52 protein-coding genes, 1 tRNA gene and 1 pseudogene (1 of these 54 running past the window's edge) are annotated in these 57287 nt (G+C 67.6%); 33 read left to right on the forward strand and 21 right to left on the reverse strand.

Annotated elements, in window-relative coordinates; translation table 11 throughout:
* Positions 1-142: 142 nt before the first annotated feature.
* Positions 143-412, reverse strand: coding sequence for a hypothetical protein (locus tag AC1DXI_RS12190; protein ID WP_476938844.1), 270 nt, complete (start codon positions 410-412; stop codon positions 143-145).
* A gap of 241 nt (positions 413-653) precedes the next feature.
* Between AC1DXI_RS12190 and AC1DXI_RS12195 the strand changes: the two genes are divergently transcribed.
* From AC1DXI_RS12195 to AC1DXI_RS12210, 4 genes are all read left to right on the forward strand, one after another.
* Positions 654-2171, forward strand: coding sequence for a CYTH and CHAD domain-containing protein (locus AC1DXI_RS12195; RefSeq protein WP_476938845.1), 1518 nt, complete (start codon positions 654-656; stop codon positions 2169-2171).
* Between the two features lie 29 nt (positions 2172-2200).
* The gene (locus AC1DXI_RS12200) at positions 2201-3343 is read left to right on the forward strand and encodes an AI-2E family transporter (protein WP_476938846.1); all 1143 of its coding nucleotides are present in this window, start codon (positions 2201-2203) and stop codon (positions 3341-3343) included.
* A 121-nt stretch (positions 3344-3464) separates the two neighbouring features.
* A complete protein-coding gene (locus tag AC1DXI_RS12205) occupies positions 3465-5444 on the forward strand; it encodes an APC family permease (RefSeq protein WP_476938847.1) in 1980 nt (659 codons plus the stop codon).
* Positions 5445-5591: 147 nt separating this feature from the next.
* Positions 5592-6374, forward strand: coding sequence for a hypothetical protein (locus AC1DXI_RS12210; RefSeq protein WP_476938848.1), 783 nt, complete (start codon positions 5592-5594; stop codon positions 6372-6374).
* Positions 6375-6439: 65 nt separating this feature from the next.
* Here the strand turns inward: AC1DXI_RS12210 and AC1DXI_RS12215 are convergent.
* Positions 6440-6522, reverse strand: a tRNA-Leu gene (locus AC1DXI_RS12215).
* 164 nt (positions 6523-6686) lie between these two features.
* Between AC1DXI_RS12215 and AC1DXI_RS12220 the strand changes: the two genes are divergently transcribed.
* Together AC1DXI_RS12220 and AC1DXI_RS12225 are read left to right on the forward strand one after the other, a co-directional pair.
* Entirely contained in the window at positions 6687-8003 is a 1317-nt protein-coding gene (locus AC1DXI_RS12220; RefSeq protein WP_476938849.1) for a M20/M25/M40 family metallo-hydrolase, read from the forward strand.
* Between the two features lie 16 nt (positions 8004-8019).
* Positions 8020-9183: an acyl-CoA dehydrogenase family protein gene (locus AC1DXI_RS12225; RefSeq protein ID WP_476938850.1), complete on the forward strand. Its 1164-nt coding sequence runs from the start codon at positions 8020-8022 to the stop codon at positions 9181-9183.
* A 73-nt stretch (positions 9184-9256) separates the two neighbouring features.
* On the opposite strand, the gene AC1DXI_RS12230 is transcribed toward AC1DXI_RS12225, so the two are convergent.
* Positions 9257-9490, reverse strand: a complete 234-nt coding sequence (locus tag AC1DXI_RS12230; RefSeq protein ID WP_018772920.1) for a DUF5703 family protein — start codon at positions 9488-9490, stop codon at positions 9257-9259.
* A gap of 39 nt (positions 9491-9529) precedes the next feature.
* Here AC1DXI_RS12230 and AC1DXI_RS12235 point away from each other — a divergent pair, with 39 nt between their 5' ends.
* Entirely contained in the window at positions 9530-9802 is a 273-nt protein-coding gene (locus AC1DXI_RS12235) for a hypothetical protein (RefSeq protein WP_018772919.1), read from the forward strand.
* Positions 9803-9831: 29 nt separating this feature from the next.
* On the opposite strand, the gene AC1DXI_RS12240 is transcribed toward AC1DXI_RS12235, so the two are convergent.
* A complete protein-coding gene (locus AC1DXI_RS12240) occupies positions 9832-10767 on the reverse strand; it encodes an aldo/keto reductase (protein ID WP_476938851.1) in 936 nt (311 codons plus the stop codon).
* A gap of 50 nt (positions 10768-10817) precedes the next feature.
* On the opposite strand from AC1DXI_RS12240, the gene AC1DXI_RS12245 reads away from it, so the two are divergent.
* Together AC1DXI_RS12245 and mshC are read left to right on the forward strand one after the other, a co-directional pair.
* Positions 10818-11651 (forward strand): undecaprenyl-diphosphate phosphatase, encoded by an 834-nt coding sequence (locus tag AC1DXI_RS12245; protein WP_476938852.1) that lies wholly within the window; start codon positions 10818-10820, stop codon positions 11649-11651.
* 15 nt (positions 11652-11666) lie between these two features.
* Positions 11667-12947: a cysteine--1-D-myo-inosityl 2-amino-2-deoxy-alpha-D-glucopyranoside ligase gene (gene mshC, locus AC1DXI_RS12250; RefSeq protein WP_476938853.1), complete on the forward strand. Its 1281-nt coding sequence runs from the start codon at positions 11667-11669 to the stop codon at positions 12945-12947.
* A 9-nt stretch (positions 12948-12956) separates the two neighbouring features.
* Here the strand turns inward: mshC and AC1DXI_RS12255 are convergent, their stop codons facing one another.
* Complete coding sequence (locus AC1DXI_RS12255) at positions 12957-13475, reverse strand: DUF1269 domain-containing protein (protein WP_079549661.1); 519 nt, start codon at positions 13473-13475, stop codon at positions 12957-12959.
* A gap of 163 nt (positions 13476-13638) precedes the next feature.
* Positions 13639-14544, reverse strand: coding sequence for a PAC2 family protein (locus AC1DXI_RS12260; protein ID WP_018772914.1), 906 nt, complete (start codon positions 14542-14544; stop codon positions 13639-13641).
* Positions 14545-14697: 153 nt separating this feature from the next.
* Between AC1DXI_RS12260 and AC1DXI_RS12265 the strand changes: the two genes are divergently transcribed.
* The 19 genes from AC1DXI_RS12265 to AC1DXI_RS12355 all read left to right on the forward strand — a co-directional run bounded on the left by AC1DXI_RS12265 (position 14698) and on the right by AC1DXI_RS12355 (position 36755).
* Positions 14698-15495 carry an HAD family hydrolase gene (locus tag AC1DXI_RS12265; protein WP_476938854.1) on the forward strand — a complete coding sequence of 266 codons (798 nt, stop codon included), beginning with the start codon at positions 14698-14700 and terminating at the stop codon, positions 15493-15495.
* Positions 15488-16675, forward strand: coding sequence for a site-2 protease family protein (locus AC1DXI_RS12270; RefSeq protein ID WP_476938855.1), 1188 nt, complete (start codon positions 15488-15490; stop codon positions 16673-16675). The genes AC1DXI_RS12265 and AC1DXI_RS12270 overlap by 8 nt, the downstream gene beginning before the upstream one ends.
* 101 nt (positions 16676-16776) lie before the next feature.
* The gene (locus tag AC1DXI_RS12275) at positions 16777-17868 is read left to right on the forward strand and encodes a tRNA (adenine-N1)-methyltransferase (protein WP_476938856.1); all 1092 of its coding nucleotides are present in this window, start codon (positions 16777-16779) and stop codon (positions 17866-17868) included.
* Positions 17869-17952: 84 nt separating this feature from the next.
* Positions 17953-19764, forward strand: a complete 1812-nt coding sequence (gene arc, locus AC1DXI_RS12280; RefSeq protein ID WP_476938857.1) for a proteasome ATPase — start codon at positions 17953-17955, stop codon at positions 19762-19764.
* The gene (gene dop, locus AC1DXI_RS12285; RefSeq protein ID WP_476938858.1) at positions 19761-21434 is read left to right on the forward strand and encodes a depupylase/deamidase Dop; all 1674 of its coding nucleotides are present in this window, start codon (positions 19761-19763) and stop codon (positions 21432-21434) included. Before arc ends, dop begins: the two co-directional genes overlap by 4 nt.
* Before the next feature lie 90 nt (positions 21435-21524).
* On the forward strand, positions 21525-21728 hold the full coding sequence (locus AC1DXI_RS12290; RefSeq protein ID WP_026266331.1) for a ubiquitin-like protein Pup: 204 nt from the start codon (positions 21525-21527) through the stop codon (positions 21726-21728).
* An 86-nt stretch (positions 21729-21814) separates the two neighbouring features.
* The gene (gene prcB / locus AC1DXI_RS12295) at positions 21815-22657 is read left to right on the forward strand and encodes a proteasome subunit beta (protein WP_476938859.1); all 843 of its coding nucleotides are present in this window, start codon (positions 21815-21817) and stop codon (positions 22655-22657) included.
* A gap of 1 nt (position 22658) precedes the next feature.
* Positions 22659-23366, forward strand: coding sequence for a proteasome subunit alpha (gene prcA, locus AC1DXI_RS12300; RefSeq protein WP_028275580.1), 708 nt, complete (start codon positions 22659-22661; stop codon positions 23364-23366).
* A 1-nt stretch (position 23367) separates the two neighbouring features.
* Positions 23368-24732 (forward strand): Pup--protein ligase, encoded by a 1365-nt coding sequence (pafA, locus tag AC1DXI_RS12305; RefSeq protein ID WP_026538699.1) that lies wholly within the window; start codon positions 23368-23370, stop codon positions 24730-24732.
* A 111-nt stretch (positions 24733-24843) separates the two neighbouring features.
* The gene (locus AC1DXI_RS12310) at positions 24844-25779 is read left to right on the forward strand and encodes an FKBP-type peptidyl-prolyl cis-trans isomerase (protein WP_476938860.1); all 936 of its coding nucleotides are present in this window, start codon (positions 24844-24846) and stop codon (positions 25777-25779) included.
* A 66-nt stretch (positions 25780-25845) separates the two neighbouring features.
* Positions 25846-26241 (forward strand): FKBP-type peptidyl-prolyl cis-trans isomerase, encoded by a 396-nt coding sequence (locus AC1DXI_RS12315; protein WP_018772903.1) that lies wholly within the window; start codon positions 25846-25848, stop codon positions 26239-26241.
* A 165-nt stretch (positions 26242-26406) separates the two neighbouring features.
* Complete coding sequence (locus AC1DXI_RS12320) at positions 26407-28470, forward strand: helix-turn-helix transcriptional regulator (RefSeq protein WP_476938861.1); 2064 nt, start codon at positions 26407-26409, stop codon at positions 28468-28470.
* 5 nt (positions 28471-28475) lie between these two features.
* Positions 28476-28868, forward strand: a complete 393-nt coding sequence (locus AC1DXI_RS12325; RefSeq protein ID WP_476938862.1) for a hypothetical protein — start codon at positions 28476-28478, stop codon at positions 28866-28868.
* 35 nt (positions 28869-28903) lie between these two features.
* Positions 28904-29173 carry a Sec-independent protein translocase subunit TatA gene (gene tatA, locus AC1DXI_RS12330; RefSeq protein WP_018772900.1) on the forward strand — a complete coding sequence of 90 codons (270 nt, stop codon included), beginning with the start codon at positions 28904-28906 and terminating at the stop codon, positions 29171-29173.
* Between the two features lie 48 nt (positions 29174-29221).
* Positions 29222-30016, forward strand: coding sequence for a twin-arginine translocase subunit TatC (tatC, locus tag AC1DXI_RS12335; RefSeq protein ID WP_018772899.1), 795 nt, complete (start codon positions 29222-29224; stop codon positions 30014-30016).
* A gap of 24 nt (positions 30017-30040) precedes the next feature.
* The gene (locus AC1DXI_RS12340) at positions 30041-32977 is read left to right on the forward strand and encodes a DEAD/DEAH box helicase (protein WP_476938863.1); all 2937 of its coding nucleotides are present in this window, start codon (positions 30041-30043) and stop codon (positions 32975-32977) included.
* Between the two features lie 104 nt (positions 32978-33081).
* Entirely contained in the window at positions 33082-34764 is a 1683-nt protein-coding gene (locus tag AC1DXI_RS12345) for an amidohydrolase (RefSeq protein ID WP_476938864.1), read from the forward strand.
* Positions 34765-35235: 471 nt separating this feature from the next.
* Positions 35236-35970 (forward strand): polyprenol monophosphomannose synthase, encoded by a 735-nt coding sequence (locus tag AC1DXI_RS12350; RefSeq protein ID WP_476938865.1) that lies wholly within the window; start codon positions 35236-35238, stop codon positions 35968-35970.
* Between the two features lie 47 nt (positions 35971-36017).
* A complete protein-coding gene (locus tag AC1DXI_RS12355; protein WP_476938866.1) occupies positions 36018-36755 on the forward strand; it encodes a VOC family protein in 738 nt (245 codons plus the stop codon).
* 93 nt (positions 36756-36848) lie between these two features.
* Here the strand turns inward: AC1DXI_RS12355 and AC1DXI_RS12360 are convergent.
* The 4 genes and pseudogenes from AC1DXI_RS12360 to AC1DXI_RS12375 all read right to left on the reverse strand — a co-directional run.
* Positions 36849-37103 (reverse strand): annotated as a pseudogene (locus tag AC1DXI_RS12360) (RNA polymerase-binding protein RbpA); the annotation flags it as partial.
* 346 nt (positions 37104-37449) lie between these two features.
* Positions 37450-38406: an SPFH domain-containing protein gene (locus AC1DXI_RS12365; protein ID WP_476938867.1), complete on the reverse strand. Its 957-nt coding sequence runs from the start codon at positions 38404-38406 to the stop codon at positions 37450-37452.
* An 89-nt stretch (positions 38407-38495) separates the two neighbouring features.
* A complete protein-coding gene (locus AC1DXI_RS12370) occupies positions 38496-38957 on the reverse strand; it encodes an NfeD family protein (protein ID WP_476938868.1) in 462 nt (153 codons plus the stop codon).
* 234 nt (positions 38958-39191) lie between these two features.
* On the reverse strand, positions 39192-40058 hold the full coding sequence (locus tag AC1DXI_RS12375; RefSeq protein ID WP_476938869.1) for a methyltransferase domain-containing protein: 867 nt from the start codon (positions 40056-40058) through the stop codon (positions 39192-39194).
* Positions 40059-40225: 167 nt separating this feature from the next.
* Between AC1DXI_RS12375 and AC1DXI_RS12380 the strand changes: the two genes are divergently transcribed.
* Entirely contained in the window at positions 40226-42304 is a 2079-nt protein-coding gene (locus AC1DXI_RS12380) for a S9 family peptidase (protein WP_476938870.1), read from the forward strand.
* Between the two features lie 22 nt (positions 42305-42326).
* Here the strand turns inward: AC1DXI_RS12380 and AC1DXI_RS12385 are convergent, their stop codons facing one another.
* From AC1DXI_RS12385 to AC1DXI_RS12405, 5 genes are all read right to left on the reverse strand, one after another.
* A complete protein-coding gene (locus AC1DXI_RS12385; protein WP_476938871.1) occupies positions 42327-42998 on the reverse strand; it encodes a peptide deformylase in 672 nt (223 codons plus the stop codon).
* Positions 42999-43007: 9 nt separating this feature from the next.
* Complete coding sequence (locus tag AC1DXI_RS12390; RefSeq protein WP_476938872.1) at positions 43008-43997, reverse strand: hypothetical protein; 990 nt, start codon at positions 43995-43997, stop codon at positions 43008-43010.
* 123 nt (positions 43998-44120) lie between these two features.
* Positions 44121-45299 (reverse strand): FAD-dependent oxidoreductase, encoded by a 1179-nt coding sequence (locus tag AC1DXI_RS12395; protein ID WP_476938873.1) that lies wholly within the window; start codon positions 45297-45299, stop codon positions 44121-44123.
* Positions 45292-45969, reverse strand: a complete 678-nt coding sequence (locus tag AC1DXI_RS12400; RefSeq protein WP_476938874.1) for a class I SAM-dependent methyltransferase — start codon at positions 45967-45969, stop codon at positions 45292-45294. Before AC1DXI_RS12400 ends, AC1DXI_RS12395 begins: the two co-directional genes overlap by 8 nt.
* A 95-nt stretch (positions 45970-46064) precedes the next feature.
* Positions 46065-47306, reverse strand: coding sequence for a type III polyketide synthase (locus AC1DXI_RS12405; protein WP_476938875.1), 1242 nt, complete (start codon positions 47304-47306; stop codon positions 46065-46067).
* A gap of 106 nt (positions 47307-47412) precedes the next feature.
* On the opposite strand from AC1DXI_RS12405, the gene AC1DXI_RS12410 reads away from it, so the two are divergent.
* The 4 genes from AC1DXI_RS12410 (at position 47413) to AC1DXI_RS12425 (ending at position 51001) form a co-directional block, all read left to right on the forward strand.
* Positions 47413-47862 carry a helix-turn-helix transcriptional regulator gene (locus tag AC1DXI_RS12410; RefSeq protein ID WP_370121449.1) on the forward strand — a complete coding sequence of 150 codons (450 nt, stop codon included), beginning with the start codon at positions 47413-47415 and terminating at the stop codon, positions 47860-47862.
* Positions 47859-48278 carry a VOC family protein gene (locus AC1DXI_RS12415; RefSeq protein ID WP_370121446.1) on the forward strand — a complete coding sequence of 140 codons (420 nt, stop codon included), beginning with the start codon at positions 47859-47861 and terminating at the stop codon, positions 48276-48278. Before AC1DXI_RS12410 ends, AC1DXI_RS12415 begins: the two co-directional genes overlap by 4 nt.
* Before the next feature lie 108 nt (positions 48279-48386).
* Entirely contained in the window at positions 48387-50801 is a 2415-nt protein-coding gene (locus AC1DXI_RS12420) for an ATP-binding cassette domain-containing protein (protein ID WP_476938876.1), read from the forward strand.
* Between the two features lie 35 nt (positions 50802-50836).
* Positions 50837-51001 (forward strand): TetR/AcrR family transcriptional regulator, encoded by a 165-nt coding sequence (locus AC1DXI_RS12425; protein ID WP_476938877.1) that lies wholly within the window; start codon positions 50837-50839, stop codon positions 50999-51001.
* A gap of 208 nt (positions 51002-51209) precedes the next feature.
* Here the strand turns inward: AC1DXI_RS12425 and AC1DXI_RS12430 are convergent, their stop codons facing one another.
* The 6 genes from AC1DXI_RS12430 to AC1DXI_RS12455 all read right to left on the reverse strand — a co-directional run.
* Positions 51210-52964 (reverse strand): CocE/NonD family hydrolase, encoded by a 1755-nt coding sequence (locus AC1DXI_RS12430; RefSeq protein ID WP_476938878.1) that lies wholly within the window; start codon positions 52962-52964, stop codon positions 51210-51212.
* 18 nt (positions 52965-52982) lie between these two features.
* Positions 52983-53924 carry an MBL fold metallo-hydrolase gene (locus AC1DXI_RS12435; RefSeq protein WP_476938879.1) on the reverse strand — a complete coding sequence of 314 codons (942 nt, stop codon included), beginning with the start codon at positions 53922-53924 and terminating at the stop codon, positions 52983-52985.
* Entirely contained in the window at positions 53921-54853 is a 933-nt protein-coding gene (locus tag AC1DXI_RS12440) for an alpha/beta hydrolase (RefSeq protein ID WP_476938880.1), read from the reverse strand. The genes AC1DXI_RS12435 and AC1DXI_RS12440 overlap by 4 nt, the downstream gene beginning before the upstream one ends.
* Positions 54854-54857: 4 nt before the next feature.
* Positions 54858-56000 (reverse strand): FAD-dependent monooxygenase, encoded by a 1143-nt coding sequence (locus AC1DXI_RS12445; RefSeq protein ID WP_476938881.1) that lies wholly within the window; start codon positions 55998-56000, stop codon positions 54858-54860.
* A 78-nt stretch (positions 56001-56078) separates the two neighbouring features.
* Positions 56079-57032, reverse strand: coding sequence for a phosphotriesterase family protein (locus tag AC1DXI_RS12450; protein WP_476938882.1), 954 nt, complete (start codon positions 57030-57032; stop codon positions 56079-56081).
* Positions 57033-57083: 51 nt separating this feature from the next.
* Positions 57084-57287: the final stretch of a phosphotriesterase family protein gene (locus tag AC1DXI_RS12455; protein WP_476938883.1), read on the reverse strand. Its footprint extends 807 nt past the window's final position; only the last 204 of its 1011 coding nucleotides appear in the window; its start codon lies beyond the right edge, outside the window; the stop codon is at positions 57084-57086.

Here is a 57287-nt window from a genome sequence, read left to right on the forward strand (position 1 = left end):
GCATAAGTCAGCGTGGGCGCCCCCGGAACCACACCGGCCCAGCCACCAAACCGCCGCCTCCACAAACACCTCAGAACGCCCGCCAGACACACGGGGCGAACCGTCATGCCCGGGGCATGCACTTGACACGACCTATAGCCAGCTAGGGCTGGGCCTCGACGAGGATGACCAGGGTCTCGGGCAGTACCCCGTCGTAGGCCATCGCCTCGCCCATGACGTCATTTTGCATCGCGGCCATGAGGGCATCCACATCAGGGACATCCATCATCACTGCGACTTGCGTCGGGTTCCCGGGGTTGACGAACGTACGAATGTTGGTGATCCCCAGTGGGCCGAACACCTCTTCGCGCTTCGGCGAGGCAAGCCAATGATCCTTGTCCTTGACATCGTGGTGGCCGATTATGGTTGGCATGGCGGTCCTCTCGCAGGGGGCCAGCGGTCCGCCGGCCCACTGCTCCGAAAGTTACTCGCCGCCGCATGCCCGGGCAAGTCTATTTTCCGGCCGCATCCCGCCGCACCTGGGTGTCTCCTGGAGGGCCGAGCCCCTGTCCAGCACGGCCGCCCGTCCTCGACACCCGGTTCCCGTGACAATCTCCTGCGATAGGGGCCTTTGGGCACACGCCGGGCGCGGGTGGGAGTTCCTAGAATGAAGCATGGCCGCCGACGCGATCGAGGTGGAACACAAGTACAGCCCTTCGGAATCCGACGCCCTCCCGCCACTGGCATCAATCCCGGGGGTGGATCGCGCCGGGCAATCCGCAAATGAAATGCTGGACGCCGTCTATTTTGATACCAAAGCTCTGGCGTTGGCCGCGCAGCGGATCACGCTGCGCCGACGGTCCGGCGGTCCGGATGACGGATGGCACCTCAAACTCCCGGCCGCCGCGGGGGAGCGCCGGGAGATACGGGAGCCGCTTGGCGGCGAGCAGGATGCCGTGCCGGAAAATCTGCGGCAGCTGGTGCTCGTCCACACCCGCAGCCACGCGCTGGTGCCGGTTGCACGCATCAGGACCAGCCGGAGGTTGACGCCGTTGTACGCCGCCGACGGCGCCGTCCTTGCCCACTTCAGCGACGACCGTGTTGAGGCTCAATCCCTGCTAACCCCCGCACAACCGTCGCGGTGGCGGGAATGGGAGCTGGAACTCGCCGACGGCCCCCGACGGCTGCTCCAGGACGCTGACGCTCTGTTCGCCGCAGAGGGAGTCACCGCCGCCGCCCTCCCGTCCAAGCTCGCCCGGGCGCTCGGACCGGACTATCCGGAGAATCCCGGCACGGCACCAAGGCCGAACCGGAGCGGGACCGCTTCGGACGTCATGCTCTCGTACGTATCCCAACAGGTACGCGCCGTGAAGCTGCACGATCCTCGCGTCCGGGTCGATGCGCCCGATGCCGTGCATCAATTCCGGGTGGCCGCGCGCCGGTTACGGTCGGCACTGGCCACCTTCCGAAAGCTCACAGATACGATGTCGGCCAGGTTCCTTCGGGGCGAGCTCCAGTGGCTCGCCGGCACTGTGGGCCAGGCCCGGGACGCCGAGGTCATCCGCGCCCGGCTGAAGGACATGATCAGTGCCGAACCTCCGGAGCTGTTGATCGGACCAATTGCGCAGCAGATCCAGGAGCACCTCGGCACCGTCCAGCAACAGGGCCGTGCCGCCGGCCTGGCGGCGCTGGACAGCACCCGCTACTTCCGCCTCCTCGATGCCCTCGATGCCTTCCTTGCGGTACCTCCGCTGAGCGCCTGTGCGGGCAATGATGCGCTGGAGACGGTTGGCCGGCTCGTCTCAGCGGAACGAAAACGCCTCAAGGCGGCGGTCCGGTCCCTGGATGGCGGCGCAAGCGGGACCCCGCAGGATGCCGCATTGCATGAAGTTCGAAAGAGCGCCAAGCGGCTGCGCTATGCCGCCGAGGCGGCTACCCCCATCTTCGGCACTCAAGCAACAAACCTTGCCCGGGCCGCGGAGGGCATCCAGGAGATACTCGGAGACTTCCAGGACAGCGTCGTCACCCGGGCAACCCTGCTGGTGCTGGCGCGGCAGGCCGCGGACGGCCCCGGCAACGGATTTACCTACGGGCGCCTGCATGCCCTGGAACAGCAGCGCGGCAACGAAGCCCGCTTGCGGTTCTACGACGCGTGGCAACAGTCCAGGCCAAAACCCCTGCGCTGGACCTAGTCGCCGCGTCCGAACGCCGGGAGAAACCCATGATCGAACCACGCAGCGGAATGCCGGCCATCTGGTCGGACGGACTGGGCCGAGCGAGCATCCGCTCCGTCCAGGTCCTCGCCGTGTCCGCCCTCGCGTGGGCGATCATCTGGGCCGCCAGCCACATCCCGCTCGTCATCATCCCGGTCCTGATCGCCGTAATCCTTGCCGCGGCAATCTCCCCGCTGGTCCGCTGGCTCACGGGGCACGCCTGGCCTCGCGCCCTCGCGGTGGTTGCCTCGTTCGTGGCCATTCTCGCCGTTTTCGGCAGCATCATCGCCGGCATCGTCATTCTGGTCTCCAACCAGTGGGGCGAGCTTACGGCCCGCGCCACTGCCGGGGTCGAACAACTGCACTCATTCCTGAACCACGGACCTGTCCCTGTCAGCGACCAACAGATCACCGCCCTCACGGACTCGGTGCGGGAGTTCTTCACCTCGAGCACGTTCGGTGCAGAAGCCCTCACCGGTGCCCGCACCGTGGTGGAGATCTTCACCGGCGGGGTGCTGATGGCGGTCACCCTGTTCTTTTTCCTCAAGGACGGGCCCGAGATCCGGGCCTTCCTCATTGGCATGCTGCCCGCTGACCACCGCGCCAGGGCACACCTGGCGGCGGACCGCAGTACCGTCGTCCTGGGCGGGTATGTCCGCGGCACCGCCATGGTGGCCGCGGTTGACGGTCTCGTCGTCGGGGTCACCCTCGCCATCATGGGAGTGCCGCTGGCCCTGCCGCTGGGCGTGTTCATCTTTATTGGCGGATTCATCCCGATCGTCGGCGCCACCGTCGCGGGCACCCTTGCCATTGCCGTCACGCTGGTCTCCAACGGACTGGCCCAGGCGCTCATCGTTGTGGCCGTGGTCATCGGGGTGAACCAGCTCGAACACCACTTCCTGCAGCCGGTCCTGATGGGCAAAGTCCTCAGCATCCACGGCCTGGCGATCCTGCTCGTCCTGGCGGCCGGCACCATACTCGCCGGCATTGTCGGCGCGCTGCTGGCCGTGCCGGTCACTGCCGTCACCTGGACCGTCGTCAAGACATGGTCCGGCAAGGACCCGCTGCCCGGGCCGGAGCTGCCCGGGCCGGAGCTGCCCGGGCCCGAGCGGCCCGGGCCCGAGCCGCTGCCCGGACCTGAGCCGCGGTAGGCTCGCCGTTCCGGACGCTGCCTGCAGCTGACGGCCGGCACTGGGGGCCGGCACTACAATTGACCGGTTCCTACGACTTGCTCCTGCCCGGCAGACGCCCGGCCACCGACAGAGAGATCCGATGCAGACCACTTCTGACCACGCCGTCCCGGCCCAAGTTGACCTGAAGCAGGCCGACCGCCCGGACCGCAAGCCCCTGGTCCGCTGGCTACTGGCCAACCAGGTCGCACCCGCCGGCCCCGAAGCCGAGGAAGATCACAAGCCCAACGCCTGGTGGAAGGTCATGTGTCTGACCGGCGTCGACTATTTCTCGACCTTGTCCTACCTTCCGGGCATCGCGGCCCTGGCCGCCGGTGCCCTGTCGCCGCTGGCCACCCTGCTCATCGTGGCCCTGACGCTGCTGGGCATGCTGCCCATGTACCGCCGGGTCGCGCAGGAGAGCCCGCACGGGCAGGGCTCGGTTGCCATGCTGGAGAAGCTGCTCCCGTTCTGGCGCGGCAAGTTCTTCGTGCTGCTGCTGCTCGGGTTCGTTGCGACCTCGTGGATCATCACCATCACGCTCTCGGGGGCCGACGCGACGGTGCACCTGCTGGAGAATCCGATCGTCCCGGAGGGCTTGAAAGGCAGTGCCGTGATCATCACGGTGATCCTGCTGCTGATTCTGGGCGGGGTGTTCCTGCTCGGCTTCAACGAGGCGGTGGGCGTCGCCATTCCGCTCGTGGCCGTCTACCTGCTCCTGAACGCCGCCGTCGTCGCTGCAGGATTCGCACATGTTCTCTCCGAACCGTCCCTGATCGCCGGCTGGACCGATCGGCTGTTCGCCAGCGCCGGGGGCGGCCCCATGGACCTGATCGGGCCTGCCGTCATCGCTTTCCCGCTGCTGGTCCTGGGCCTCTCCGGGTTCGAGACCGGCGTTTCCATGATGCCGCTGATCAAGGCCACCGGCGACAGCCCGGAGCAGGTCATGGCGTCCCGGGTCAGGAACACCCGCAAGCTGCTCACCACGGCGGCGGCCATCATGAGCGTCTACCTGATGTCCACCAGCTTCCTCACCACGGTCATGATCCCGGCCAAGGAGTTCGAGGAGGGCGGACAGGCCAACGGCCGTGCCCTGGCGTTCCTCGCCCACGACCTGTTCGGCGCCGGGTTCGGCACCGTTTACGACATTTCCAGCGCCCTGATCCTCTGGTTCGCCGGGGCCTCCGCCATGGCCGGGCTCATCAACATCGTGCCCCGGTACCTGCCGGCCTACGGCATGGCACCGGAATGGGGCCGGGCGGTCCGCCCGGTCGTGATCGTCTACACCGTGCTGAGCGTCGGCATCACCATCGCCTTCAACGCCGACGTCAACGCCCAGGCAGGCGCCTACGCCACCGGCATCCTGGCCATGATGGTCTCCGGAGCCGTCGCCGTGACGGTCTCCGCAATCCGCCGGCACAGCCGGGCCGGCACCATCGGCTTCGGTGTGCTGACCCTGGTCCTGCTGTACGCACTGGGCGCCAACGTCATCGAAAAGCCTGACGGCATTGCGATCTCGGCGTTCTTCATCGCCGGCATCATCGTCGTCTCGCTCATCTCCCGGGTGCAGCGCACCACCGAACTGCGGCTGGAAACCATCGAGTTCGACGAGGCAGCCCGGCAGTTCATCACCGATTCGATTGCCTTCGACGGTCAATTGAACGTCATCGCCAACAAACGCCAGGCCGGTGACAAGGCTGAGTACGCGGACAAGGAGTACGAACAGCGCGGGCTGAACCCGGTCCCGGGCCCGGCGGATGTCATCTTCCTGGAGGTCGAAATCTCCGACCCTTCGGCGTTCAGCCACACGCTCCGGGTCGAAGGCGTCGAAGTGGACGGCTACCGGGTCCTGCGGGTGAAGTCGCCGGCCGTGCCGAACGCGATCGCAGCGGTCCTGCTGGCCATGCGTGACTCGACCGGCACGAAGCCCCAGTGCTATTTCGAGTGGTCCGAGGGCAACCCCGTCGGCCACCTCATGCGGTACCTGTTCCTGGGCGAGGGCGACACCGCGCCTTTGGTGCGCGAAATCCTCCGCGACACCGAGCCCAACCAAGCACTCCGGCCATCCATCCACGTGGGCTAGGCACAGCGCACGATAACCACCACGAACAGCCCCGCCGGGACTCCGGCGGGGCTGTTCGCATGATGTGGCCTGTACCTGAACGCACACCCGGCGGGCGGCCGGCTCACCATTTCGGGAGCTGGTCCGGTTAAAGTGCAGGACACCAGGGTGGACCATCGCGGCGGCATCGCTGATGCTGGCCACAGGCTGCGCACAAGGTCCCGGACAGGCAGCGCCAGCCGGAAGCGCATCGACGGATTCCCCGGCCCAGGCAGCGGCGCCCGGCACCTCTTCGCCGGCAAGCCCGGCAGCGGCCAGCCAGACCCCTTCGGACCAAATCCAGTCGGGCCAAGCCGCCGGCGGCAGCCTTCAGGTCAACACCATCCCCCTGGCGGCAGTAACCTCGATGTCGAGGCGAGACTGCCGATTAACGGCTACTGGGCAGGGCCCGGCCAGGAGATCACCTACGACGCCCCATCCTCCCTGGGCACCATCGGCACATACGAATGGGACCTGGACGGGGACGGGACCTTCGACAAGACCACAACGTCGCCAGTCCTCAAACACGCCTACCCCGCGACGTTCGAAGGTCAGATGATCTTGCGGGTCTCGAGCCCGCTCGGCAGCACCAACGTTCTGAAGACCCCGGTCCACATCGGCTCTGTCGGTCCCTGGGGTGTCCGGCCGGCGCCACCGGCCACCGTCAAAGCCGAGGTCGTCTCCGCGGACGGCACGCACGTCAAGGTCACCTGGGAGGCCGATGACCCGACGGCTGATTCCTGGGCGGTAGCCGTCAACGGCGTCCCCGTTGGCCGCATCGAAAAGTCTGCCCGCTCCGTCACGGTCACCGACATCCGGCGCAGCAAGGACGTCCTCCTGGAAATTTTCGGCATCACCGCCGACGGCAAGGTTGGCGAACGCGCAGGAACAACGCTGCCGGCCGCCAAATGAGGGAAGCCGTTCGCTACAACAGAAAAAAACCCCTGGAATCCTTGGATTCCAGGGGTTTTCCCTTGTGCGCGGAGGGGGACTTGAACCCCCACCCCCTTTCGAGGACTAGCACCTCAAGCTAGCGCGTCTGCCATTCCGCCACCCGCGCAGGTGGTAATTCCGAGTTCGTTTCGCCTTTCAGCGTTTTGCTTTTCTCGGAAGCAGCGAGAAAGACTCTAGCACGACTTTTCCGGAAACAAATAATCGGGGTCCGCGGGGGTGGTGTGGGTAGGCTGAAGCAAGCAATTGAGCCACCCGCCACGAGGAGCCGCTATGACTGACAACCGGACCGAGACCAGGCCTGAGGACGAGGTCGTCAGGATCTGCCAGGAGCTGATCCGGATCGACACGTCCAACTACGGCGACGGCTCCGGCCCCGGTGAACGCGCGGCCGCCGAATACACCGCCGGGCTCATGGCCGAAGTCGGGCTGGACGCCGAAATCTTCGAAGCGGCCCCCGGCCGCGCCAGCGTGGTCACCCGGTTGGCGGGGGAGGACCCCTCCGCCAGCGCCCTGGTGGTCCACGGCCACCTGGACGTCGTCCCGGCCCTGCGAGAGCAGTGGTCGGTTGACCCCTTCGGAGCGGAATTGAAGGACGGCCTGATCTGGGGACGCGGCGCCGTGGACATGAAGGACATGGACGCCATGATCCTGTCCGTGCTGCGCAACTTCGCCCGCACGGGACGCAAGCCCAAGCGCGACCTCATCTTCGCGTTCTTCGCCGACGAGGAAGCCGGCGGCACCTACGGCGCCCGCTACGCCGTCGAAAAGCGGCCCGAACTCTTTGAAGGCGCCACGGAGGCGATCTCCGAAGTCGGCGGATTCTCCGCCACCATCGGCGGCCAGCGCACCTATCTGCTCCAGACGGCGGAAAAGGGCCTCTCCTGGCTCCGCCTTGTTGCCCACGGCCGCGCAGGCCACGGCTCCCAGATCAACACCGACAACGCCGTGACCAGGCTTGCCGGCGCGGTTTCCCGGATTGGTGCCTACAACTGGCCGATCGAGCTCACGCCCACCACCCGGCAGTTCCTCGACGGCGTCACCGAACTCACCGGGGTCGAATTCGATCCCGATGACCCGGACAAGATCCTCAAGGAACTCGGCACGGTGGCCCGCTTCGTCGGCGCCACACTGCAGAACACCACCAACCCCACCCTCCTCAAAGGCGGCTACAAGCACAACGTCATTCCGGAATCGGCCGAGGCCCTCATCGACTGCCGGACCCTGCCCGGGCAGGAACAGCAGGTGCTGGAAATCGTGCGCGAACTCGCCGGCGCCGGCGTGGACATCAGCTACGTGCACAACGACGTCTCGCTGGAGGTGCCGTTCGCCGGCAACCTCGTCGATTCGATGATCGATGCCCTGCACTCCGAGGATCCGGGCGCCAAGGTACTGCCATACACGCTCTCCGGCGGCACGGACAACAAGTCCCTGAGCCGGCTCGGCATCACCGGCTACGGCTTCGCCCCGTTGATGCTTCCGGACGAGCTCGACTTCACCGGCATGTTCCACGGCGTCGACGAACGGGTCCCGGCGGACTCCCTGAAATTCGGTGCGCGGGTGCTGGACACCCTGCTCACCAACTACTGAGCGGACACCGCCTGCCATGACGCCCGAGGACATCCTCAGCGGGCCGCTGCTGGAACGGATCCGCGGCCGCGCCGCCGGCTACGACCGCGACAACGCCTTCTTCCACGAGGACCTCGCGGACCTCACGGCGGCCGGCTACCTGAAAATCTTCGTCCCCGCGGTCGACGGCGGACTCGGACTTGGGCTGGCGGAAGCGGCGCAACTGCAACGCCGGCTGGCGACCGCGGCGCCGGCGACGGCGCTGGCCGTCAACATGCACCTGGTGTGGACCGGCGTCGCCCAGGTCCTTGCCGCCCGCGGTGACTCCTCGCTGGATTTCATCCTCCAGGAAGCGGCGCAGGGTGAGGTCTTCGCCTTCGGCAATTCGGAGGCCGGCAACGACTCCGTGCTGTTCGATTCCCGCACGGAGGCCGTCCCGCTGCCCGGTGGCGGCTACAGCTTCACCGGCCGCAAGATCTTCACCAGCCTGTCACCGGCATGGACCCGGCTGGGGATCTTCGGGAAGGACTCCAACGCCGCGGACGGCGCCGGGGAACTGGTCCACGGGTTCATCACCCGGGAAACCCCCGGTTACGAGATCCTGCCCGACTGGGACACGCTCGGCATGCGGGCCAGCCAGTCCAACACGACCGTCCTGGACGGCGCCGTAGTGCCCGCCGAACGGATCTTCCGGAAACTGCCGGTGGGCCCGAACGCCGACCCCCTGATCTTCGCGATCTTCGCCTGCTTCGAGACCCTCCTCGCCGCGGTGTACACGGGAATCGGCGAACGGGCCCTCACGCTCGGGGTGGAAGCGGTGCAGCGCCGGACATCGTTCAAGAACGGCGGCCGCAGTTACGCCCAGGACCCGGACATCCGCTGGAAGGTGGCAGAGGCGGCGATGGCCATGGATGCGCTCTACCCGCAGCTGTCCCGGGTGGCGGCCGACGTCGACGACCTCGCGGACCACGGCAGCCAATGGTTCCCCCGGCTCGTGGGGCTCAAGGTCCGGGCCACGGAAACGGCGCGCACCGTGGTGGACCTCGCCATCCGGGTGTCCGGCGGCTCCAGCTACTTCCGCGGCTCGGAGCTGGAGCGGCTGTACCGGGACGTGCTCGCCGGCATGTTCCACCCCTCAGATGACGAGTCGGCGCACAATACCGTGGCGAACGCCTGGCTGGGCCCGCTGGAGACAGCCTAGGGCGGCCCCGGACTCCCTGCGGCGTTCGCGGCTGCCGATCCCGGCCGATGCGCGGCCGGGGTCCGCGGGCGGCTTAGACGGTGCGCTGGACCTGGATGACTTTCCGGCGCAACCAGAAACGCCGCCCGCCGCCCACGTAAAGGCGGCTGCGTTCCAGTTCCCATTTGCCGTACTCGGAATGCTCCACGAGCCGGCGGCGGGCCTCGGGGAGCGAATCCTCAGGACCGACCGTCAGCACGAGGTACTCGTACTGCTTCACATAGTCCCGTTCCCGCCGGACCGAGCTGCTCAGAAAATGTTCTTTCATTGCTCTCCATTTTCGTCTTTTTCCGACTAACGTGAAGTCATGAGCATCGATCCGCGTGTCGCGCTTCAGTCCCTGACCTCTGCACTGGAAGAACACCTGGCGGCGGCCTCCGCCCGCAGAAGTGACGGGGATCCCGCGGTCGAGGCGGCGTTCTTCGCCGTTGCCGATGCCTTTGAAGTCTACGACGATGCGCTGTATGAGGCGTATGGGGAAGTGACGCCGCTCGAAGTGATCGACGGCGACGAAGACGACGACGAAGACGATGTCGACGACGAAGAGGACCTCGAGATCCTGCAGAATTCGGAGAACTAGGGGGACCTGCGGATCTCCGGGGACCGCCCTCAGCCGGGGTCGGACACGTCTTCGAGCGCCTGCGCGATCTCCGGCGGCAGCGGCGCGAGCGCCGAATCCAGGATTTCCTTGAGCTGAACCGGTGTCCGGGGGCCGACGACGGCGGTTGCGACGCCTTGCTGGGACAGGAGCCAGCTCAGCGACACATCCAGGGCGGTCCGGCCGAGCCCCTTCGCCGCCATGGCGACGGCCTCCACCACGCTTGACGCCGGTCCCTCGAGATAGGGTTCCACGTACGTCGCCAGCCGCTGGTTCGCGGCGCGGGAATCAGCCGGGATGTGGCCGCGGTATTTGCCGCTCAGGACGCCGCGTCCCATCGGAGCCCAGGCCATCAGGCCCAGCCCCGCGTCCTCGATGGCCGGAATCAGCTCAATCTCCGCGTTGCGCTGCAGGAGCGAGTACTCGGACTGGTTGGCCACGAGGGGGAAGCCGGCGATCGCGGCGGCCTTTGCGGTCTGCCAGCCGTTGAAGTTGGAGACGCCGGCGTAACGCGCCCGGCCGGACCGCACTGCGTGGTCCAGCGCGGACAGGGTTTCCTCCAGCGGAACATTCGAATCCCAGGCGTGCGCGAACCAGAGATCCACGTAATCGGTTCCCAGCCGGGCAAGGCTCGCGTCCAGCCCGGAGAGCATCCCGTTGCGGGAGGTGTCGACGCTGCGGCGCCCATCCGACGTCGTCAGTCCGGCCTTCGTGGAGATCACCACTTCGGAGCGCGCCACGACGTCGCCCAGTATTCCGCCGAGCATCGCCTCGGCCTGCCCGTCGGCGTAGGACGCCGCCGTATCGATCAGGGTTCCGCCGGCATCGACGAAGGACCGCACCAGGGCGGCGGCATCCTGTTCCTCGGTTTCCCTGGCCCAGGACATGGTGCCAAGGGATAGGGCGGACACGCGCAACCCACTGTTGCCGACATAACGCTGCTGCATGTCAGCTAGCTTACGGGGTCGGGCTGCTTCGTAACGTAGGGTCTATAAACGTGAACTGGATACAAGCGGCTCTGTTGGGCCTGGTACAGGGGCTGACCGAGTTCCTCCCGATTTCCTCGAGCGCCCATCTGCGGATTGTCGGCGCCTTCCTCCCGGAAGCGTCCGATCCCGGCGCCGCCTTCACGGCCATCACGCAGCTGGGCACCGAGACGGCGGTGATCGTCTATTTCTGGCGCGACATCCTGCGGATCATCCGGGCCTGGGCCGGTTCGCTGACCGGCAAGGTGTCCCGGCACGACCCGGATGCGCGCATGGGCTGGCTCGTGATCCTCGGCAGCATCCCGATCATCGTCCTGGGCCTGCTGTTCCAGGACCAGATTGAATCGGTACTGCGCAGCCTGTGGGGCGTCGCGACGATGCTGATTGTCTTCGGCATGGTCCTCGCGGTGGCCGACACCATCGGCCGGCAGGACCGCGAACTGACGCAGCTGACCTACAAACACGGCCTCTACTATGGACTCGCGCAGGCCCTGGCCCTTTTCCCCGGCGTGTCCCGCTCCGGCGGCACGATCAGCGCCGGGCTCCTGATGGGCTACACCCGTGAGGCGGCGGCCCGCTACTCGTTCCTGCTGGCCATCCCCGCCGTGTTCGGCAGCGGCCTGTACCAGCTGTACAAGGTGGTCTCCAAGGAAGGCATCACCGGCCCGTACGGTCTCCCGGAAACGGCCCTGGCCACCGTGATCGCCTTCATTGTGGGCTACGTCATCATCGGCTGGTTCCTGAAATACGTCTCCACCCGCGGCTACCGGCTCTTCGTCTGGTACCGGATCATCCTGGGAATGTCTCTGTTCCTGCTGCTCGGTTTCAATGTCATCAGCGCCTAGCACTAGGCTTGGGCTGTGAAATCCTGGATCTCCCGCCCTGTTGCCCAGCTCCCCGGCAGCATGCCCGCCCTGCGCCTCTTCGACACCGCCAAGGGCGGAATCGTCACCCTGGAGGCCACGGGTGAGCAGTCCATGTATGTCTGCGGCATCACTCCCTATGACGCCACGCACATGGGCCACGCGGCCAGCTATGTCGCCTTCGACCTCCTCAACCGCGCGTGGAGGGACGGCGGGCAGCAAGTCGCCTACGTCCAGAACGTCACCGACGTCGACGACCCCCTGCTGGAGCGCGCCACGGCCACCGGCGTCGACTGGCGCGATCTCGCCGCGAGCCAAATCGAGCTCTTCCAGACCGACATGGAGGCCCTGAACGTCCTCGCCCCGGACCACTACATCGGTGCCGTCGAGGCCGTTCCCCTGATCGTTCCAGCCATCGAGCGCCTCCTGCGCAACGGACTCGCGTACCGCATCCCCGGCACCGGCGGCGAGCCCGACGGCGACGTCTACTACGACGTCGAAGCCGCCGGGAAGCACTCGACGGACGACGTCGACGCCTGGACCCTGGGATCCATTTCCGGACTCTCCGACGCCGAAATGCTGGAACTCTTCGCCGAACGCGGCGGCGACCCTGGCCGGGCCGGGAAGCGCCAGGCGCTGGATCCGCTGCTCTGGCGGGTTGCCCGCGAGGGCGAGCCCAGCTGGCCCGGCGGCGAACTGGGGGAGGGCCGGCCCGGCTGGCACGTCGAATGCACCGTGATCGCCCAGGAGTACCTGCCCAAACCGTTCACCGTCCAGGGCGGCGGCTCGGACCTTATTTTCCCGCACCACGAAATGGGTGCCGGCCACGCGTACTCACTGGCCGGCGTGCCGCTGGCCCGCCACTTCGCGCACGCGGGCATGGTGGGCCTCGACGGGGAGAAGATGAGCAAGTCCAAGGGCAACCTTGTCCTGGTTTCCAGGCTCCGCGCTGACGGGGAAGAGCCTGCCGCGATCCGCCTCGCGATCCTGGCCCACCACTACCGCACGGACTGGTCCTGGACCGACGCCGGGTTCGCGGAGGCCAAAGACCGGCTCCGCACCTGGCGCGAGGCCCTCGCCGTGGCCCCCGAAGGCTCCGCGGCGGCCCTGATCGGCCGGCTGCGGACCGAACTCGCCAACGACCTGAACGCACCCGGCGCACTCGCTGCCGTCGACGCCTGGGCCAAGTCCGCCCTGGCCGCCCCGGGGGAGGCCTCAGCCACGGACGCCGCGCTGGTGAGCGACGCCGTCAACGCCCTGCTCGGCGTCGAAATCTAAGGCAAACGGTCAGGACGAAGCGGCTTCGATGATCTTCTCGTCGCCCTCGTTCACGGCCTTGACGACGGCGTCGTAGTCACCACTTTCCACAGCCTTGCTGACCTTCTTGGTGGCCTTGCTGATCGCCTTGTCGACGCGGTCGAGGTAGAGGTCGTCGACGATGGCAACGATCGCCGAGGAGCCCGGCGGCAGAAACTCCTCCGCGTTGACGCCGATGGACTTCTCCTCGTGGCGCTTCCTGATGGCACCCACGCCTGCGCCGATTCCGGCACCGATCACGCCGGACAGCAGCAGTGGCGGAGCGAACAGTCCGACCACCAGCCCGCCGACTGCGCCGGCCGTGGTGCCGCCGGCGACCAGTCCGCCGCCGTGCTCCTTGACCTCGGTCTTGCCCGAGGAGTCACGCGAGAGGACGACCGCAGCCGCCACGGCCGCGTCGTCCATGCCCTTGATCGCCTTGAAATCCTCTGCCGCCGAGCCCTCGTCGGCGTACGACGACACGAACAAAATGTAGTTGTGATCTGTCATGGTGTGCCCTCCACTGAGTTCTTGGCCGGCGCTGCGGCCAGGTCCAACTCTTGCCGCGACAGGCGCAGGCCGGCAGGGTCATAAGACTCTGGTCCGGGGGACAACCCCCGATGGGAAAGTGGGTAGGCAACCGGTCCGGCTGCCGCCGTGAGGCAGAGGCGGGCTAGGGCTTGTCCTTGCCCCGGCGCTTGAGGTAGCGCTCAAATTCGCGGGCGATCGATTCACCGCTGGCTTCCGGCAGATCGGCGGTGTCCTTGGCCTCCTCCAGCTGGCGCACATACGCGGCAATTTCCGGGTCCTCTGTCGCGAGCTCGTCCACGCCGCGCTCCCACGCGTCGGCCTCCTCGACCAGTTCCGTGGTGTCCAGCGGGACCTGGAGCAGCTCTTCGACCCGGTGCAGCAGGGCCAGCTGCGCCTTCGGCGACGGGGCCTGGGCCACATAGTGCGGCACGGCCGCCCAGAGCGACACGGTCGGGAGCCCGGCCAGCAGTGCCACCTCGCCGAGCACGCCCACAATTCCCACCGGGCCCTCGTACTGCGAGGCCTCCAGGTCCATCCGCTCACGCAGCGCGGCGTCGTCCGTGGAGGTGCTGACCGGAATGGGCCGGCTGTGCGGCACGTCAGCCAGCAGCGCACCGACCAGGATGACGTAGTCGACATGCAGGGCCTCGGCATGCACCAGCAGCTCCGCCGTGTAGGCACGCCACTTGTAGGACGGCTCGGTGCCCTGGACGAAGATGACGTCCACATTCGAGTCCGGGACGCTGGCCTTGAAGATCCGCGTCGAAGGCCACTTGATCTTCCGCTCACCGGCCGCCGTCCGGCGGATCGTGGGTCGGGTGAACTGGAAGTCGTAGTACTCGTCGGCGTCGATCGCCCCGACCTTCTTGCCGCCCCAGAGCTTGTTCAGGTAGCGCAGGGCATCGCTGGCGGCCTCCCCGGCGTCGTTCCAGCCTTCGAAGGCCGCGAGCATGACGGTGATGCGCCGGCCCTCGGGCACTGGCTGCAGCAGCCGCTCCGGCTCGGAGACGGCGCCTGGTTCGGTGGGGTCTGCCTCGAAGCTGTTCATGCCATCACCCTACGTCCAAGAACCCGCCGTGCGCAGGCAATCGCGCGCCAGGGAACCGCAAATTCCGCCCGGAATCCCGCGCTCGGGCGGACGGAATTCGCCGTAGGCGTAGCGCGGGCGCCCGGCCGCGGGCTTCCCCGTAGACTGGAAGGCATGCGATCCTCAGCTTCCCGGCCCCTCCTTAAGGCAGCGCTCTGGGACATGGATGGCACCATTGTCGACACCGAGCCCTACTGGATCGCAGCCGAACACGCACTCGTCGAAGCCCACGGCGGAGAATGGTCGCACGCACAGGCCATGCAGCTCGTGGGACAGTCCCTGATGTTTTCCGCGGGAATCCTGCAGGAAGCCGGCGTGGCGCTGGAACGGCGGGAGATCATCGACACCCTTACCGGCCACGTGATCAGCCAGGTCCGGACCTCCATTCCCTGGCGGCCCGGGGCCCGGGAACTGCTCGACGAACTGTATAACGCCGGCGTCCGCTGCGCCTTGGTCACCATGTCCGAGGCCCCGCTGGCCCGGGAGATCGTTGCGAGCCTGCCCGAGCCCTACTTCGAGTTCCTCGTCACGGGGGACACTGTCACCCAGGGCAAGCCGCACCCGGAGGCTTACCTCACGGCCGTTGAGCTCCTGCAGCAGCAGGATCCCGAACTCGGCCTGCATCACTGTGTCGCCCTGGAAGATTCCGTGCCGGGTGTCGCCGCCGCCGTGGCCTCCGGCGTCGTCACGGTCGCCATCCCGCACATCCTGCCTCTCCCGCACGATCCCCGCCGCGCCACCTGGGACACCCTGGAGGGCCGGACAGTCGCGGACCTGGAAGAGCTTGTCGCCCTGCGGCACGAATTCCCGGACGCCACGTTCGGTGCCGCAGCGGATGCCACCGGCCGCTTAGCGGCGGACCCGACCGCACTCTTGACGGCACTCTCGACCGCGGGTCACGTCCGTGGCTGACACCGGCAGCCAGGGACACCCCGGCAAGACGCCGGCCACCCGCCGGGAGGGGATCCCGCTCGGCCGCATTGCCGGCATTCCGGTGTTTCTGGCGTATTCCTGGTTCATCATCGCGGCCTTTACGGTGATCGCCTACGGGCCGGTCCTGCAGAGCAACAACCCGCGCCTCGGCGTCACCGCCTTCTTCGTCGCCTTCGCCTACGCGCTGCTGCTCCTGATCTCCGTGCTGGCCCACGAACTCGCGCACGCACTGACCGCGAAGCTGTTCAACTGGCCCACGGAGAAAATTGTCCTCAACCTCTGGGGCGGCCACACCCAGTTCCAGAGTTTCACGGCCACACCTGGCCGCTCCGTCCTGGTGGCAATGGCCGGCCCGGCCGCGAACTTCGTCCTTGCCGGTGCAGGCTGGCTCCCGCTCGCCTACGGGGACCTGAACGGCGTGGCCGATATCCTGGCCAACATCTTCGTCTGGGCCAACCTGCTGATCGGCATCTTCAACGTCCTTCCAGGCCTTCCGCTGGACGGGGGCCGGCTGGTCGAATCCGCCGTGTGGAAAGCCACCGGCAACCAGGAGAAGGGCACGATTGCCGCAGGCTGGGCGGGCCGGATCATCGTGATCGCCCTGGCCCTGTGGTTTATTGTCCTGCCCCTGGTCAGCGGCGCACGGCCGGATATTTCCTTCACCCTCATCACCGCCCTGGTGGGCAGCTTCCTGTGGATGGGGGCGTCGGCGTCGATCCAGCAGGCCCGCCTGCGGGGCCGCCTGTACCTCGTTGACGCCGCGGCCCTCGCCGAACCCGCCCTCGGCCTCCCGGAAACCGCCACGGTCGCGGACTTCCTGGACCGGGCGCCGGCAGGAACGCCCGCCGTGGTGCTGTGCGACCGGGACGGCCGTCCCGTGGCGATCGTCGACGCCCGCGCCGCAGCCACCGTGCCTGCCGGCTTGGCCGCAGCAACCGCCCTGACCGCCGTCTCATACCCCCTTGGCGCGGGCGCCTATGTCCCCGAATGGTCCAAGGGCCAGGAGCTGGTCCAGTACCTGGCCCAGCTCGAGGGCCAGGAGTACGCAGTGGTGAACCGCGAGGGTGCCGTCACCGGGCTGCTGCGCCAGTCCGCCGTCGTCCGGGCCATAACGGGCAAGTACCGGAACGAACGGCAGAACCAGGGCCAGAACCGGTAGAGTTACTGGGCGGTCGTGAATTTCCGGCCCCCACGCGCAAGGACCGGTGCCCGCCGGCATGTCCGCGGCCACACAGCTTTACAGGAGCGAGGAACATCTTCATGAGCAGCGACACCGCCGCAGGCACTAACACCGCCAACATCACCGCCGCCGCAGGCACTGACACTGCCGCGGGCACCACCGCCGCCGGCGCGAATGGTGCCACCGGCGCGGCGCGCCGCCGCGGACCGTTCCGCGAAGGCGAACGCGTCCAGCTCACGGACGAGCGCGGTCGCATGAACACGATCACCCTCGAAGTCGGCGGGGCTTTCCACACCCACCGGGGTTTCCTGAACCATGACGAGATCATCGGCAAGCCTGACGGCTCGGTGGTGGTCAACAACGTCGGGCAGCAGTACCAGACCCTGCGCCCGCTGCTTTCGGACTTCGTGCTCTCGATGCCGCGCGGCGCTGCCGTGGTCTACCCCAAGGACGCCGGCCAGATCGTGACCATGGCGGACATCTTCCCCGGCGCGCGCGTTGTCGAAGCCGGCGTCGGCTCGGGCGCCCTGTCCATCTCCCTGCTGCGCGCGGTGGGGGACAACGGATACCTGCATTCCTTCGAACGCCGCCAGGAGTTCGCGGACATCGCCCGCGGCAACGTCGAGACCATCTTCGGCGGCCCGCACCCGGCCTGGAAGATCTCCCTTGGCGACTTCCAGGAGCAAGTGGTGCGCACCGAGGAACCCGGCTCCGTCGACCGTGTGGTCCTGGACATGCTCGCGCCGTGGGAATGCCTCGACGCCGTAGCCACCGTCCTGGCCCCCGGCGGCGTGTGGATCAATTATGTCGCGACTGTGACGCAGCTTTCGCGGACAGCCGAAGCCATCCGCGCGGACGGACGATTCACCGAACCCGACGCGTGGGAATCCATGGTCCGCGGCTGGCATCTCGAAGGCCTGGCCGTCCGCCCGGACCACCGCATGGTCGCCCACACGGGCTTCCTGCTGGTAACCCGCCGGCTCGCCGACGGCGTCACGGGCATCTCGGTAAAGCGCCGCCCCTCCAAGACCGATTTTAACGAAGAAGACGTCAATGCCTGGACCCCGGGCGCTGTGGGCGAGCGTGCAGTCTCGGACAAAAAGCTGCGCCGCGCCGCCCGCGACGCAATCGCCGGAACAAACGTGGTCGACACCCCGGAGATAACGAACTAGGCAGCATATTTCGGATGTCTCCAGCGGCACCCGCCTTCTTAGGGCTATGGTCTTAACAGAAGAGCAGGAAGGGGCTGATGCACGATGGAGACTCCGAATACTGACCCGGGCCGCACACCGGCCGAGGACGCAGCGGAGGCTGCCGCTCGCACGGACGCGGCCCGCGCCGCAGCCGGCGACGGCGACCGCTATGCCGCCAATGAACTGTCCGTCGCCGAGCGGCAGGTCAACATCCTCCGGGACAAGCTCCGCCACATTGACCGCCAGCTTGCCGCCGCGACGCAGAACAACTCCAAACTGGTCAGCATGCTGGAAACGGCCAAGGCCGAGATCCTGCGGCTGAAGAACGCCCTCGACCAGGAGGGACAGCCGCCGTACAGCTTCGGCACCATCCTCCAGCTCAACCCGAAACGGCAGCCGACGGCCGGGAACAGCGGCCAGGCGGCCACGGAAGAATCCGTGGATATCTTCAACGCCGGCCGCAAGATGCGGGTGGGGATCAGCCCGCTGGTCAACATCAGCCAGCTCGCCGTCGGGCAGGAGGTCCTGCTCAACGAGGCCCTGATGGTGGTCGCCGGGCTCGGCTACGAGCGGGCCGGGGACCTCGTCACGCTCAAGGAACTGCTGGGGACGGACCGTGCCCTGGTGGTGGGCCGCGCCGACGAGGAGCGGGTCATCCGGCTCTCCGGCGCCCTGCTCGCCCAGCGGCTCCGGGTCGGCGACGCGCTGTCCATCGATTCCCGGACCGGGTACGCGCTGGAAAAGATCCCCCGCTCCGAGGTGGAGAACCTCGTGCTCGAGGAAGTCCCGGACATCACCTACCAGGACATCGGCGGACTGGGCCCGCAGATCGAACAGATCCGCGACGCCGTCGAACTGCCGTTCCTGCACCCGGACCTGTACCGGGAGCACGGGCTGAAGGCGCCCAAGGGCATCCTGCTGTACGGCCCGCCCGGCTGCGGCAAGACCCTGATCGCCAAGGCCGTGGCCAACTCGCTGGCCGCCCGGGCCGCCGAGCGCGCCGGCAAGACGGACATGAAGAGCTACTTCCTGAACATCAAGGGACCCGAGCTGCTCGATAAGTACGTCGGTGAGACCGAACGCCACATCCGCCTGATCTTTGCGCGCGCCCGGGAAAAGGCGTCCGAGGGCAGCCCGGTGGTGGTGTTCTTCGACGAAATGGACTCCCTGTTCCGCACCCGTGGCACCGGCATTTCCTCCGACGTCGAAACCACCATCGTCCCGCAGCTCCTCAGCGAGATCGACGGCGTCGAACGGCTGGACAACGTGATCGTGATCGGCGCCTCCAACCGGGAAGACATGATCGATCCGGCGATCCTGCGCCCGGGCCGCCTGGACGTCAAGGTGAAGATCCAGCGACCTGACGCCGAGGCCGCGGCGGACATCTTCAACAAATACATCACCACGGACCTGCCCTTCCACGAGACCGACCTCGCCGAACACAACGGCGACGTGCAGGCGACCGTGGACGCCATGGTCCAGCGCACCGTCGAGGCGATGTACTCCACCGAGAAGTCCAACGAATACCTCGAGGTCACGTACGCCAACGGCGACACCGAAATGCTCTACTTCAAGGACTTTAACTCCGGCGCCGTGGTGCAGAACGTCGTGGACCGGGCCAAGAAGTACGCCATCAAGGACCTGTTGACCATCGGCCAGAAGGGCCTGCGGATCGACCACCTGCTCCGGGCAGTCGTGGACGAGTTCCGTGAACACGAGGACATGCCCAACACCACCAACCCGGACGACTGGGCACGCATCTCCGGCAAGAAGGGCGAGCGCATCACGTACATCCGCACCATCGTCCAGGGCAAGGCCGGCCAGGAGCCCGGGAAGTCCATCGAGACCATGCCCAGCACGGGCCAGTACCTGTGACGGCTGTTGTCCCCGGCAAGCCCGCCGACACCGCGGGCGGGCTGCCGGTCGGCGGGGCGATGCGGGTGATGGGCTCGGAGACCGAATACGGCATCCACGCGCCCTCGGCCCCGGGAGCCAACGCCACGATGATGTCGGCCCGGGTCATCCAGGCGTACGCCCAGGTCACCCGGCAACGGGCCGCCGGCGGCGCCGAGACCCGGTGGGACTACACGGACGAGGAACCGCTGCACGACGCCCGCGGCTGGACCCTGGAACGCAGCAGCGCGGACCCGGAACAACTCACCGACCAGCCTCCCGTCCTCGACGCCGAGGCGATCGCCCTCGCCTACGGCCGGCAGGAACTCGAGGCCGACGGCCAGGACGAGTCCGGGACGCTGCTGATGAACATGGTGCTGGGCAACGGCGCACGGTTGTACGTGGACCACGCCCATCCGGAGTATTCCAGCCCCGAGGTGACCAACCCCCGCGCCGCCGTCACATGGGACGCCGCCGGCGACCTCGTGGCCCTGGCCGCGGTCCGGCGCCTCGCCGCCGATCCCGAACTGCCGCCGATCAACCTGTACAAGAACAACACGGACAACAAGTCGGTCTCCTACGGCTCGCATGAGAATTACCTGATGCCCCGCTCGGTGCCGTTCGGCGAGATCGTGCGCGGCCTCACGCCGTTTTTCATCACCCGGCAGATCATCTGCGGTGCCGGGCGGGTGGGCCTGGGGCAGGACAGCGCCCGGGCCGGCTACCAGATCAGCCAGCGCGCTGACTTCTTCGAAACCGAAGTAGGCCTGGAAACCACCATCCGGCGCCCCATCATCAACACCCGGGACGAACCCCACGCCACCGCGGACAAATACCGCAGGCTGCACGTCATCATCGGCGACGCCAACCTCAGCCAGGCGTCTAACTTCCTCAAGTTCGGCACCACCGCGATGGTCCTGAGCCTGATCGAGGCCGGGCTGGCGCCGCGGATTGAAGTCCACGAGCCCGTCGCCGCGCTGCAGGCCGTCAGTCACGACACCTCGCTCACCGGACTGCTGCGCCTGGGCGACGGCCGGCGGATCAGCGCCCTGGATCTCCAGTGGATCTATTTCGAGGCCGCCTCCAAGCACGCGCAGGACACCGGCGTCGCGGACGCCGTGGACGGTGACGGCCACACCCACGAGGTCCTGGAGCGGTGGTCCGCCACGCTGAGCGAGCTCGGCGGTGACCGGGCGGCGGCCTCGTCCTCGGTCGAGTGGCTCGCCAAACTCTCCCTGCTGGAGGGATACCGCCAGCGTGACGGCCTGGGCTGGGACAACGCGCGGCTTGGCCTCGTGGACCTGCAGTGGGCTGACATCCGCCCCGAAAAGGGGCTCTACTACCGGCTGCTGGCCCGTGACCGGATGCACCGAATCGTCGACGACGCCGCGATCGCGCGTGCGGTGACCGAACCGCCGTCGGACACGCGGGCGTACTTCCGCGGGCGCTGTGTCAGCAGGTTCGGAGCGGACCTCGCGGGGGCCAGCTGGGACTCGGTGATCTTCGATGTCCCCGGCCGCGGCAGGCTCCAGCGGGTCCCCACCCGCGAGCCGCTGCGCGGAACCGAAGCCCTCACCGGCGGCCTGTTTGCCCGGCACCGGGAGGCCGGGACCTTCCTGGCCGAACTGCTCGGACTCAGCCCCGGTTCCTGAAAACAAAGCCCCCCGCGGGCGCCCCGGGCGTGGCACTATTGCTACAGGATGTCCCTTACGAGAAAAGGGACGGACATGAAGGAGAAGACAATGGCAGGCCAGGAGCAGCAGCAGCCGCAGTCGCGGGACACCGAGGTTGACGAGGACGTCCCCGCCGCGCCGCCGGCCCCGGCGGACGCCCAGGCGTCGGCAGCCACCCAGGGCGTCGACGATCTCCTCGATGAGATCGACGGCGTGCTGGAGTCCAATGCCGAGGAGTTTGTGCGCGCATTCGTCCAAAAGGGCGGCCAGTAGAGGCGCCGCCGGCCGCCGGATGAGGGCGGCGGGAGGGGCTAAGGGCCGGAAGAGTCGTTGATCCACCACGTTGAGGGAGAGCGTTAGTGCAGGAAACAACAGCCAACCGAGTAGCAGCCAACGCGACGTCCTCATTCACCGAGCATCTGCAGCGCGAACGGCCCGATCTGATGCCCTTCGGCCAGGTGCCGTTCAACCAGTTGCCCGCCGCCGGGCACGCTGGACAGCCGGGAGCACCGCTGCAGGTCCCGCACGGGACCACGATCGTGGCGATGACCTATGCCGGGGGAGTGCTGATGGCCGGGGACCGGCGCGCCACCATGGGCAATGTGATCGCGAGCCGGCACATCGAGAAGGTCTTTCCCGCCGACCAGTATTCAGTGCTGGGCATCGCCGGGACCGCCGGAATCGCCCTGGACATCACCCGGCTGTTCCAGGTCGAACTCGAACACTACGAGAAGATCGAGGGCACGCTCCTGAGCCTGGACGGCAAGGCGAACCGGCTCGGCGCCATGGTGCGCGGCAACCTGCCCATGGCCATGCAGGGCCTCGCCGTCGTCCCCCTGTTCGCGGGATTCGACCGGCCCGCCGGCTTCGGCCGGCTCTTCTCCTACGACGTCACGGGCGGCCGCTACGAGGAACAGGAGCACCACGCGGTGGGATCCGGCTCGATGTTCGCCCGCGGCGCGCTGAAAAAACTGTGGCGTCCCGGCCTCTCGGAGCAGGACGCCGTGGCGGTCGCCGTCGAGGCACTGTACGACGCCGCCGACGACGACTCCGCCACGGGCGGCCCGGACCCGGTCCGGCAGCTGTGGCCGGTGGTGTACATCGTGAACCGGACAGGCGCCTTCCGCGTCCCGGACCGCGATCTTGCCGCCGTGGCCGGCCGCGTCATCGAATCCCGCGCCGTCGCCCAGCGGGAGGCCTGAGATGACCCAGCAGTTCTATGTATCCCCCGAACAGCTGATGAAGGACCGTGCGGATTTCGCACGGAAGGGCATCGCCCGCGGACGCTCGGTGGTGGTCATCAGTTGCCGGGACGGGATTGCCCTCGTGGCGGAGAACGCGTCCCCGTCGCTGCACAAGATCGGCGAGATCTACGACAAGATCGCGTTCGCCGCCGTCGGGAAGTACAACGAGTTTGAGAGCCTGCGGCAAGCCGGGGTGCGGTACGCCGATGTCCGCGGATATTCCTACGACCGCGAGGACGTCACGGCCCGCGGGCTCGCCAGCGTGTACGCACAGAGCCTCGGCGCGGTGTTTACGGCCGAACAGAAACCCTTCGAGGTGGAACTGGCCGTGGCCGAAGTCGGTCAGGCCCAGGAGGCGGACCATCTGTACCGGCTGACCTTTGACGGGTCCATCGCCGACGAGCACGGCTTTATCGTGATGGGCGGCCAGGCGGACAAGGTCTCCGAGGCTGTCGCGGCGGGCTGGCAGGGCGAACTTGACTTCGCGGGCGCCATCCGGCTGGCCCTCGCCGGGCTCGTGGCGGACAAGGAAACCACCACCCTGCCGGTCTCCGCACTGGAAGTTGCGGTACTGGACCGGGGATCGGAAAGCGGCCGCGGCACCCGCCGGGCCTTCCGCCGGCTTGAGGACCCGGACATCGTGGCATTGCTGGCTGAGGAGAAGTGAGATGGACAAGCGCATATTCGGCATCGAAACCGAATTCGGAATTTCCTATTCAAGCCCGGAGTCCCGGCCGCTGGCGCCGGAGGAAGTAGCCCGCTACCTCTTCCGCAAGGTGGTCAGCTGGGGACGGTCCTCCAATGTCTTCCTGACCAACGGCTCGCGCCTTTACCTGGACGTCGGGTCCCACCCGGAATACGCCACCGCCGAGTGCGACGACCTCGCCCAGCTGATCGCCCATGACCGCGCCGGGGAACTGATCCTGTGCGACCTCGTGGACGAAGCCCAGGAACGGCTCGCGGCGGAGGGCTTCAACGGCACCGTCTACCTGTTCAAGAACAACACGGACTCGGCCGGGAACTCCTACGGCAGCCACGAAAACTACCTCATCCCGCGGCGCGGGGAATTTTCCCGGCTCGCGGAGATCCTCATTCCCTTCCTCGTGACCCGCCAGCTGATCGCCGGGGCCGGCAAGATCCTCAAGACCCCGCACGGGGCGACCTTCGCGTTCTCCCAGCGGGCCGACCACATCTGGGAAGGCGTCTCCTCCGCCACCACCCGCTCCAGGCCCATCATCAACACCCGGGACGAGCCGCACGCGGACGCCGAATTCTACCGGCGCCTGCACGTGATCGTGGGCGACTCCAACATGTCCGAAACGACGGCGCTGCTCAAAATCGGCACGGTGGACCTGATCCTGCGGATGATCGAGGCCGGGGTGATCATGCGCGACATGCGGATGGAGAACCCGATCCGCAGCATCCGGGAAATTTCCCACGACCTCAGCGGCCGGGCACTGGTCCGGCTCGCCAACGGCCGGCAGCTTACGGCCCTGGAAATCCAGCGCGAGTACCTGGGCAAGGTCACCGCGTTCGTGGCCGAACACGGCGCGCACAACCCCCACGTGCCGCTGATCCTGGACCTCTGGGAGCGCACGCTTGACGCCATCGAAAGCGGCGACACGAGCACGATCGATACCGAAGTGGACTGGGCCATCAAGAAGAAGCTCATGGACAACTACCGGGAACGGCATGGGCTGGGCCTTGACGCTCCCAGGATTGCGCAGCTGGACCTGACCTACCACGACATTTCCCGTGGCCGCGGCCTCTTCTACCTGCTCCAGGCCCGCGGCGCCGTGCGCCGGGTGGTGGACGACACCGCGGTCAAGGACGCGGTGGATGCACCCCCGCAGACCACGCGCGCCAAACTCCGCGGCGACTTCGTCCGGCGCGCCCAGGAGCTTGGCCGCGACTACACCGTGGACTGGGTTCATCTGAAGCTGAACGACCGCGCCCACCAGACCATTCTGTGCAAGGATCCCTTCCGGAGCGTGGACGACCGGGTGGATGCGCTGCTGGACTCGATGGGCTGATACCCAGCTTCGCACGTTATTCTGGGGTAGGGCCGCCACGCGGCCGCCGCTTTCTTTGCCACGGGAAACCGAACGGCACTGAGTCCACCCTGCCTCGACGAAAGTTTCCAATTGCGCCGACTACTAGCAATTCTTCTTCCCGGACTGCTGCTGCTGACCGCCTGCGGCGGCAACGAAGCGCCTCCGGCTCCGGAACCCACCAGCCAGTCCGCGGGTGAGACCGCCAAGCTGGACTCGGTCAAATTGACCGAGAACGGTGACAAGAAGGCCCCGGGCGTCGACTTCACCAAGCCGCTCGACGTCAAGGAACCCACTGTCAAGGTGGTCACCGAGGGCGGTGGCGAGCGGGTCAAGGCCAACCAGATCGCCGACATTTCGATCGTGGCGTTCAACGGCACGGACGGCTCCACCCTCGAAGACACGTTCCCGAACGATCCCGAGCCGCTGGAGCTGAACGACGAGCTCAAGGGCAGCAGCCCTGTCATCTACAACGCGTTCGTGGGCGCCAAGATCGGCTCGCACCTCGCCCTGGCCGTTCCCGGCCAGGCCGCAGCCGAGGGGACCGCGGCCAAGCCGACCCAGCTGCTGATCGTCAAGGTGCTCGCCGCCAAGGACGCGCCGCCGGTCCTGGACAAGCCTGAGGGCGACGCCGTCACCCCGCCGGCCGGACTGCCCACCGTCAAGGACAACGACAAGGGCGTCCCGGAGATCTCCGTCACCGGCGTCAAGGCCCCGACCGCGTTGGTCTCCCAGGACCTCATCACCGGCAAGGGCCAGGCCCTCAAGGAGACCGACACCATCACCGTGAACTACGTCGGCGTCGCCCTCGCCACCGGCAAGGTCTTCGACTCCAGCTTCGAGAGTGGCAAGAAGGCCACTTTCCCGCTGACCGGCGTCATCAAGGGCTGGACCCAGGGCCTGGCCGGCAAGACGGTCGGCTCCCGCGTCCTTCTGGTCGTCCCGAAGGACCTGGCCTACGGAGACCAGGGCCAGGGCGACGCGAAGGGCGACCTCGTCTTCGTCGTCGATATCCTCGGCGTCAAGTAATCCACCGCAACAACCGCACCACCTGCAACAACTGCAGTCACTACACGTCACCTCAAAGGAGTAACCATGTCATTTGGACAGCGCAACCTCGACCGCGAGAAGCCTGAAATTGACTTCCCCGAAGGAGACGTCCCCACCGAACTGGTCATCACCGACCTGATCGAAGGGGACGGCGCCGAGGCCAAGCCCGGCGACACCGTTTCCACCCACTACGTGGGCGTCGCCTGGTCCACCGGTGAAGAATTCGACGCCTCCTGGGGCCGCGGCGCGCCGCTGGACTTCCGGGTCGGCGTCGGCCAGGTCATCCAGGGCTGGGACCAGGGCCTGCTGGGCATGAAGGTCGGCGGCCGCCGTCGCCTCGAGATCCCGTCCGAGCTTGCCTACGGCTCCCGTGGCGCCGGCGGAGCGATCGGCCCCAACGAGGCCCTGATCTTCGTCGTGGACCTCGTCGCCGTCCGCTAACGGACGCCACACAGACGCAACCCGCAGGGTGGCTGAACCAGCCGGCTGATTCCGCCGGCTGAATCAGCCCCGGCGGCGTAGAAGCGCGGTAACAATCGGAAAAGTTCTTCCGGCTGTTGCCGCGCTTTCGTCATTTTCCGGGACCGGCTTTAGTACCCTTGCGGGGTGTCCGCCTCACGTACAGAACGCCTCCTGAACCTGCTCATCGCCCTGCTCAACACCAAGTACGGCCTGCGCCGCAGCGAACTGCGCGACAAGGTCTACCACGACACCACGAGCAGTGACGTCGCCTTCGGCCGCATGTTCGAACGCGACAAGGGCGAGCTGCGCCAGTTTGGCTTCGACGTCGAGGCCGTGATGGACACGGGCTGGGGTTCCGACGACCCGGCAACCACCCGCTACCGGATCGGCAAGGAATCGAACCGGCTGCCCGACGTCAGCCTCACGCCCGAAGAGTGCACAGTCCTCATCCTCGCGGCCCAGCTCTGGGAGCACGCCGCCCTCGGCTCCGCCGCCGTGGACGCGGTCCGGAAGCTGCAGGCTGCCGGCGGCCTCGTTGACGCCGAACTCCCCACCGGCGTCCAGCCGCGCATCCGCCCCGCCGGCCAGGCCTTCGAGGACCTGGTTGCCGCTATACACGCCCAGCACCCGGTCCGGTTCAGCTACCTCGCCGGCAGCACGGGCCAGGAGCAGGAACGGCTGGTGGAGCCCTGGGGCCTGGGCAGCCGCTTCGGCCAGTGGTACCTCGTCGGCCACGACCGGGGCCGGGGGGACAAACGGTTCTTCCGCCTGTCCCGCCTGACGTCAGCAGTGACCGTCCTGGAGAAGGAGAGCTTCACGCCGCCCGCCGGGTTCAACGTCCGCGCCGAGCTGGCCGGCCTGGCCGAATTGCCGGTACAGCATGCCGTGGTCGACGTCGAGCACGGACGGCTCCTGGGCCTCCGCAAACGTGCCCAAGCGCTTCCAGCCCCAACGTCGGCAGCCGCAGCGCCGGGGGCCGGGGTTCCGGAACCGGAGGCTCCGGAACAGGGAGCACAAGGGCCCGCGGCCGGGACGGACCGCCTCGCGGTGCCCTTCCGCGACGCCGAGACCCTGGGCGAGGAGCTGGCCTCCTACGGTCCCCGCGTCACCGTGATTTCACCTCCCGAACTCGCCGGCGCCGTCCGCCGCCGCCTCACGGCAGCCGCCGAATTCGCCGACAGGCCCCTGCCGGACGTGGCTTTCCCGGAGGCGGCCCGCGCCGGCCGCACCCGCAAAAGCACCTCGGAAGACCAGCTCAAGCGGATGCTGCAACTCGTGCCCTTCCTTGTCCACAACCAGGGACTGCACATCAGCGAGGTCGCCGCCAGGTTTGGCATCACCCGCAAGGCGCTCGAGGACGACCTGCGGATCCTGATTTGCTCGGGCCTGCCGGAAGGCTACCCCGACGATCTGCTGGACATCCAGTGGGACGATGACCACGTCTTCATCACCCAGGCCCTGGACATGACCCACCCCGTACGGTTCACCGTGGACGAGGCCTGCGCGCTCCTGACCGGTCTGGAGACCCTCAACAGCCTGCCCGAGCTCGCCGAAGGCGGCGCACTGGAATCGGTGACGCTCAAACTCATGGCAGCGGCGGGGGAGGAGGGCGTCAAAGCGGCGGCGCTCTCCGGCCCCGAGGTCGCCCCCGGCGACTCCGCCACCCTCGATACCGCCCGCGCGGCCCTCGAATCCGGCGCGCAGCTGCACCTGCGGTACTTCTCGCCGCAGCGCGACGCCGTGTCCGAACGCGACGTGGACCCCTTGCGGCTCTATTCGCTGGACAACACGTGGTACCTCGAGGCGTACTGCCACTCCGCCCAGGGCCTCCGCAACTTCCGGCTGGACAGGATCGAAGCCCTTGAGCCCAACGGCCGGCCGGCGGCCGCGGCGGCGAAGCCCGCGGAAAGCTTTCCGGTGAAACTGTTCACCCCGAACGACGACGACACGGTGGTCGTGGTGGAACTCGCGCCCCGCGGCACCGGCCTCGCTGACGACTATTACGCCGAGCGGACCGCGGCCCTGCCCGGCGGCGGGATGCTCGCCGAAATCCGGTTCGGCAGCACGGACTGGCTGCCGATGTTCGTGGCCCAGCACGGCGGGATGGTGCGGATCCTGCAGCCGGAGGCCCTCGCGGCCGCGTCGCGGGAGTGGCTCGCCGCGGCCCTGACGCAATACGAAGCCTCGTCGGATCGCCCGATAGACTGATCTGCATGCCTTGGTGGTCCTGGATCGTGATTTGGATAGCGCTGGTCGCGTTGTCGCTGTTGTTCTTCGGCGTGCTCGGCTTGCGGCTGTTCCGGCAAGCCACGACGACGCTCTCGGAATTGGGTGAAGCCGCGGACCGCTTTTCCACCCTGCCCGCACCAGCAGGCCCAGCCGGTACAACAGGAACCGGTTCTGCGGCCGGCGCCAGTGACCCGGCCGGCGCGGACGAAGCCCTTCGGCCGGTGCCCGGCGACGCCATTTTTGCCTCGCCCGCGCGGATGCGACATGATTACCACGCATCCAAGCTCGCCCGGCAAAACGCCCGCCGGCTGCGCCGCATCCAACGCAAGAAGGACCGCGGTCAACCACAGGCGCTGCGCGACATCGAAACGCGTTAGACATAGGATGTATTCAAACGAAAGGACCTCTCCACATGAGGCTTGAAGGCTGGCATCTCATCATCATCATCGTTCTGGCACTGGTGCTGTTCGCTGCGCCGAAGCTGCCGGGCATGGCCCGCAGCCTGGGCCAGTCGATGCGCATTTTCAAGTCGGAAGTCCGGGAAATGAAGAAGGACGGCACCACCGATGCCAAGGATGGCTCCGAGCCGGTTGAAGGACGGGTTATCAACCACCCGCAGGCCGGCGCACCGGAAAGCCGCACGGGCGACGGAACCGACGTTCCGCCGTCGACCCGCGCCTAAGACCGCATGGCAGTAACCATGAGCCGTCGATCGAACCCCGAGGGGAGGATGGCGCTCCTCGACCACCTCAAAGAGCTGCGCAACCGGCTCTTCAAGGCGGCAATCGCCGTCGTCCTTGGGACGGTAGTGGGTTTCCTTGTCTACCAGCCAATGCTGGCGGCGCTGATCAAGCCGATCCGCGACCTGAACGAACACGAAGGCCGCCAGGCCACCCTGAATTTTGACGGCGTCGCGAGTTCGTTCGACCTCATGATCCAGGTCTCGGTGTTCCTGGGCCTGATCATCGCCAGCCCCGTCTGGCTATACCAGCTCTGGGCCTTCATTGTGCCCGGGCTGCACAAGAAGGAACGCCGCCTGGCCCTGTCCTTCGTGGCGGCGGCCGTGCCGCTGTTCGTCGGCGGCGTCCTGCTGGCCTGGCTCGTGCTACCCAACGCGGTGCGCGTCCTGACCGACTTCACGCCGTCGGGCGGCTCCAACTTCATCAGCGCCCAGGTATACCTGTCCTTCGTGCTGCGGCTGCTGCTCGCCTTCGGCATCGCCTTCCTCCTCCCGGTGGTCCTGTTCGGGCTAAACCTGGCCGGCCTCATCAAGGGCCAGCAGCTCGTCAAGAGCTGGCGGATCACGGTTTTCCTGGTCTGCCTGTTTGCCGCGATGGCCGCGCCCGGCGCCGACGCCATGAGCATGTTCTACCTGGCCGGGCCCATGCTGGCGCTGTTCTTCGCCGCGATCGGGCTGTGCCTGCTCAACGACCGACGGCGCGAGCGGCGCGCCGTCAAACGCGACGCGGAGACCGAAGCCACTGCCGACCAGGCCACCCCCAGCTCCGAGCTGGAGAATCTCTAGCCTTTCGCGCACTAGGCTGGAAGCATGTCGTCACACCCCGGGCCGGAATCACCGTCCGAACGTTACCGCGCCAGCGTCGAGCGGGCTGCTGAAGCCAAGACCTACCTGGGCGGGTTCATCCGCTCGCTCGAATTTGAACTCGATGACTTCCAGCGCGAGGCTTGCCTGTCCCTGCAGGCCGGCCGGGGCGTGCTGGTGGCCGCCCCCACCGGCGCCGGGAAGACGATCGTGGGCGAGTTCGCCATCTATCTGGCCCTCCAGCGCGGGCTCAAGGCGTTCTACACCACCCCCATCAAGGCCCTGAGCAACCAGAAGTACTCCGAGCTGGCCGCCAAGTACGGCGCCGCCCAGGTGGGCCTGCTCACCGGTGATACCAGCATCAACGGCGACGCCCCGGTGGTGGTCATGACCACCGAAGTGCTCCGCAACATGCTCTACGCCGATTCGGACACCCTGGACGATCTCGGCTTCGTGGTCATGGACGAGGTCCACTACCTCGCCGACCGCTTCCGCGGCGCGGTGTGGGAGGAAGTCATCATCCATCTGCCCAGCGAGGTCCAGGTGGCCTCCCTGAGTGCCACGGTCTCCAACGCCGAGGAGTTCGGTGCATGGCTCGACACCGTCCGCGGGCAGACCGACGTGATCGTCTCCGAGCACCGCCCGGTGCCGCTGTGGCAGCACGTCATGGTGGGCCGGAAGATCGTGGACCTGTTTGCCGGTGACACCAGCTTTGACGAGATCGCGCTGCCTGGCGAGGCAGCCGCCGAGGCCGTAGCCGGCGGCGCCGTTACCGTCAGTGCCGCCGCCGGCAGCGGCTCCTCGGCTGCCGTCACGGCAGAAGTTCCCGGGCGGGCCGGCTTCGAGGTCAACCCTGAACTGCTGTCCATGGCCCGGGCCGAGAGCCAGATGAATTTCCGTGGCCGCTTCGGCCACGGCGGACGCAACCAGCGCCGGCAGCAACGCAGCCAGCGGGACGAACCGCAGGGCGCCCAGCGCAGCCCGGTGCGGAAGGCCAGCCGGCCGCAGGTCATCGCCAGCCTGGACCGGCAGGACCTCCTGCCGGCCATCACGTTCATCTTCTCGCGGGCCGGCTGCGATGCCGCCGTGGCCCAGTGCGTCGCGGCCGGACTCTGGCTGACCACCGAGCGGGAACAACAGATCATCGCCCAGCGCGTCGACGAGGCCGCCCAGGCCATCCCCTCGGACGACCTCGATGTTCTCGGCTTCTGGAGCTGGCGGGACGGCCTGCTGCGGGGGCTCGCCGCCCACCACGCCGGTATGCTGCCGACCTTCAAGGAGGTTGTGGAGAAGCTGTTCGTCGACGGGCTGGTCAAGGCCGTCTTCGCCACCGAAACACTGGCCCTGGGCGTCAACATGCCGGCCCGCTGCGTCGTGCTGGAAAAGCTGGACAAGTTCAACGGCGAAGCCCATGTCAATATCACTGCGGGGGAGTACACCCAGCTGACGGGCCGGGCCGGCCGCCGCGGCATCGACGTCGAGGGCCACGCCGTCGTGCTGTGGCAACCCGGCACGGATCCGGCAGCTGTCGCCGGCCTGGCCTCACGGCGGACCTACCCGCTGAACTCCAGCTTCCGGCCCACGTACAACATGTCGATCAACCTTTTGGCGCAGTTCGGCCGGGCGCGCGCCCGGGAGATCCTCGAATCGTCCTTTGCCCAGTTCCAGGCGGACCGCTCCGTGGTGGGCCTGGCCCGGCAGGTCAGGAGCCGGGAAGAATCCATTGCCGGGTTCAGCAAGGCCATGACCTGCCACCTGGGCGATTTCACCGAATACGCGAAATTGCGGCGGGCCCTGGGCGATGCCGAGACCATGGCCTCCCGGAGCACGTCCCGGGCCAGGAAATCCCTGACCGAGGACTCCCTGAGCAGGCTGCTACCGGGTGACGTGGTGGATGTTCCCGCCGGCAAGTCGCCGGGACTGGCTGTGGTGCTCAGCTCCGACCACGAATCGCGCGAGCCCCGCCCCGCCGTCATGACGCTGGACAACCAGCTCCGGCGGATCGGCCTGCACGACGTCGAAGGGCCGTTGTCGCCGATCACGCGGATCAGGATTCCCAAGTCCTTTAACGCCAAGGTTCCCAAGTCCCGCCGCGACTTGGCGTCCTCGGTGCGCAACGCCATCCGCGAGCACCGGCCGCCGGCTCCGCCGCGGCGCGACGACGATTTCGGCCGGGCCTCCGCGGCACCCAACCAGGAGAAGCGGATCGCCGAGCTGCGCCGGGAGCTCCGCGCCCATCCGTGCCACGGCTGCAGCGAACGCGAGGACCATGCCCGGTGGTCCGAACGCTGGTGGAAACTCCGCCAGGAAACGGACGGGCTCATCCGCCAGATCCAAGGCCGGACCAACACCATCGCCAAGACGTTCGACCGTGTATGCGGCGTCCTGACGGGCTACGGCTACCTGGAAACCTCGGACGCCGGCGTGCTGTCCATCAGCCCGGACGGGCAACGCCTGCGGCGGATCTACGGCGAAAAGGACCTGCTGATTTCGCAGTCCCTGCGGATGGGGGCCTTCGACGACCTCGACGCCGCCGAGATCGCCGCCCTTGCCAGTGTGCTCGTCTACCAGGCCAAGCGTGAGGACCGCGGCCTGCGGCCCAAGATGCCGAGCGTGTCCCTGGAATCCGCGGTCGACACCGTGGTCCGCGAATGGTCCGCCCTGGAAGATATCGAGGAAGCCAACAAGCTGCCCCTCACCGGCGAGCCTGAGCTCGGCCTCGTCTGGCCGATCTTCAAATGGGCCAAGGGCAGGCACCTCCAGGACGTGCTGAGCGGCACCGACCTGGCCGCGGGCGACTTTGTCCGCTGGGTCAAACAGGTGATCGACCTCCTGGACCAGCTCGCCGACATCCCGAACCTCGACCCCCGGATTGCGCGGCTGTGCGCGGACGCCATCAAACTCGTCAAACGCGGCGTCGTCGCCTATTCCTCCGTGGCGTAGGGAGCGGGCCGGACCGGCCCGCTCCCTGGACCACTAACGAGTCTTTCCAGACTTTCGAACCGCCGGCGCTGGGCCGGCCACCAGTAACAAGGAGTACCCGCCCCATGACCGATTCGCCGGCCGCCCCCGCCCCCCGCAACGTCACGCTGTACCGCAACGGCTCCGTCTACACGGCGGCTGATCCCTTTGCGACTGCGATGCTGGTCGACGGCGACACGGTCGCCTGGGTCGGTTCCGAACAGGCCGCCACGTCCATCGCGGACGCCTCGATGGAGGTGGTCGATCTGCAGGGCGCCCTCCTGGCCCCCGGCTTCGTCGACTCCCACGTCCACCTGACGGAAACCGGAATCGCCCTGGAGGGCCTGCAGCTGGCCGGGGTGCGTTCCGCCGCTGAACTGCTCGAGGCCGTTGCCGGCTTCGGCGTTTCCGCTTCCGGCGCGGACGGTGCCGTCCTGGGCCACGGCTGGGATGAGACCACCTGGGCCGATCCCACCCTGCCCTCCCGGGACGAAATCGAACGCGCGGCCGGCGGCCGCCATGTCTACCTCTCCCGCGTGGACGTCCACTCGGCCCTGGTATCGAACTCCCTGGCCGCGTCGGCCGGACTGGACGGGCTCGACGGCGGCGCCGGCAGCCAGGTCAAACGGGCGGCCCACACCGCGGCCCGCCTGGCGGCCCGCCAGCTGCCGGCCGACGCGCTGCGCGCCTACCAGCAGCGTGCCCTCGCAGAGGCTGCGGCCAACGGCTACGTGGCCGTCGCCGAGATGGCCGCGCCGCATATCGGAAGCATCGAGGACCTGCGGCTCGCGGTGGCCTGGAACAGCAACTCCGGCGGTGGCCCGAACGGTGTGACCGGCGGGGCAGTGCCGGAGATCCTGCCGTATTGGGGCGAGCTCGCCGCGTCCGCCGAACATGCCCAGTCCATCCTGGACGGATTGGGACTGCCCGTGCTGGGCCTGGCCGGCGACCTCAACATCGACGGCTCGATCGGCTCACGGACCGCCTTCCTGCGGGAGGACTACACCGACGCGCCCGGAGAGCGCGGCAACCTGTACCTCTCCGTGGCCGAGGCCGCCGCCCACCTCGCCGCGTGCTCGCTCCTGGGGATCCAGGCGGGTTTCCACGTGATTGGCGACGCCGGCCTGGACGCGGCCCTCGACGCCCTCGACCTCGCCGCGGCTGAGGTGGGGGAGCAGCGCGTCCGCGCCGCGGGGCACCGGTTCGAGCACGTCGAGCTCGCGGATGCCGCCGCGATCAGCCGGCTGGCCCACTATTCGGTCAGCGTCAGCGCGCAGCCGGTTTTCGACGCCCTCTGGGGTGGCGGGGACCGCCTCTACCAGCAGCGCCTCGGCTCCCGCCGGCTCGGAATGAATGCCTTTGGCAGCCTCTACGCAGCCGGTGTGCCGATCTGCTTCGGCAGCGACAGCCCGGTGACGCCACTGCGGCCGTGGTCCAGTGTGCGCGCGTGCCTGCAGCACACCAATCCCGCCGAACAGATCTCCGCCCGCGCCGCGTTCCTTGGCCACACGCGGGCCGGCTGGCGGGCAGCCCGCTACCCCAACCCAATGGCCGGGCAACTGGTGCCGGGGGCTCCGGCCAGCTTTGCGGTCTGGGAGGTCGAGGAGCTCATGGTCCAGGTGGCCGACGGGCGCGTGCAGTCGTGGAGCACCGACCCGCGCGCCCGCACCCCGCTCTTGCCGGCGCTGGACACCGGCAGCGATCCTGCCTGCCTCCTGACGGTACGGGACGGCCAGGAACTCTACGCCAGCGGCGCCCTCGGCGCCTGAACACACGGCGCCTCACCCGGCCGGCCGCGCAGGGCCTCAACCGGCACGTCATCCAGCCGGCGGAGCGGAAACATTGCCGCCCGCGACCCCGCCCTGAACTGCACCGACAGACAAAACGGCAGGTCACGGCTCGGTTGACAGATGAGGCCGCCCCCGTAGCATTGAGGGGCAACGGAGGGTTGCGTACGGCGCAGACTCCGGCAGTCCCCGGTCCATCCCAGGTTGCCGCACGCGCGGGAGCTTCACTTGGTCATGACCACGGGCACCCCCAGGGGGCGGGTCCACTTCGCAGCAGAAAACGGTTCCGGCGCCGCAATTCGCGGCCTGCCGTAACTGGCCCGAAGCGGGTGGACCTGCCCGGGTGGTCACACGGCCCCTCCCGGGCTCGCAACTCCCTATAATGGGAAGTTGCGCCTGAAGAACGAATGACTTTCGGCGCACCGACCGCTCCCTTCAAGGAAAGGCCTCGCTGTGCGTGTCCTCACCATCATCCCGACCTATAACGAGCTGGAATCGTTGCCCAAGACCCTCGGACGCCTGCGCACAGCCGTGCCCGCCTCCGACGTGCTGGTTGTCGACGACAACAGCCCTGACGGCACGGGGCAGCTGGCGGACCGCATGGCCGCCGAAGACGGCCAGGTCCACGTCCTGCACCGCGCCGGAAAGGCCGGTCTGGGAGCGGCGTACATTGCGGGTTTCAAGTGGGGCCTGGAGGCCGGCTACGACATCCTCGTGGAGATGGACGCCGACGGCTCGCACCAGCCCGAGCAGCTGCCCCAGCTGATCGAGGCCGTGGAGCAGGGCGCGGACCTTGCCATGGGCTCCCGCTGGGTGCCCGGCGGCAGTGTGGTCAACTGGCCGCTCTACCGCCAGGCCATCAGCCGCGTCGGCAGCACGTACGCGCGGATCATGCTCGGAGTGAAGATCAAGGACGTCACCGGCGGCTTCCGTGCCTTCCGCCGGACCACGCTGGAGAAGCTGAACCTGGATGCGGTGGACTCGGTTGGCTATGGCTTCCAGGTGGATCTGGCCTGGCGCGTGGCCAAGCTCGGCCTGACCATCGTGGAACGGCCCATCACCTTCGTCGAGCGCGAGCTCGGCGCGTCGAAGATGAGCGGCAACATCGTCGTCGAAGCCATGATCAACGTCACCAAGTGGGGACTCACGGCGCGCTGGAACAAGCTTCGGGGCAAGCAGGACGCCTAAGGCGTGTCTCCCGGATCGGGCATTTCCTGGGTATAGGCTCGGGCGGTATGGCGCTGCGACTTGTTCAGGTGAATTTCAAGGCCCGGGATGACTCAGCACTCGGCCGGTTTTGGGCCGAGGCACTCGGCTGGGGTGTTTCCAGCGAGGGACCCGGTGTTACCAATGTTGAACCCCTGGGATTCGTCTGGCCGGACCCCGCCGCCGTCTGCGTCGATGTTGTCACCGTCCCGGACCCCGAGACGGTGAGATACCGGGCGCGCCTCGATCTCGCCACCACCTCTGAGGCCCATCAGGCTCAGCTGGTCGCGCACCTGTTGGAACTCGGCGCGACGCCCGCGGACGCGGGCCAGGGTGCTGTGCCGTGGACGCTTCTGGCCGACCCGGAGGGCAACCTGTTCCGTGTGCTGGAGCCCCGCCCGATCTACCAGGACACCGGGCCGATCGCCGCGGTGGTGGTCAGCTGCGCAGACCCGCGGGCCATGGCCCGTTTCTGGGGTGGGGCGATGGACTGGACCCTGCACGAGGTCACCGGCGATCATGCGAGGCTGCGTTCGGCCAAGGGTGTCGGGCCGTATCTGGAGTTCCTCCGCACGCCCGGCGGGAAGACCGTGTGGGGCCGTGTCCATCTCGACCTGAGGCCGTACCCGGGTGATGATCAAGGGGCGGAGGTGGCCCGGCTGCGGGCTCTGGGCGCCACCGACGCCGACGTCGGCCAAGGCGATGTGCCCTGGGTCTGCCTCGCCGACGCGGAGGGCAACGAGTTCTGCGTCTTCACCCCGGGCTGATGCCGACTCCCGGTCCTCGGTGCGCGTGCAGGGGGGTGCAGCTCCAGAGGACGCAGGCGCCGGAACAGAACAAGGGCCGGGCCCGCATCGAAACAGCATGTCCCAGTGCGTGCGCACTGCCTTCTCGTTGCTGTTGACAGGGCGTTCGCCGTCCACCAGCAACGCCTCCTTGCCCGTCTTCGAAACCCAGACCGGGGGGATTTCGGCTTCCGAGGAGAACGTCACGAACACCTGTTCGCCGTCCTCGCAACGGTATTCAACCCGCTGGCGCGGAGCCGGTTCGACGCCGGATTCGGTCTCCATGCTCTGTGCGCCAAGGCGCATACCCCGCAGGCTGCGATCGCTCATCTTTTCTCCCTCTATTCGGTTCGCAGGGTCCAGCCCTGCGGTGTCCGGGGACCGTCAGGCGCCGGACTTCTGGTTGCACCGCGTTGTACCGTACCTGGCCCGGTGTGGCCCGGCCAGATGACAGTCACCAGTGGACAAAACTGTTTGGAACGTCATTGGAATCAACGCTGTGCGGAGCGTTTTTGTTCCGGACGGCTGAACTGACCGGACAAATATTCAAGTATACGGGAGTGGTGCATGCGAGGTAAAGCGAGTAGCCCCGCGGCGCGGACTGCGTAACCTGTACCCGACTGGCCCGGACTTAAACTGGCAGGCCCCCCCCCACCCGCCGGAAGCGGGAGCAGGCTCAGGGCAGGTTGCCCTGGCCGTCGGCTGCCGCGGGCGGTGAGTACGGAGCAACGTCCGGCGTCGAGGCCGTCTGCTCCTGCACCGCCCCTGCACCCAGTACGCTGCCGATCCCTTTGAGCGCCTCGCCTACCTCGCTGGGAATGATCCACAGCTTGTTCGAGGACCCCTCGGCAATCTTCGGGAGGGTCTGGAGGTACTGGTAGGCCAGCAGTTTCTGGTCCGGGTTGCCCTTGTGGATCGCGTCGAAGACCTTCTGGATGGCCTGGGCCTCGCCGTCGGCCCGCAGGATCGCCGCCTTCGCGTCGCCTTCGGCTTTCAGGATGGAGGACTGGCGCTGGCCTTCGGCGGTGAGGATTGCGGACTGCTTGGTGCCCTCGGCCGTCAGGATGGCGGCGCGGCGGTCACGTTCGGCCCGCATCTGCTTTTCCATCGAGTCCTGGATGGAGTGGGGCGGATCGATCGCCTTGAGCTCCACCCGGGAGACCCGGATGCCCCAGCGTCCGGTCGCTTCGTCCAGGACGCCGCGGAGCTGGCCGTTGATCTGGTCGCGCGAGGTCAGCGCTTCCTCCAGGTTGAGGCCGCCAACCACGTTGCGCAGGGTGGTGGTGGTCAGCTGTTCCACGGCCTGGATGTAGTTGGCGATCTCGTAGGTGGCGGCCCGGGCGTCCGTGACCTGGAAATAGACGACGGTGTCGATCGAGACCACCAGGTTGTCCTCGGTGATGACGGGCTGCGGCGGGAAGGACACCACCTGCTCTCGCAGGTCGAGCAACGGCAGCAAGCGGTCCACAAACGGGATCAGCAGGGTAAGTCCGGGATTCAGGGTGCGTTGGTATTTGCCCAGCCGTTCAACGACGCCGGCCCGGGCCTGTGGAATGATCCGGACCGACCGGACCAGCACAATAATGACGAACACAATTAGTACCAGCAGCACAATTGCGACTGCGATATCCATACATCACCTATTCCCCAGTTGTTTTGTTTTAGTCTCGCACCGGCAGTTCCGACGCCGGCGGGACGGCAGTTCCCGCCTTGCGGTGTCCCTTATTGGATGGCGGATTCCGGTTGCGGGGCCACGATCGCGGTGGCCCCTTCGATGGCGCTGACCACAGCCTGTTGTCCGGGCGCCAGCACTCCCGATTCGGACCGCGCACTCCAGACGTCCCCGCCAATCTTGACGAGCCCGCCGTTTTCGCTCACAGCCTCCATGACGACGGCGGATTCGCCGATCAGGCGTTCGATGTTGGTGCGCCGATCCGCCGGGCCATGGTGGAGATGCTTGAGGGCCACCGGCCGGACGAAGCCGATCATGAGCAGGGACACCACACAGAAGGCGATAATCTGCAGCCACGGATCGGCGCCGGCAAAGTCCGCTACCAGCCCGGCGAGAGCGCCGCCGCCGAGCATGATGAAGAACAGGTCGAGTGTGATCATCTCGACCACGGCAAACACGAGAAAGAGTGTGAGCCACAACGCCCACCAATTCTCGATCAACCATTCAGACATCAATTCCCCCTTGAGTCCCGGGAGCTGCAGGCACAGTTCCCCAGTACTGTGATTCCATCCTAAGCGGAAGGGCAATAGCTGGGACCGGCGGGCGGGAATTGATGATCAAAGTGGCCAAGTCGTTATTTCGCGGGCCGCTTCCCCGCCCTGGTCTTCCGCGCCGGTTCCCTTGCCGGGGGGTGGTTTCAGGGCGTCCCGGACGGCACCCGGCGATGAGGTGCCGCGGCGGAATGGTCAGCGGATGGGTTGAAAAACACTGATCCGGAAGCGGGCCGAGACAGCGGTCCGCTCCGGAAGCGCGGCCTCGAGGGCGGCGAGTGCGGCACGGTCCAGGTGATGGCCGGCCGGTCCCATGTAGGCCAGGTTGGCGACGTCGCGCGGACCGAGGGCCAAAACGAGGTCCAGATCAGTTGCCTCGACGGGCGTGAAGTGCTGGCCCAGCGACGCGGCGAGCCGCTCGTCTTTGGCCGGCTCGATCCCCAGCATCCCGGCCAGGTCGGCTACCTCCGCCAGGTGGCCGGGCCGCGGCGTGACCACGACCAGGCGGCCGCCGGGGCGGAGCACCCGGGCGAACTCAGGCGCGTTGCGCGGCGCAAAGATCACGGTGACGACGTCGACGGCGTTCTCCGCCACCGGCAACGACTGCCAGACATCCCCGACCAGGTTCAAAGCCTCGGGGTTCAGCCTGGCTGCACGGCGCAGCGCGAACTTGGAAATGTCCAGGCCGATTGCCGCGGCCGGAACATTGTCAGCGGCCCGGTCCAGCAAGGCCCTGAGGTAGTGGCCAGTGCCCGTTCCGGCGTCGAGCACGAGGGGCCGGCCGGCGGGGGTTTCCCGGAGCGCCGGTGTGGCGAGCCCGGCAATGGCATCGGCCAGCGGCTGATAGTGCCCGGCGGAGAGGAAATCGAAGCGGGCCGCCACCATGTCTGCGCTGTCGGATTCAAAAACAGTCCCCTTGCCGACCAGGAAGTTGAAGTAGCCCTGCCGGGCCGCATCAAAGCTGTGGCCGGCGCCGCACACAAGAGTGCGGCCGCCGCCGGTGAACCGGAGGCCATTGCGGCACACCGGGCACAAGAGGGGAAGATCGGCGGCGGCAGGCATAGCGTTCATCCTATGCGCGGATCCGGGGTCCGCCGCGCGGAGCGGGCGCCGGGGCCCGTGCACCCCGGTCAGGGCGCGGCGGACAGGGCACCCCGCGGCATGCCGCGCCGCACCGGCGCAACGTGAGGTGTTTCACAGCGGCCGCGCCACGGGCTAGGCTCGCACTCGTGAAATCTGAACATCTTCCGCTGCTCAATTCCGTGTCCGCCCCGGCCGTGCACCCCGACGGTTCCCGCGCGGTGGTTTCCGTGATCCGCCCTGACTTCGATGCCGATGCCTACGTGGGCCAGCTGTGGACCGTGCCCCTGGGTCCGGACGGCCCGGACTTCAACAACCCGGACTTCAACAGCCCGGACCCGAAGCCGCGCCGGCTGACCCGCGGCTTCCGCGACACCGCACCGGACTTTTCACCCGACGGCCGGGCCCTTGGGTTCCTGCGTGCGGCAGCCGGCGGAAAGCCGCAGCTGTTCGTGGTGGAAGCCGCCGGCGGCGAACCCCAGCTGTTGACGGCGGCCCCGCTGGGGGTCAGCTCCTTCACCTGGTCGCCTGATTCCCGCAGCATTCTCTTCAGCGCCAGGACGCCCGATGAGGGCCGGTACGGCAGCGTCGACGGCGTGGGTGCGGGCAGCGAGGACGCCCGGCTGATCACGGATTTCCAGTACCGGATGAACGGTCTTGGCTACACCGCCGACAAGCCGCTGCAACTGTTCATCCTCGAGGTGCCGCAGCTTGGCGCCGAACCGAAGGTGGCCCCGGCCGGACGCGCCCTGAAGGCCCTCGGCACCGCGGCCGATCCCGCGGAGAATGCAGCCGGGCTGCTGCCGGCCGCCAAACAACTCACCACCGCAGCAGCGGACCACAGCGGGGCCAGCTTCAGCGCCGACGGCGGCACCATCTACTTCACCGCGGCCCTGCACGATGGGCGGGACACGGACCTTGTCAGCGGAATCTACGCGATTCCCGCCGCCGGAGGGCAGCCTCAGGCCGTGCTGCCGGCCGATGCCGGACGGCAGAGCATCAGCGCCGTGCGCCAATCCGCGGATGGGCAGTGGCTCTTCTTCCTCGCCCAGGACCTCGGCGCATCCGGCCGGGACTTCGTGGCCAGGAACACCGCCCTCTACGCGATGCCTGCCGCCGGGGGAGAAGCCACGGCGCTCAGCGATGCCGAGACGATGGACCTGTCCGGCGGCAGCTGGATCGAGCTGCGCGGCGGTGCGGGGGCCTTGGTGCTGAACAATGCGCGGGGAACCGTGGAGCTGCACGAGTTCCTCGCGACGGGCGGCCACACCGTCCTCCTGGAAGGCAACCGGGTGGTGACCGGCGCCGCGGAAGGCGGCGGGAGGCTCGTGGCGAGTTTCAGCGATTCGACCACGGCCGGTGATCTTGCCGGGCTCGAGGGCGGGCAGGTGCGCCGCCTGACGGATTTCTCCGCCCAGCTGCGGAGCGTGGCGGGGATCAGTGAGCCGCAGGAACTGACTTTGCCCTCGGCCGACGGGTACCCGGTCCATGGCTGGCTCGTTAAGCCGGCGGGCCCGGGCCCGCACCCGGTATTGCTGAACATCCACGGCGGCCCTTTTGCCCAGTTCAGCGGGGCGTTGTTCGACGAAGCGCAGGTTTATGCGGGGGCCGGTTACGCCGTGCTCATGTGCAATCCGCGGGGTTCGGCCGGCTACGGCCAGGCACACGGCCGGTCCATCAAGGAACAAATGGGAACAGTGGACATGCAGGACGTCCTCGCGTTCCTTGACGGGGCAGTGGAGAAGTTCGAGGATCTGGACGCCGCCAATGTGGGCATCATGGGCGGATCCTACGGCGGCTACCTGACGGCATGGACCATCAGCCACGACCACCGTTTCCGCGCGGCCATAGTCGAGCGTGGTTTCCTGGACCCCGTCAGCTTCACGGGTTCTTCCGACATCGGCTGGTTCTTCGGCGGCGAATACACCGGCCCGTCGGCGGAGCAAATGGCAGCCCAGAGTCCCATGGCGCGCGTGGAGCACGTCCGGACGCCATCGCTGGTGATTCACAGCGAGGAGGACCTCAGGTGTCCCGTGGAACAGGGGCAGCGGTACTTCACCGCCCTGAAGCAGCAAGGGGTCGAGACCGGATTCCTGGTCTTCCCGGGCGAGAACCATGAGCTGTCCCGCTCCGGCACGCCGCACCACCGGAAGCAGCGGTTCGATGAAATCCTGAAGTGGTGGGCCCGCTACCTGCCGTCCGCAACGAATCCGGCACCGCAGCCCTAGTCTGCAGCCCCAGTCTCCTGCCCTAGTCCTCGGCCGGGTCCGGCAGGAACCCGAGTTCCTGCCGGGCGAGGCTGATGTCCGGTTGGGCCCAGCGGGCGGAGTATTCGGCATTGTTGCTGATGGAGCGCAGCTCGGCCCGGTCAAGGAAGAGGATCCCGTGCACGTGGTCGGTTTCATGCTGGACAATCCGGGCTTGCCAGCCGGAGAAAGTCTGTTGGAGTTTCGTGCCGTCCGGCGCCGTGAAGTCGAGCTGGACTGATTCCGGCCGCACTACGGCTGCCTGCAGGCCTCCAATGGAGAGGCAGCCTTCGTAGAACGCCGCGGACTTCGCGCCCAGGGGACGATAGCTCGGGTTCAGCATGGCAAAGAACGGCAGCGGCTCCCGCCCGCGGACGGCAGCGACGTCGGGATCGACGTCGAACTGGTCCTCCAGGACGGCGAGCTGCAGCGGTATCCCCAGCTGCGGGGCCGCCAGGCCCACACCCGGGGCCTTGTGCATCACGCTGCGCATGAGGTCGATGAGGTGACCGAGTTCGGCATCAGTCAACTGGCCATCGTACGGCGCCGCCACGTGCCGGAGCACCGGATGTCCGGCCTGGACAATCGGCGGAAGGATGCCCGTGCTCAGGATCTCCTGGACAGTCTCGCTTATCCGGGCGGCGCTGAAGTCGGTGGGCCTGGCGTCAAAGGGCATGCCCCCAGACTACTGGCGCCCGCACGCCTTTGTAACAAAGTCGTAAATGCGGCCGCGAAGCTGGTTGCCGGCGTCGATCTTCAAAATTCCCTCGCGGCCCGCAACCCTGACCTGCAGCGGCAGGAGCGTGCCCACCTTGTCTTCGGCCACTGCATGGGGATCGCAGCGGGAGGGCCTGATGCCGAGGCGTACTTCGGCCGGGGCCCCGCCGGCGCGGACCGTCACCGACCGGGGCCACGGGGCTTGTCCGGCCTCGGCCAGCAGCGTGGTTTCCGCAATCCGGTCAATCACCAGTTCACCGGCCCCTCCTGCGGCGCGCGGTTGCAGCAGCAGACGCACGACGGCGGTCCGACCGTCCGCGGCGACCTCAAGCTCCTGGGCCAGCGCGATCGTGGCGACGGCCGAGGCTTCCCGGGCCAGGCACAGCTCCGAATTGTTCCGCGCCAGGACGCCGAACGGGTCTGCCACCGGGGCCATGGCCGGGACCGGCACGGCTCCTTCCGGTGTGGCCAGCCGCAGGGATACACGGGCGTCTCCCGCACCCCCGGAGGTGCCTCCCGCCCCGGCTTCAGGCCCGGTGGAAGTGCCGCAATCCGGGGCGGGCAGCGGCGCCGGCAGGCTCTTGGGCTGTCCGGGCGGAAGCTCGATCCCGCCGGTTCGGGCGGGCCAGGTGATTGGGGCGGCGAAGAGAGGGCTGGTCAGTTCCGCGCCGAGGACCGTCAGGGCGTGGCCGGTGGTGTTCGTGAGCTGGATTTCGATGATCTGCTTGCTGTAGTTGTCGCGGAACTGGCTGATTTCCGCGGTCACAGGGCCTGTGGAGTTCGAGGTCGCCGACGCCGTCGCGGTTGCGGTTGCCGGGGAGGCGGTGCCCCCGACCGTACCGGTGCTGCATGACGCCGCCGTGCCCAGCAGCACCGCGGCAGCAGCTACCCGCAACCCCCAACAGGATGCGGCGCCGCGCGTCACAGGAAGTCCGCGCGTCACGGGAAGTCCGTCCATGCGCACAGTCTATTCCGGGGCAAACCCGTCACACGGTGGCGTCACACTGCCCTCAATAGACGGCTCCAGGTCAAGAAGGTGGCCGCGGCCAAAGGGGATTTCGATCGCAGACGCCTGCGCTGCCTATTGCATCGTGAAACGGCGGGCGATCAGGGAATTCACCGGCGGAACCGCGGCCACGCCTGCGATGCCACGGTTCCGCAGCGCCAAGAGACGGTCCGTGAGGGGCCGGCCCAGGGCCATGTTGATTTCGGCCTGGCGTGCCGCCCTGGCCGCCGCCCGCAACCGGGTCCGTTCAAAGGTCTTCAGGGCGCCTCCCACCTCCTGGCCGCGCACGGCCGCCGACACGATCGGTGCCAGCGCGGCCGCATCAAGCCAGCCCAGGTTCATGCCCTGCCCGCCGATGGGGCTTACCTCGTGGGCCGCGTCCCCGATCATCACCACCCGTCCGGCCACCATCCGGCGGGCCAGGCGCGTGCGGACGCCGAAGCGGCTGAGCATGCTGTTGGTCCCGGCGTCGATGTCGAGACCCGTCCGCTCGCGCACGCAGCGCATAAGCCACCGGGCGTCCGCGCCGGGACGGCCGGCTGATGGTCCGCCGGCTGCAGGTCCGCCGGCCGGGGCGTCGCCGGTGCCCAGCCGGACCACCCAGCGGCGGAGCCGGCCAGGCAAGGGGAACGACTCCACGATGCCGGCGCCGGAGAGGAACAGTGCGGCGTCCGGACCGAACCCGGTCGCGTCCGCAAAGTCACCCATGAGGTAGCTGTCCGGGTACTCTTTCACGCGCAGGTCGATGCCCTGCAGGGCCCGCACGGTGGAGCGCACGCCGTCGGCGGCGATGACCAGCGGCGCCGAATAGCGCAAGGTGCCCCTCCCGGAGTCGGCTTCCACGCTGACCCGGCCTCCGTCGTCGGAGAGCCGGGTGAGGCGGACGCCGCGGTGCAGGGCGCCGTCGCCGAGCTCGTTGACCCGCCGTTCCAGGTGCGCCTCAGTACGGGCCTGGGGCAGGGACAGGACGAACGGAAAGCGGTCCGAGACGCCGGCAAAGGACATCCGGGCGAGGCATTTTCCGCCGGCCAGGGCCATGCCGCGCCGGATCTGGACCCCCTCGGCAATCAGGTCCCCGGCAACGCCGGTTCCCGCGAGCGCGGCCAGCGCCGGCGGATGGATGCCGATGGCACGCGACTGCGGTTCCGGTGCGCTCCGCTGTTCCAGGACCTGCACCTCCACGCCGTCCTGCAGCAGCAGCGCGGCCATGAACAGTCCCACCGGGCCGGCACCGATGATCAGCACGTCAGCCACGGGCAGCGGACCTGTCCGGGTGGCCGCCGTCGGGAGTGTCGTGCAGCAGCAGGTTCCGGAAGGGAGTGTGGCGGGCAGCCGTCCAGCCCGGGGGAGCGGCGGCGGCCAGCTCCGCGGCGGTGTAGCTTCGCCGGATCGAGGTCAGCCCGTCCCGCCGGATATAGGAGCCGGTGAGCACCCAGGAACCGGCGAAGAACAGCGCGTAGGCGGCGGGGCTGCGGCGAATGTCGTTGTGGACCACGGTGCCACGGGACAACTGGGCCGACTCGGCCAGGAACGCTTCCAGCCCGTCAAGGTGGTGCAGGACATGGTTGGACACCACGAGGTCGTACCGGTTGCCCTCTTCGAGCAGCTCCGCACTGGCCGCCTGGCGGAACGTCACGTCCGCCGTCGCGTGGCGGGCGCGGGCGAACAGGATCGCCCGCGGATCCGGGTCAATGGCGGTGACCTCCAGACGCAGTCCGTCCCGGGCTGCCCAGCGGGCCAGCAGCACGGAAACGTCGCCCCCGCCGCACCCGATATCCAGCAGGGACGTGGCGGAGGCAGTGGACAGCCGGGGCCGGATCCGGGACCGATAGATGCCGCGCCAGCCGGCGATGGCACGGTTGACGAGCGCAAACTGGGCGTACGTGCGCTCCAGGCGGCCGGGGTCGCAGCCCGGCAGGTCCATTTCCTCGACGGCGTCTGACGCGCGGTCCCGCAGGAGGGCGGCCCGAAGGCGTTCCGGGCCCTGCTTCGCGCTGAACGGTTTCAGCGTGGCCGCTTTCAGACCCGCACCGCTACTGACGGCGCTGATTCGGCCGGTTCCGCTGATTGCGCCGCTGGCTCCTGCCGCGGAGCCGCGCCGGGCCGCGGGATAGCCAGCCGGGTGAAGAGCGCCGTCTCAACCGTCAGGCCCGGGCCGAAGGCCATGGAGCAGATCCGTTCCGCGCCGGGGCCGGCGTCGTCTGCGGCGTCGTCCGCTGCCGGCAGCTCGAGGATGTGCTTGAGGACGAAAAGGACGGTGGCGCTGCTCATGTTGCCGAAGTTCCGGAGGGTTTCGCGGGCCGGGACCAGCTGCTCGTCGCTGAGCTCCAGCCTGGACTGGACCTTGTCCAGAATGCTCCGGCCGCCCGGGTGGATGCCCCAGTGCTGGATCTCCCGGTAGGGGAGCCCCTGCAGCGAGCTGTCGCGGGACAGGAGCGGTTCGAGCGCGCCGATGATGTGGTCATCGATGATGTGCGGGACATAGTTGCCCAGCACCATCTCGAAGCCCTCGTCGCCGATGTTCCAGGCCATCGAGTCCTCCCCGACGGGCGTCAGGACGGTTTCGAAGTGGTCCAGCCGCAGCAGGGCAGATTCGCCAGGGATGTCCCGCGCGGTGATGATGGCCGCCGCGGCGCCGTCGGCGAACAAGGCCGATCCCATGATGGTGTCCGGATCATTGGAGGTCCGGACGTGAAGGGAGCAGAGTTCGGCGCAGACCACCAGCACCGTCGCATCCGGATCAGCCTCGCAGAAGGACTTCGCGGCCCGCAGCGCCGGGAAGGCTGCATAGCAGCCCATGAAGCCGAGGTGGTACCGCTGGACGGCCGGGTTGAGGCCGAGGGCACGGACAATCTTGTAGTCCGGGCCGGGATTGAAGAATCCGGTGCAGGAGACCGTGATCAGGTGGGTGATGTCCGGCGCATCGACACCCGGACAGGCCTCCAGGGCTTTTTGGGCGGCCTCAATGAAGAGCTTGGTCGCTTCCGTGGCGAAAATGCCGTTGCGGATTTTGGTGCTGGGGCTGAGCACCAAGCCGGTGGCGGGGTCGAAGAACTGGGGGTTTTCCGCCTGGCTGTCCGCCGTCAGTTCCTCCACCGCCGTGTGCCGGGTGTCGATGGCTGCGGAGTCAAAGCACGTGTTGACCAGCCGGGAACCGAGCCGGGTGAGGCCCGGCTGGGCGGCGAACACGGCCCTGGCCTCGGGCTGGACCAGGATGGTTGGCGGGACTGCAGTTTCCAGTGACCTCAGGTAGACCGTCATGGTTCATTCTCAGTGAGCCCGCCGCCAAAGACAATGGAAAGCCCGGAGATTCGGGGACACACCTCCGGGCTGGACAACTTCGGCACGACGTAGCACGATCGCACATGTGACCAGCAAACCCGACCGGGCGCAGCACTTGCGCGACCTCGCGCGGTTGCGCCGCGTCCGTGACCGAATGGACCGGGAGTACGCACAGCCGCTGGATGTCGAGGCCCTCGCCCGCGGCGCCCACATGTCCGCCGGGCACCTCAGCCGCGAGTTCCGGCTGGCGTACGGCGAGTCGCCGTATAGCTATCTCATGACGCGGCGCATCGAACGCGCGATGGCCCTGCTGCGCCGCGGCGACCTGAGCGTCACCGAGGTCTGCTTCACGGTCGGTTGCTCGTCGCTGGGCACGTTCAGCACCCGTTTCACCGAACTGGTTGGCGTGCCGCCCAGCGTCTACCGGCGCGAGGCTGCCCGTGCAACCGCAGGGATGCCCTCCTGCGTCGCGAAACAGGTCACCAGACCGGTCAGGAATCGAGAAGTGCCGGACCCCGAACCGCAACTAGCATGATTTTCATGGACATCAACATTCATGCGAGTTTCCTTCCACACAACGATCCCGACGCCGCCTTGGCCTTCTATCGGGACACCCTCGGCTTCGAGGTCCGCAACGACGTCGGCTACGGCGGGATGCGCTGGATCACGGTCGGCCCGGCCGGCCAGCCGGGCACATCAATCGTCCTGGAGCCGCCGGCCGCCGATCCCGGCGTCACGGACGAAGAGCGCCGCACCATCGACGAGATGATGGCCAAGGGCACCTATGCGCGAATCCTCCTGGCCACCAAGGACGTCGATGCCACCTTCGAGCGGCTGCAGGCCAACGGTGCCGAGGTGGTCCAGGAACCGACAGAGCAGGCCTACGGGGTGCGCGACTGTGCCTTCCGCGATCCCGCGGGCAACCTGATCCGCATCCAGCAGCCGCTCTGAGCTGTCCGACGGCCGGGACCGCCGGACCAGCTGCCAGCTGGTTAGATAGAGCCAGTCGACGACGACGGGGACCGTTTGGGGCTGCCCCGCCTTACAGATGGAGACACGATGAGCATTGCCACGAGCACGGACACGCAGTCGCCTGCGCTGCATGAAGCGGACAGCCACGATCTGATCCGCGTGCAGGGCGCACGGGAGAACAACCTCAAGGACATCAGCGTCGAGATCCCGAAGCGCCGCTTGACGGTGTTCACCGGTGTGTCCGGCTCCGGCAAGAGTTCGCTGGTGTTCGCCACCATCGCCGCTGAGTCGCAGCGGATGATCAACGAGACCTACAGCGCGTTTGTGCAGGGCTTCATGCCCAACCTGGCGCGGCCCGAGGTGGACCACCTCGAGGGGCTGACCACGGCGATCATCGTTGACCAGGAACGGATGGGCGCCAACCCCAGGTCCACGGTCGGCACCGCCACCGACGCGAACGCCATGCTCCGGATCCTCTTCAGCCGCCTGGGCGTGCCCCGCATCGGGCCACCTACCGCCTTCTCCTTCAACGTACCGACGCGCAAGGCGAGCGGCGTGATGAGTACCGAGAAAGCCGGCGGCCGGGTCGAGCGAAGCGTGGTGCGCGATGTGGTCTATCTGGGCGGCATGTGTGCGCGCTGCGAGGGCATGGGCTCGGTTTCCGACTTCGACCTCACCGCGTTGTACGACGACAGCAAGTCCCTCAGTGAGGGTGCGCTGACGATCCCCGGCTACAGCATGGACGGCTGGTACGGCCGGATCTTCAGCGGCGCCGGCTTCGACATGGACAAGCCGATCGCGAAGTTCACCAAGAAGGAAATGCACGACCTCCTCTACAAGGAGCCCACCAAGATCAAGGTCGAGGGCATCAATCTGACCTACGAGGGCGTGATCCCGAAGATCCAGAAGTCGATGCTGTCCAAGGACGTCGACGCCATGCAGCCGCATATCCGGGCCTTCGTGGAGCGCGCCATCACGTTCCAGACCTGCCCCGAGTGCGACGGCACCCGGCTGAGCCCGGAGGCCAGGTCAGCGAAGATCCACGGCAAGAACATCGCCGACCTGTGCGAGATGCAGATCAGCGACCTCGCCGCATGGATCCGCGAGCTCGACGAGCCTTCGGTCGCACCCCTGCTGAAAGGCCTGCAGCATCTGCTCGACTCGTTCGCCGAAATCGGGCTGGGTTACCTCTCGCTGGCCCGCCCGGCGGGCACCCTGTCCGGCGGAGAAGCCCAGCGCACCAAAATGATCCGGCACCTGGGCTCGTCCCTCACAGACATCACCTACGTCTTTGATGAGCCGACGATCGGCCTGCACCCGCATGACATCGAACGGATGAACCAGCTGCTGCTGCAGCTGCGGGACAAGGGCAACACCGTGCTCGTCGTCGAGCACAAGCCGGAAACCATCGCCATCGCCGACCACGTCATTGACCTTGGCCCCGGCGCCGGCACCGAGGGCGGCAGCGTCTGCTTCGAGGGAACGGTGGAGGGGTTGCGGGCCAGTGACACCATCACCGGCCGCCACCTCGATGACCGGGCCAAGGTCAAGGAATCGGTGCGAAAGCCCTCAGGCGCGATGGAGGTGCGGGGCGCGTCGACGCACAACCTCAAGGACGTCGACGTCGACGTTCCGCTCGGCGTGCTGTGCGTGGTCACAGGGGTCGCGGGTTCGGGCAAGAGCTCGCTGATCCAGGGCTCGGTGGCCGGCCGCGACGGTGTCGTGGTGATCGACCAGGGCGCCATCAAGGGATCCCGGCGCAGCAACCCTGCGACCTACACGGGCCTTCTCGAACCGATCCGCAAGGCGTTCGCCAAGGCCAACGGCGTCAAGCCGGCGCTGTTCAGCTCCAACTCAGAAGGTGCCTGCCCGACCTGCAACGGCGCGGGCGTCATCTTCACCGAACTCGGCGTTATGGCCACCGTCGAGTCCACCTGCGAGGACTGCGAGGGCAGGAGGTTCCAGGCGTCAGTCCTGGAATACAGGCTGGGCGGGCGCAACATCGCCGAAGTGCTGGCAATGTCCATGACCGAGGCCGAGGTGTTCTTCAGCGAAGGGGAGGCCCGCACCCCGGCGGCCCACAAGATCCTCGACCGGCTCGTCGACGTCGGGCTCGGCTACCTCACCCTCGGCCAGCCGCTCACCACGCTGTCCGGTGGCGAGCGGCAGCGCGTCAAGCTCGCCACCCAGATGGCGGAGAAGGGTGATGTCTACGTCCTTGACGAGCCCACTACCGGCCTGCACCTCGCCGACGTCCAGAACCTGCTGGGCCTCCTCGACCGCCTTGTGGACTCCGGCAAATCGGTCATCGTCATCGAGCACCACCAGGCGGTCATGGCGCATGCCGACTGGATCATCGACCTCGGTCCCGGCGCAGGGCACGACGGCGGCCGGATCGTTTTCGAGGGCACGCCCGGCAGCCTCGTCGCCGCCCGCTCCACCCTCACCGGCGAGCATCTGGCGGCCTATGTCGGTTCAGTGCCTGAACACAGCATCAAGTGAACGAGTGTGGTGAATCAGGGGACTAATCTGGGGACGTGGCAAGCATTCGGGACGCTCAAAAGCAGATGACCCGCCGGCTTTTTCTCGACAAAGGGCTGCAGCTTTTCGAGGAGAAGGGGTTCGCCGCCACCACAGTGGATGACATTTCCGCTGCCGTGGGCACCACCAGGGCAACCTTCTATGCGCATTTTCCGTTTTGACCCGCCCAGCCGCCGCGTCCGGTGCGCGCTGGCCTTCGGTGAGCTGGAGGTCTTTTCGCGGCGCTGGATGCGGCTCGGTTGGACCGTGGACCGCGACACTTGACTGGATCTGATGGTCGAGAACTGGTGTTTCCTGCTGGCTGAGTGAGCCGGCAACGCCAGGGCGCAGTCTGTTGGCTGCGCCCTGGCGTTCAGGAGCCCCACGGCATCAGTGCGCCTGGTCTTCCGCCGGCTGGCCCTCCGCCGGCTGGCGGGAGGTGAACGGCAGGACCAGCCTGGACTGGTGGGCGGCGTCGCGGTAGATCTTGTGGGTGACGGGCCGGCCCACCGGCAGGTGGAAGGCATCCGGCGGCAGCAGCGAATTGTGCTCGTCGGCGAGCGGCTCGCCGTTCGACAGCTCCACGGTTAGCTTGTGACCCGGCTTGAACGTGTTCGCGAACGGGTAGAGGCGCAGCACGTACTCTTCGATCGTTCCCGGTTCCACCGGCATGGAGCGGGTGTGCGGGTGGTACGGGTTGCCCTCGGTGGTCCGCCCGTCCAGCTCGCGGTGCGAGGCCTTGAGGTAGCCGCTGGTGATCAGCTGGCGCTTGCCGTTGGGAGCGTAGTCCCACAGGCGCAGGATGAAGTTCGTGTCCGGCTGGTCGATCTCCGCGAAGATGTGTGCGGCACCGGCGCCGATCAGCTCCGTGTCCTCCTCGAACGGCTCCGTGGACCAGCTCAGGATCTCCACCTTGTCCGTCACCGTCAGCGGAGCCTGGTAGAACCCGTCCGGGGCGGCGTACTCGGCCCCCATCAGCTCGGGCTCGGTCGACAGCTTGTGGCGCGGGCGCAGATAGAGGGACGTGTATTCGATGTCCTTCGGCGGCCACGCCTCCGCGGTCACCACCTCGCGGGAGCCCTCCACGAAGACACTCACGGCCGGCTCGTCCATGACGCCGTTGTCGATGCCCTTGATCCAGTAGTCGTACCACCGGAACATCTTGTCGTGCTCCTCGATGAAGGGGCGCGACTGCATCGGCGGGTAGGGGCCGATGTCCAGCTTCTTCGGGCCCTTCAGCTCCTTGAACAGCTCGATGGTGCCGTCCAGGGTCCAGCCGCGGCCCTGGTCCAGCTGCAGCCACACCGGGATATCGATGTTCGGGGCCAGCGTGACCGGGTTGCGCTCCTCGTACCAGTCCCCGTCGAGCTCGTTCATCACGATGTCGAACCAGGCCTCGTGGTTCTTCGGGTAGTTGAGGACATGGACCAGGTTCGGCCAGGCGGCGACGTCCGGGTCCGCAAGTCGCTTGGCGACGAGCTGCTTCAGCTCCTCCGGGGCGTACTTCTCGATCATGCGGGACTTGACGTTGTCGGTGAACGCCCAGCCGGAGTCGCCGCCGCGGCCCTCGCGGGCAGCGCGCGGCATGAACCACATGATGCCGCCATGGTAGGTGGTCTCGTAGAAGTCGTAGTGGCCGCCGGAGACAAAGATCGCCTTCAGGTGCGGCGGCCGCTCTGCGGCAGCCAGCACCTGCATGGAGCCGAAGTACGAGATGCCGACCATGCCGACGTTGCCGTCGCACCACGGCTGCTCGGCGACCCACTCGATGAAGTCGTAGGCGTCCTGGCCAAGCGACACGCCGCCGGCGTTGTAATTGCCGATATGTTCGCCGCCGGAGTGGCCCGAGCCGCGCAGGTCGCCGATGACGTGGACGTAGTCCTCCTTGACGATGCGGGCGATGTCGCCGGCCTCGATGCAGCCGTCCCACATCGGGCTGGGGCGCCGCTGTGGCGGGGTTGTGAGGGCCAGTGCTTGCAGTTCCTTGCCGTAAGGGCTCAGGGCCACCAGCGCGGGGCGCGGCTTGTCCTCGGTACCGTGATAGGCGTCCGCGGCGAGCTCGACGCCGTCCCGCATCGGGACCCGGAGGTCCTTGCGCACGGCGATCTTCTGCCCACCGGCGTCGATTGTCTGATACTCATTCATGATTGCGAGACTCCTCAGTTAAGACGTCTGGTTGAACTGCGTGAGATGGCCGTGCATCGTGGTGAAGAACGGGGACGGTTCCAGTGTGGGGTCCCCCGTGTAGCCGAGTTCTTCGGCCACCGGCGCGAAGGGGGAGTACACCGAATCGGACTCCCGCAGCCCCGCGCGAAGGTACCGGCGGGCGGCGTCGTCGATTCGGGCCTCGAGGTCCAGGCTTCCCTGCAGGGCATTCCGGGCCGCCTCACGGTCCAGTTCAACGCCGTACGGCACGCCGTCAGCACCCCGGTACGGGTGGCCCAGGTACAGGTGTTGCGGGCGGACGTCGTCGCGCAGGTACTGCAGGCTTGAGCGGTAGGCGGCCGGATCCTCGAAGCCGGGGAAGCCGTTGGCGGCCCCATGGATCTGCACGGCGTCGCCGACGAAGACCGACTGCTGGCCGTCAATGACGTAGGCGACGGACCCTGCCGTGTGGCCGGGGATGTGGTGGACCGTGACGGAAACGTCCCCGCCCAGGGAGAGGGTCTCGCCCCCCCGAACCAGCATGGTCGGCTCCATTTCGCCGGAGATGACATGGTTCGCTGCTTGTGTCTGCTCCTCGACGGCATGCGGATTGTAGATGTATTGCTGGCGCACGTCCATGTACTGGTCAACGTGCGCGCGCCGGGAGCGCAGCAGAGGTGCGTCGGCCTCGTGGATCACGACCTTCGCGCGCCGTCCGGTGAGCTCCCACAGGGCGCGTGCACCGCCGAGATGGTCGATGTGGCCGTGGGTCAGCAGGATCCAGCGGACGTCCTCGATCCGGCGGCCGATCGCCTCCAGTGCCGGCACCATGCCTTCGGCGGGCGAGGACGCGATTCCGGTGTCGACGATGGCGGGCTCGGGAGCGTCGATGAAGAAGCTGTAGAGTCCGAACCGGCCCCACGGCGAGACCAGGGGATGGACAGCGACTGGCTCCGTCATTGCCCGGCCCTCGCGTTCAGGAAGTCGCCTGTCTCCTCGAAGGCCCGGTAGAACTCCGGGATCCAGGAGAAGTGCTGGACAAAGCCGTGGTTGGCCCCCGCGTAGCGGCTGACCGAAGCGTCGACGCCGGCCTCCGCCAGTCGCTGGCCGTAGCGTTCGCCCTCATCGCGCAGGGGATCGTACTCGGCGGTGATGATGAGGGCCGCGGGCAGGCCTGCGAGGTCATCGCGCTTGATGGGGGAGACGAGTGGGTCCGCCGGGTCTGCACCGTTCTCAAGGTAGAAGGAGTTGAACGGTTTGAGGCCCGCCGTCTCCAGGCCGTATCCTTCGGCGTTCTCCCGCAGCGAGGCATAACGGTCGACGTCGAAGTCCAGGTCCAGGGACGGGTAGAAGAGGACCTGGTGCGTGATCCGGTCAAATCCGTCGTCGTGGGCTTTTGCGGCGACGGCGGCCGCGAAGTTGCCACCCGAACTGTCGCCGGCGATGGCGAGGTTCTTTCCGTCCCAGCCCAGGGTCGTACCCTGCTCGGCGGCCCAACGGACCACCCCGTAGCAGTCGTCGAGGCCGGCAGGGAAAGCAGCCTCAGGCGCCAGGCGGTAGCCCACCGAGATGACCTTGTAGCCGGTCTCCTTGGCCAGGGCCCGCGCGACGTGGTCGTGGGTGTCCAGACTGCCGAGGAAGAACGCCCCGCCGTGCAGGTACACCAGAAGCCCATACGCGTCAGCCACGGCCGCCGTGTAGATCCGTACGGGCACCTCGCCCGACGGCGTCACCGCAGTGGCGTCCTCGACAGAGTACAGCGGCAGGCGCTCCTCCAGTGGGGGAACCTGCGCGGCCTCGCCGGCGCGCATGGCCCCGGGGTTCAGCGGCGAACCGTCGGGGGCCGGCAGGGTGCTGAGGATCTTGGCGATTTCGGGATGGATGGTCATGGGATCAGGCTTTCGACTGTGCTGGTGCGTTGACGGTGGCGGGCTCCTGGGACGTGGGCTTTTGTCCCGGGAAGACATCATTGACCTCGTCCTCGGTCCACCCCTGACGCGAGATGCGCTGCAGCTCGTCCGTTACCGGCTTGCGGGTTGCCTGGAACAGGGCCAGTGCATCCTTGACCGAGCCGGCCTCCGCCAGGGCATCGGCGAGCGCGCCGGCATCCTCGATGGCCGAGTTGGCGCCCTGGCCCTGGTGGTGCAGCATCGAGTGGGCCGCATCGCCCATGAGCACGACGGAGTCCGTGTGCCAGGTATCAACCGGGTCGATGTCGTAAACGGCGCGGATGTTCACGGTGTCCATGTCGAGGCCGCGGGCGATGTTGACGATCCGCTCGTCGAAGCACTCCACCGTCGCCACGAGGTCGTCCTTCGTGATCGTGGGGGCCCAGGTGCTGTCCGGGCACAGTGCGGTGATGTCGAAGGACATCTGGTTGCGGTGGCGCAGCGGCAACAGGTAGACCTTCGTGCCCCGGCCCATGTACATCCGCAGGTTGTCGTCCACCACCATGCCGTGGGCGTCGTCGGCGGAGATCACTGCGCGGTAGGCGTGTTCGCCGGAAAACACCGGGCCCTTGTTGCTGAAGAGCTGCTCGCGCACCACGGACTTGATGCCGTCGGCGCCCACCACCAGGTCGGCCTCGACCGTCTTGCCGTTGGTGAACGTCAGGACGGAGCGGCCGCCTTTGTCCTCGATGGTCTCCAGCTTGTGGCCAAGGTGCACCATGCCCTCCGGCAGCACGCTCAGGAGGGCCTCGATGAAGTCGCCGCGGTGGATGAGGTGGGTCTGGGTCTGCTCGCGGAACTCCGGCCAGGTGTCCTTCATGATCGGGTCACCCGTGGCGCTGAGGATTTCGAAGTAGTCGCTCGGCGAGCTTACTTTCGCGATCGTGTCGAAGATGCCCCACTGGCTGAACCGGTGCATGGTGGCGGGGCGCAGCCCGATGCCGGCGCCGACCTCCCTCATCTGGGATGCCTGTTCGTACACGGTGACGTCGGCACCGAGCAGGCTCAGGGCCTTGGCCGCCGCTGCGCCGCCGTACCCCGCGCCGACGATGGCGATGGTGAGGTTCTTGATGTCTTCAGCCTTCATGGTTCATCTCTTTCTTGACTCTTTCTGGGCCCGGGCCATGTCTGGGGGAGCGGGCAAGCTGTGGTGGACTGTCCGGGATCAGGCGTGAAGCGACAGAAAATCGGCCGGGTTGTCCTCGAGCAGGAGTTTGAGGGTGGTGTCGTCGATGCCGGCCGCGCGCATGTCGGGGATCATGTCCTCGAAGATGTAGTTGATGGTGTGGCCCTTCACGCCCGGCCAGCCCAGCGGGCTGCAGTTCGCGTCGGCCGAGACGAGGAGCTTGTCCGCATAGCCCTTGTTCACCAGGTTGACGAAGTGCTGCATGCGTTCGGCGCGTTTGCGGCCCCAAAACGGCGGATCCGGCAGCTCGAGGTCGTAGCCGAAGGTGTCGAAGCCGATGCGGCCGCCCTGCTCGTAGATCCAATCGTGCGGGGTGATCGGAGCGTTCAGGCCGTCGTCGGCGTGGCCGAAGAGCACGCGGTCCAGCCCGAGGCCCTCTTCGTTGAAGATGGTCACCGCCGGTTCGGGGTCGATGGCCAGGTGGGTCAGGATGGGTGCTCCGGTGACGACGGCGGCGCGGGCCGCGGCCCGGTAAATGCGCTTGTCCAGGTCCGTCATGCGTCCGCCGCGGCTCACGCCGACCTTGATGACGCCTGCCTTGGCGCCCGTGTTGCCGATGCCGACGGTGATCTCGTGGATGAACACCTTCGTGAGGTAGTCCACGGTGGCGCGGGAGAAGTGCGGCAGGGCGGTGTCGCCGCCGACGAAGCCGGTGCAGGCAACGATGTGCACGCCCGTCTTCTGCGACAGGGACTTGTAGTAGTCGACGTCGCGGCCGTTGCAGATGCCCGTGGCGTCCACGAAGGTTCCGCCGCCGTATTCGCGGAACTTCCGCAGCTTTGGCACGGTTTCCTCGTAAGCCTGCTCCGGCGACTTCCACCACTTGGTGTCCAGTTCGGACCCGGGCATGCCGTAGCCGATGTGTTCGTGGACCGCCACGATTTCCAGTTCTTCGGCCGGGATGGTTCCCAGCACGGTGTTGACCTTGGTCATTCGTTCACCTCAGGGGTTCGAAAAGCTTGATGTGTGTGGGCCGACGCGTGCCTAGCGCACGGCCAGCAGATTGCGCGGGTTGTCCACGAGGATGCGCCGGGCGTCTTCTTCGCTCAGGCCGTGGGCCTTGAGGAACGGCACGAACGTCGTCAGGACGTGGCTGTAGGGCAGGTTGTACTCCGGCAGGCCCTTGGCAACGCCGATCGAGTTGCCCGACAGGATGATCCTGTCGGCATGGCCGGCCTTGACGAGCCC

The organism is Arthrobacter sp. P1_H7, from assembly GCF_056405215.1.

Bases quoted from the DNA above. Each gene is read 5' to 3' on its own strand.
- AC1DXI_RS12345 (WP_476938864.1), top strand. From the start codon at position 33,082: ATGACCGATTCGCCGGCCGCCCCCGCCCCCCGCAACGTCACGCTGTAC.
- AC1DXI_RS12445 (WP_476938881.1), bottom strand. From the start codon at position 56,000: ATGAAGGCTGAAGACATCAAGAACCTCACCATCGCCATCGTCGGCGCG.
- arc (WP_476938857.1), top strand. From the start codon at position 17,953: ATGGAGACTCCGAATACTGACCCGGGCCGCACACCGGCCGAGGACGCA.
- AC1DXI_RS12200 (WP_476938846.1), top strand. From the start codon at position 2,201: ATGATCGAACCACGCAGCGGAATGCCGGCCATCTGGTCGGACGGACTG.
- AC1DXI_RS12230 (WP_018772920.1), bottom strand. From the start codon at position 9,490: ATGAAAGAACATTTTCTGAGCAGCTCGGTCCGGCGGGAACGGGACTAT.
- AC1DXI_RS12365 (WP_476938867.1), bottom strand. From the start codon at position 38,406: ATGGATATCGCAGTCGCAATTGTGCTGCTGGTACTAATTGTGTTCGTC.
- AC1DXI_RS12255 (WP_079549661.1), bottom strand. From the start codon at position 13,475: ATGACAGATCACAACTACATTTTGTTCGTGTCGTCGTACGCCGACGAG.
- AC1DXI_RS12440 (WP_476938880.1), bottom strand. From the start codon at position 54,853: ATGACCATCCATCCCGAAATCGCCAAGATCCTCAGCACCCTGCCGGCC.
- AC1DXI_RS12325 (WP_476938862.1), top strand. From the start codon at position 28,476: ATGCCTTGGTGGTCCTGGATCGTGATTTGGATAGCGCTGGTCGCGTTG.
- AC1DXI_RS12275 (WP_476938856.1), top strand. From the start codon at position 16,777: ATGAGCAGCGACACCGCCGCAGGCACTAACACCGCCAACATCACCGCC.
- AC1DXI_RS12265 (WP_476938854.1), top strand. From the start codon at position 14,698: ATGCGATCCTCAGCTTCCCGGCCCCTCCTTAAGGCAGCGCTCTGGGAC.
- AC1DXI_RS12240 (WP_476938851.1), bottom strand. From the start codon at position 10,767: ATGCAGCAGCGTTATGTCGGCAACAGTGGGTTGCGCGTGTCCGCCCTA.
- AC1DXI_RS12340 (WP_476938863.1), top strand. From the start codon at position 30,041: ATGTCGTCACACCCCGGGCCGGAATCACCGTCCGAACGTTACCGCGCC.
- prcA (WP_028275580.1), top strand. From the start codon at position 22,659: ATGACCCAGCAGTTCTATGTATCCCCCGAACAGCTGATGAAGGACCGT.
- AC1DXI_RS12220 (WP_476938849.1), top strand. From the start codon at position 6,687: ATGACTGACAACCGGACCGAGACCAGGCCTGAGGACGAGGTCGTCAGG.
- AC1DXI_RS12235 (WP_018772919.1), top strand. From the start codon at position 9,530: ATGAGCATCGATCCGCGTGTCGCGCTTCAGTCCCTGACCTCTGCACTG.
- AC1DXI_RS12430 (WP_476938878.1), bottom strand. From the start codon at position 52,964: ATGAATGAGTATCAGACAATCGACGCCGGTGGGCAGAAGATCGCCGTG.
- AC1DXI_RS12385 (WP_476938871.1), bottom strand. From the start codon at position 42,998: ATGCCCTTTGACGCCAGGCCCACCGACTTCAGCGCCGCCCGGATAAGC.
- AC1DXI_RS12450 (WP_476938882.1), bottom strand. From the start codon at position 57,032: ATGACCAAGGTCAACACCGTGCTGGGAACCATCCCGGCCGAAGAACTG.
- AC1DXI_RS12205 (WP_476938847.1), top strand. From the start codon at position 3,465: ATGCAGACCACTTCTGACCACGCCGTCCCGGCCCAAGTTGACCTGAAG.
- AC1DXI_RS12370 (WP_476938868.1), bottom strand. From the start codon at position 38,957: ATGTCTGAATGGTTGATCGAGAATTGGTGGGCGTTGTGGCTCACACTC.
- AC1DXI_RS12355 (WP_476938866.1), top strand. From the start codon at position 36,018: ATGGCGCTGCGACTTGTTCAGGTGAATTTCAAGGCCCGGGATGACTCA.
- AC1DXI_RS12225 (WP_476938850.1), top strand. From the start codon at position 8,020: ATGACGCCCGAGGACATCCTCAGCGGGCCGCTGCTGGAACGGATCCGC.
- AC1DXI_RS12390 (WP_476938872.1), bottom strand. From the start codon at position 43,997: ATGGACGGACTTCCCGTGACGCGCGGACTTCCTGTGACGCGCGGCGCC.
- AC1DXI_RS12435 (WP_476938879.1), bottom strand. From the start codon at position 53,924: ATGACGGAGCCAGTCGCTGTCCATCCCCTGGTCTCGCCGTGGGGCCGG.
- AC1DXI_RS12195 (WP_476938845.1), top strand. From the start codon at position 654: ATGGCCGCCGACGCGATCGAGGTGGAACACAAGTACAGCCCTTCGGAA.
- AC1DXI_RS12190 (WP_476938844.1), bottom strand. From the start codon at position 412: ATGCCAACCATAATCGGCCACCACGATGTCAAGGACAAGGATCATTGG.
- pafA (WP_026538699.1), top strand. From the start codon at position 23,368: ATGGACAAGCGCATATTCGGCATCGAAACCGAATTCGGAATTTCCTAT.
- AC1DXI_RS12375 (WP_476938869.1), bottom strand. From the start codon at position 40,058: ATGCCTGCCGCCGCCGATCTTCCCCTCTTGTGCCCGGTGTGCCGCAAT.
- AC1DXI_RS12260 (WP_018772914.1), bottom strand. From the start codon at position 14,544: ATGAACAGCTTCGAGGCAGACCCCACCGAACCAGGCGCCGTCTCCGAG.
- AC1DXI_RS12415 (WP_370121446.1), top strand. From the start codon at position 47,859: ATGATTTTCATGGACATCAACATTCATGCGAGTTTCCTTCCACACAAC.
- AC1DXI_RS12315 (WP_018772903.1), top strand. From the start codon at position 25,846: ATGTCATTTGGACAGCGCAACCTCGACCGCGAGAAGCCTGAAATTGAC.
- AC1DXI_RS12400 (WP_476938874.1), bottom strand. From the start codon at position 45,969: ATGGACCTGCCGGGCTGCGACCCCGGCCGCCTGGAGCGCACGTACGCC.
- tatA (WP_018772900.1), top strand. From the start codon at position 28,904: ATGAGGCTTGAAGGCTGGCATCTCATCATCATCATCGTTCTGGCACTG.
- tatC (WP_018772899.1), top strand. From the start codon at position 29,222: ATGGCGCTCCTCGACCACCTCAAAGAGCTGCGCAACCGGCTCTTCAAG.
- AC1DXI_RS12290 (WP_026266331.1), top strand. From the start codon at position 21,525: ATGGCAGGCCAGGAGCAGCAGCAGCCGCAGTCGCGGGACACCGAGGTT.
- AC1DXI_RS12405 (WP_476938875.1), bottom strand. From the start codon at position 47,306: ATGACGGTCTACCTGAGGTCACTGGAAACTGCAGTCCCGCCAACCATC.
- AC1DXI_RS12420 (WP_476938876.1), top strand. From the start codon at position 48,387: ATGAGCATTGCCACGAGCACGGACACGCAGTCGCCTGCGCTGCATGAA.